This window comes from Gemmatimonas sp., assembly GCF_046594945.1.
GTDB lineage: Bacteria > Gemmatimonadota > Gemmatimonadetes > Gemmatimonadales > Gemmatimonadaceae > Gemmatimonas.
Map to the genome: position 1 here is coordinate 1 of NZ_JBKJRB010000112.1, position 57,671 is coordinate 57,671.

The 57,671-nt window shown below is 64.7% G+C and carries 51 protein-coding genes (1 of these 51 running past the window's edge); 24 read left to right on the plus strand and 27 right to left on the minus strand.

Translation table 11 applies throughout. The features are described 5' to 3' along the window. The coding region (locus ACLL97_RS13435) for a S41 family peptidase (protein ID WP_411280984.1) at positions 1-728 on the plus strand (728 nt) is incomplete at its 5' end. 145 nt (positions 729-873) lie between these two features. On the opposite strand, the gene ACLL97_RS13440 is transcribed toward ACLL97_RS13435, so the two are convergent. Then, positions 874-1,263, minus strand: a complete 390-nt coding sequence (locus ACLL97_RS13440) for a nuclear transport factor 2 family protein (protein ID WP_411280985.1) — start codon at positions 1,261-1,263, stop codon at positions 874-876. A gap of 257 nt (positions 1,264-1,520) precedes the next feature. Between ACLL97_RS13440 and ACLL97_RS13445 the strand changes: the two genes are divergently transcribed. Both ACLL97_RS13445 and ACLL97_RS13450 read left to right on the plus strand, forming a co-directional pair. Continuing rightward, entirely contained in the window at positions 1,521-1,733 is a 213-nt protein-coding gene (locus ACLL97_RS13445; protein WP_411280986.1) for a hypothetical protein, read from the plus strand. Further along, positions 1,711-2,385, plus strand: a complete 675-nt coding sequence (locus ACLL97_RS13450) for a hypothetical protein (RefSeq protein ID WP_411280987.1) — start codon at positions 1,711-1,713, stop codon at positions 2,383-2,385. The genes ACLL97_RS13445 and ACLL97_RS13450 overlap by 23 nt, the downstream gene beginning before the upstream one ends. A 533-nt stretch (positions 2,386-2,918) precedes the next feature. Here ACLL97_RS13450 and ACLL97_RS13455 read toward each other — a convergent pair. Further along, complete coding sequence (locus ACLL97_RS13455; protein ID WP_411280988.1) at positions 2,919-3,479, minus strand: DUF427 domain-containing protein; 561 nt, start codon at positions 3,477-3,479, stop codon at positions 2,919-2,921. A 255-nt stretch (positions 3,480-3,734) separates the two neighbouring features. Here ACLL97_RS13455 and ACLL97_RS13460 point away from each other — a divergent pair, with 255 nt between their 5' ends. Further along, positions 3,735-6,491, plus strand: a complete 2,757-nt coding sequence (locus tag ACLL97_RS13460; RefSeq protein WP_411280989.1) for a UPF0182 family protein — start codon at positions 3,735-3,737, stop codon at positions 6,489-6,491. Between the two features lie 932 nt (positions 6,492-7,423). On the opposite strand, the gene ACLL97_RS13465 is transcribed toward ACLL97_RS13460, so the two are convergent. From ACLL97_RS13465 to ACLL97_RS13580, 24 genes are all read right to left on the minus strand, one after another. Continuing rightward, positions 7,424-8,710 carry an APC family permease gene (locus ACLL97_RS13465; protein WP_411280990.1) on the minus strand — a complete coding sequence of 429 codons (1,287 nt, stop codon included), beginning with the start codon at positions 8,708-8,710 and terminating at the stop codon, positions 7,424-7,426. A 77-nt stretch (positions 8,711-8,787) separates the two neighbouring features. After that, positions 8,788-9,897, minus strand: a complete 1,110-nt coding sequence (locus ACLL97_RS13470) for an LLM class flavin-dependent oxidoreductase (protein ID WP_411280991.1) — start codon at positions 9,895-9,897, stop codon at positions 8,788-8,790. A 100-nt stretch (positions 9,898-9,997) separates the two neighbouring features. Further along, entirely contained in the window at positions 9,998-10,678 is a 681-nt protein-coding gene (locus ACLL97_RS13475; protein ID WP_411280992.1) for a haloacid dehalogenase type II, read from the minus strand. Between the two features lie 186 nt (positions 10,679-10,864). Further along, positions 10,865-11,782 (minus strand): MBL fold metallo-hydrolase, encoded by a 918-nt coding sequence (locus ACLL97_RS13480; RefSeq protein ID WP_411280993.1) that lies wholly within the window; start codon positions 11,780-11,782, stop codon positions 10,865-10,867. Between the two features lie 295 nt (positions 11,783-12,077). Continuing rightward, positions 12,078-13,463, minus strand: coding sequence for an NADH-quinone oxidoreductase subunit N (locus ACLL97_RS13485; protein ID WP_411280994.1), 1,386 nt, complete (start codon positions 13,461-13,463; stop codon positions 12,078-12,080). Between the two features lie 20 nt (positions 13,464-13,483). Next, positions 13,484-15,070: a complex I subunit 4 family protein gene (locus ACLL97_RS13490; RefSeq protein WP_411280995.1), complete on the minus strand. Its 1,587-nt coding sequence runs from the start codon at positions 15,068-15,070 to the stop codon at positions 13,484-13,486. Beyond that, entirely contained in the window at positions 15,063-16,973 is a 1,911-nt protein-coding gene (gene nuoL / locus ACLL97_RS13495; RefSeq protein WP_411280996.1) for an NADH-quinone oxidoreductase subunit L, read from the minus strand. The genes ACLL97_RS13490 and nuoL overlap by 8 nt, the downstream gene beginning before the upstream one ends. Before the next feature lie 5 nt (positions 16,974-16,978). Continuing rightward, a complete protein-coding gene (nuoK, locus tag ACLL97_RS13500) occupies positions 16,979-17,281 on the minus strand; it encodes an NADH-quinone oxidoreductase subunit NuoK (RefSeq protein ID WP_411280997.1) in 303 nt (100 codons plus the stop codon). After that, complete coding sequence (locus ACLL97_RS13505; RefSeq protein WP_411280998.1) at positions 17,274-17,753, minus strand: NADH-quinone oxidoreductase subunit J; 480 nt, start codon at positions 17,751-17,753, stop codon at positions 17,274-17,276. The genes nuoK and ACLL97_RS13505 overlap by 8 nt, the downstream gene beginning before the upstream one ends. Before the next feature lie 11 nt (positions 17,754-17,764). Beyond that, positions 17,765-18,421 carry a 4Fe-4S binding protein gene (locus tag ACLL97_RS13510; RefSeq protein ID WP_411280999.1) on the minus strand — a complete coding sequence of 219 codons (657 nt, stop codon included), beginning with the start codon at positions 18,419-18,421 and terminating at the stop codon, positions 17,765-17,767. After that, entirely contained in the window at positions 18,418-19,572 is a 1,155-nt protein-coding gene (locus ACLL97_RS13515; protein WP_411281000.1) for a complex I subunit 1/NuoH family protein, read from the minus strand. The genes ACLL97_RS13510 and ACLL97_RS13515 overlap by 4 nt, the downstream gene beginning before the upstream one ends. Beyond that, complete coding sequence (locus tag ACLL97_RS13520; RefSeq protein ID WP_411281001.1) at positions 19,569-21,065, minus strand: 2Fe-2S iron-sulfur cluster-binding protein; 1,497 nt, start codon at positions 21,063-21,065, stop codon at positions 19,569-19,571. Before ACLL97_RS13520 ends, ACLL97_RS13515 begins: the two co-directional genes overlap by 4 nt. Beyond that, positions 21,062-22,402 (minus strand): NADH-quinone oxidoreductase subunit NuoF, encoded by a 1,341-nt coding sequence (nuoF, locus tag ACLL97_RS13525; RefSeq protein ID WP_411281002.1) that lies wholly within the window; start codon positions 22,400-22,402, stop codon positions 21,062-21,064. The genes ACLL97_RS13520 and nuoF overlap by 4 nt, the downstream gene beginning before the upstream one ends. Continuing rightward, complete coding sequence (gene nuoE, locus ACLL97_RS13530) at positions 22,399-22,887, minus strand: NADH-quinone oxidoreductase subunit NuoE (protein ID WP_411281003.1); 489 nt, start codon at positions 22,885-22,887, stop codon at positions 22,399-22,401. Before nuoE ends, nuoF begins: the two co-directional genes overlap by 4 nt. Continuing rightward, on the minus strand, positions 22,884-24,101 hold the full coding sequence (nuoD, locus tag ACLL97_RS13535; protein ID WP_411281004.1) for an NADH dehydrogenase (quinone) subunit D: 1,218 nt from the start codon (positions 24,099-24,101) through the stop codon (positions 22,884-22,886). Before nuoD ends, nuoE begins: the two co-directional genes overlap by 4 nt. Beyond that, entirely contained in the window at positions 24,091-24,603 is a 513-nt protein-coding gene (locus ACLL97_RS13540; RefSeq protein WP_411281005.1) for an NADH-quinone oxidoreductase subunit C, read from the minus strand. Before ACLL97_RS13540 ends, nuoD begins: the two co-directional genes overlap by 11 nt. Before the next feature lie 2 nt (positions 24,604-24,605). After that, positions 24,606-25,145 carry an NADH-quinone oxidoreductase subunit B gene (locus ACLL97_RS13545; protein WP_411281006.1) on the minus strand — a complete coding sequence of 180 codons (540 nt, stop codon included), beginning with the start codon at positions 25,143-25,145 and terminating at the stop codon, positions 24,606-24,608. A 2-nt stretch (positions 25,146-25,147) separates the two neighbouring features. Beyond that, positions 25,148-25,513, minus strand: a complete 366-nt coding sequence (locus ACLL97_RS13550; protein ID WP_411281007.1) for an NADH-quinone oxidoreductase subunit A — start codon at positions 25,511-25,513, stop codon at positions 25,148-25,150. Between the two features lie 81 nt (positions 25,514-25,594). Then, on the minus strand, positions 25,595-27,478 hold the full coding sequence (locus tag ACLL97_RS13555) for a PAS domain S-box protein (protein ID WP_411281008.1): 1,884 nt from the start codon (positions 27,476-27,478) through the stop codon (positions 25,595-25,597). A 108-nt stretch (positions 27,479-27,586) separates the two neighbouring features. Then, positions 27,587-29,983, minus strand: coding sequence for a heavy metal translocating P-type ATPase (locus ACLL97_RS13560; protein ID WP_411281009.1), 2,397 nt, complete (start codon positions 29,981-29,983; stop codon positions 27,587-27,589). Further along, positions 29,980-30,114, minus strand: coding sequence for a hypothetical protein (locus ACLL97_RS13565; protein WP_411281010.1), 135 nt, complete (start codon positions 30,112-30,114; stop codon positions 29,980-29,982). Before ACLL97_RS13565 ends, ACLL97_RS13560 begins: the two co-directional genes overlap by 4 nt. Before the next feature lie 13 nt (positions 30,115-30,127). Beyond that, positions 30,128-30,337: a heavy-metal-associated domain-containing protein gene (locus ACLL97_RS13570; protein WP_411281011.1), complete on the minus strand. Its 210-nt coding sequence runs from the start codon at positions 30,335-30,337 to the stop codon at positions 30,128-30,130. A 936-nt stretch (positions 30,338-31,273) separates the two neighbouring features. Then, the gene (locus ACLL97_RS13575; protein WP_411281012.1) at positions 31,274-32,605 is read right to left on the minus strand and encodes a HipA domain-containing protein; all 1,332 of its coding nucleotides are present in this window, start codon (positions 32,603-32,605) and stop codon (positions 31,274-31,276) included. A 1-nt stretch (position 32,606) separates the two neighbouring features. Next, positions 32,607-33,209, minus strand: coding sequence for a helix-turn-helix domain-containing protein (locus ACLL97_RS13580; RefSeq protein WP_411281013.1), 603 nt, complete (start codon positions 33,207-33,209; stop codon positions 32,607-32,609). A gap of 268 nt (positions 33,210-33,477) precedes the next feature. On the opposite strand from ACLL97_RS13580, the gene ACLL97_RS13585 reads away from it, so the two are divergent. The 11 genes from ACLL97_RS13585 (at position 33,478) to ACLL97_RS13635 (ending at position 45,576) form a co-directional block, all read left to right on the plus strand. Beyond that, positions 33,478-34,215 (plus strand): hypothetical protein, encoded by a 738-nt coding sequence (locus ACLL97_RS13585; protein ID WP_411281014.1) that lies wholly within the window; start codon positions 33,478-33,480, stop codon positions 34,213-34,215. 312 nt (positions 34,216-34,527) lie between these two features. Further along, positions 34,528-35,532 carry a UDP-glucuronic acid decarboxylase family protein gene (locus tag ACLL97_RS13590; RefSeq protein ID WP_411281015.1) on the plus strand — a complete coding sequence of 335 codons (1,005 nt, stop codon included), beginning with the start codon at positions 34,528-34,530 and terminating at the stop codon, positions 35,530-35,532. Beyond that, positions 35,529-36,350, plus strand: coding sequence for a glycosyltransferase family 2 protein (locus ACLL97_RS13595; protein ID WP_411281016.1), 822 nt, complete (start codon positions 35,529-35,531; stop codon positions 36,348-36,350). The genes ACLL97_RS13590 and ACLL97_RS13595 overlap by 4 nt, the downstream gene beginning before the upstream one ends. Beyond that, positions 36,347-38,188: a glycosyltransferase family 39 protein gene (locus ACLL97_RS13600; RefSeq protein ID WP_411281017.1), complete on the plus strand. Its 1,842-nt coding sequence runs from the start codon at positions 36,347-36,349 to the stop codon at positions 38,186-38,188. Before ACLL97_RS13595 ends, ACLL97_RS13600 begins: the two co-directional genes overlap by 4 nt. Then, on the plus strand, positions 38,185-39,279 hold the full coding sequence (locus tag ACLL97_RS13605; protein WP_411281018.1) for a Gfo/Idh/MocA family protein: 1,095 nt from the start codon (positions 38,185-38,187) through the stop codon (positions 39,277-39,279). Before ACLL97_RS13600 ends, ACLL97_RS13605 begins: the two co-directional genes overlap by 4 nt. Positions 39,280-39,285: 6 nt before the next feature. Continuing rightward, complete coding sequence (locus ACLL97_RS13610; protein ID WP_411281019.1) at positions 39,286-40,302, plus strand: Gfo/Idh/MocA family protein; 1,017 nt, start codon at positions 39,286-39,288, stop codon at positions 40,300-40,302. Next, a complete protein-coding gene (locus ACLL97_RS13615) occupies positions 40,299-41,270 on the plus strand; it encodes a hypothetical protein (RefSeq protein WP_411281020.1) in 972 nt (323 codons plus the stop codon). The genes ACLL97_RS13610 and ACLL97_RS13615 overlap by 4 nt, the downstream gene beginning before the upstream one ends. Beyond that, a complete protein-coding gene (locus ACLL97_RS13620) occupies positions 41,263-42,243 on the plus strand; it encodes a glycosyltransferase family 2 protein (RefSeq protein WP_411281021.1) in 981 nt (326 codons plus the stop codon). The genes ACLL97_RS13615 and ACLL97_RS13620 overlap by 8 nt, the downstream gene beginning before the upstream one ends. Then, positions 42,243-43,151 (plus strand): glycosyltransferase family 2 protein, encoded by a 909-nt coding sequence (locus tag ACLL97_RS13625; protein WP_411281022.1) that lies wholly within the window; start codon positions 42,243-42,245, stop codon positions 43,149-43,151. The genes ACLL97_RS13620 and ACLL97_RS13625 overlap by 1 nt, the downstream gene beginning before the upstream one ends. Continuing rightward, positions 43,148-44,350, plus strand: coding sequence for a glycosyltransferase family 4 protein (locus tag ACLL97_RS13630; protein ID WP_411281023.1), 1,203 nt, complete (start codon positions 43,148-43,150; stop codon positions 44,348-44,350). Before ACLL97_RS13625 ends, ACLL97_RS13630 begins: the two co-directional genes overlap by 4 nt. Continuing rightward, positions 44,347-45,576, plus strand: coding sequence for a glycosyltransferase family 4 protein (locus tag ACLL97_RS13635; RefSeq protein WP_411281024.1), 1,230 nt, complete (start codon positions 44,347-44,349; stop codon positions 45,574-45,576). Before ACLL97_RS13630 ends, ACLL97_RS13635 begins: the two co-directional genes overlap by 4 nt. Here the strand turns inward: ACLL97_RS13635 and ACLL97_RS13640 are convergent. After that, the gene (locus ACLL97_RS13640; protein ID WP_411281025.1) at positions 45,573-46,658 is read right to left on the minus strand and encodes a radical SAM protein; all 1,086 of its coding nucleotides are present in this window, start codon (positions 46,656-46,658) and stop codon (positions 45,573-45,575) included. The genes ACLL97_RS13635 and ACLL97_RS13640 overlap by 4 nt on opposite strands. A gap of 376 nt (positions 46,659-47,034) precedes the next feature. On the opposite strand from ACLL97_RS13640, the gene ACLL97_RS13645 reads away from it, so the two are divergent. The 9 genes from ACLL97_RS13645 to ACLL97_RS13685 all read left to right on the plus strand — a co-directional run. Further along, complete coding sequence (locus ACLL97_RS13645) at positions 47,035-47,778, plus strand: polysaccharide deacetylase family protein (RefSeq protein ID WP_411281026.1); 744 nt, start codon at positions 47,035-47,037, stop codon at positions 47,776-47,778. A 17-nt stretch (positions 47,779-47,795) separates the two neighbouring features. Continuing rightward, complete coding sequence (locus tag ACLL97_RS13650; RefSeq protein ID WP_411281027.1) at positions 47,796-48,818, plus strand: methyltransferase domain-containing protein; 1,023 nt, start codon at positions 47,796-47,798, stop codon at positions 48,816-48,818. Then, the gene (locus ACLL97_RS13655) at positions 48,815-50,080 is read left to right on the plus strand and encodes an oligosaccharide flippase family protein (protein WP_411281028.1); all 1,266 of its coding nucleotides are present in this window, start codon (positions 48,815-48,817) and stop codon (positions 50,078-50,080) included. The genes ACLL97_RS13650 and ACLL97_RS13655 overlap by 4 nt, the downstream gene beginning before the upstream one ends. A gap of 93 nt (positions 50,081-50,173) precedes the next feature. After that, positions 50,174-51,124, plus strand: a complete 951-nt coding sequence (locus ACLL97_RS13660; RefSeq protein WP_411281029.1) for a hypothetical protein — start codon at positions 50,174-50,176, stop codon at positions 51,122-51,124. A gap of 8 nt (positions 51,125-51,132) precedes the next feature. Next, on the plus strand, positions 51,133-52,209 hold the full coding sequence (locus tag ACLL97_RS13665) for a hypothetical protein (RefSeq protein ID WP_411281030.1): 1,077 nt from the start codon (positions 51,133-51,135) through the stop codon (positions 52,207-52,209). Next, positions 52,206-52,673, plus strand: coding sequence for a hypothetical protein (locus ACLL97_RS13670; RefSeq protein ID WP_411281031.1), 468 nt, complete (start codon positions 52,206-52,208; stop codon positions 52,671-52,673). The genes ACLL97_RS13665 and ACLL97_RS13670 overlap by 4 nt, the downstream gene beginning before the upstream one ends. Beyond that, a complete protein-coding gene (locus tag ACLL97_RS13675) occupies positions 52,670-55,408 on the plus strand; it encodes an Ig-like domain-containing protein (protein WP_411281032.1) in 2,739 nt (912 codons plus the stop codon). The genes ACLL97_RS13670 and ACLL97_RS13675 overlap by 4 nt, the downstream gene beginning before the upstream one ends. Then, on the plus strand, positions 55,408-56,460 hold the full coding sequence (locus tag ACLL97_RS13680; protein WP_411281033.1) for a glycosyltransferase: 1,053 nt from the start codon (positions 55,408-55,410) through the stop codon (positions 56,458-56,460). Before ACLL97_RS13675 ends, ACLL97_RS13680 begins: the two co-directional genes overlap by 1 nt. After that, positions 56,441-57,671, plus strand: partial view of a hypothetical protein gene (locus ACLL97_RS13685; protein ID WP_411281034.1) — the 5' portion only. The gene runs 1,016 nt beyond the window's last position; only the first 1,231 of its 2,247 coding nucleotides appear in the window; its start codon is at positions 56,441-56,443; its stop codon lies beyond the right edge, outside the window. The genes ACLL97_RS13680 and ACLL97_RS13685 overlap by 20 nt, the downstream gene beginning before the upstream one ends.

The following is a 57,671-nucleotide window of genomic DNA, read 5'->3' on the forward strand; positions in this document are numbered from 1 at the left end:
CGAAGTCCGCGAGTGGTGAGGGGGCGCGTACGGTGCGCATCGCCAGCGTCACTTCACTCAATGACATCAAGTACGAAGAGTGGGTGGCGACACGGCGGGAGCAGGTGGAGAAGGAGACCAACGGCGACATCGCCTACGTGCACATCCGCTCCATGGATCAGCCCTCGCTCACGCGCTTCCGCAACGAGATTGACCAGTTCTCGAACAAGAAGGGCCTCATCGTCGACATTCGCTACAACGGGGGCGGCAACATCGATCAGGAATTGATCGATATCCTCGAGCGGCAACCGTACCAATTCTGGAATCAGCGCACCGGGGCGCGCACCTGGGGTCGTCGTCCCCGACAGGCGATCGCGGGCCCCAAGGTCATGATGATCAACGCCCGCTCCGGTTCCGACAGGGAGGTCACGCCATTGGCGTTCCGTCAGCTCGGGCTCGGCCGCATTGTGGGCAATCCGACGGCGGCCGCGGTGATCGCGACCGGGAGCTATGCGCTGATCAACGGCGGCACCATCCGCACGCCGGGATCGTTGGTGATCACCTACGATCCCACCAAGCCCAACAACTACGGCGTGAACCTCGAGAATCTCGGGGTGCCGCCCGACGTGTGGGTGAAGAACTCACCCAACGACGAAGTGAAGCACATCGACCGTGAGCTCAAAGCCGCCATTGAGGAAGCGATGCGGATGCTCAAGGCCGCCCAGAGCAAGATTTCCAGCGAGAACTGATCGGTCGCGCGATGCGCCTGTGTTACGAGCTCAGACTTCCAAGCCGCGCGCCGCCACCAAACACTCGAGTCATGCCGCGGACGCGTCTGGCCGAGTTGGCCGAGTTGACCGAGTTGGCCGGTGAAACGATCACCGGTACGTTGGCTCAAGCTGAATCTGGAGAGGGCAGCGCGACCGTGCTCACATGGCCGGCCACAACACGCCACGAATGGTCGCGCTGCGCCCAAACGCGGGTGTAGCGATAGTCTCCCGCGAACGATTGCCCGTGGAAGAGACCGCCGAGGCGCGCGCGCAGTGTCACGACCACCACCGCCGGAGTCACCTGCTGCCACTGTAGGTCGCTCGGGATATGCGTCGAGAAGCGCACGGCGCCACTTCGATGCAGCGCCAGGTCGTCGGCCTTCGTCACGAGCCTCCCATCGGGCCCGGTGAACAATAGGGCATCGTCGATCAATCGATCGAGTGCATCAACGTCGGCGTTGAGCTGCGCATCACGCAGTTCGGCTTCGAGGAGTCGAATCGTGTCTTCCATCATGTGCGAAACGCGGTGGTGATCGGTGGGCGGTGAACGCGCAGCGCGAGTTGCGTGATGACCGGCGGCGCGCTGCACGTACGCCTCTGTGCGCCGTGGAAACGCGCTCGGCCGCCGTCGCAAACACCGAACCTTTCTACGCGGGAGGGTACGACAATTGCTCAGTCCATTGCAATCTATTCGGTGATGTACCGCCAGCCAGCGCGGACCTGTTGGCCGCCCCCCCACTCACCCCACCGACACCAGGCTCAGGAGTCTGCATGCCCGACATCGTCACACCGCACCCGCCTGGCACACCACAGCGTATCGACTTACCAGGGCCTGACCAGATTCCGGAGATCGACCAAGAGCCAACGGTACCCCCAACGATCATCGAGGAGCCTGAGCCGTCGCCGCCACAGCCCGACGAAGGCGACCTCGATGAGGAGCCGCAACAAGATCCTCGTACGCATGGCGACAAAGGGTCGCCGTAGGGCGCATGAGCGATCGTATGATCAGACTCGTGAGCGGACATGTCTCCGTGCGCGGTGCCCGCGAGCACATCTTCGCAATATCGACCTCGATGGCCCTCGTGACTCGCTGGTTGTATTCGCGAGCCGGCGAGTACCCTTCCGGCGCGGAGCCGTCGCCGGCCGATGCCTTCGCACGAAATACGATTGCTGGGCGTGCCTGACCTGCCGCGGTCAGGCACGCGTGCACACCGTAACGGAGCGTTCGCTGGTATCCGATCCGTCGCGCAGCATACGTGAGGGCGCGATTACCGCGTGGCCGGTCGCGTGGCACGGACCTCACCTGCGCGATATCGCTGTCACTCTGGGTTTTGACCTTGATGCGCCGTTCAGCACCCTCAGCGCGGAAAACCGTCGGTGGCTGTTGTTCACCGAGAAACAGCCGCCGGTACCAGTCTACGCCAACGTCAGCGCGAAACAACTCAAGCGAACAAAGCGGCGCAAGGAAGAGCGTGCCTCGCCGCCGTCGGGCGGCCGCGCCTCTCATCAGCCGCCAAAGCCGCTCGTGCGGCGGCCAACGCCTCCGGCGCGACGCGCGCGCGGGAACGTTCGCCGGCCTCGATATCGCAGGGTGCTCTCGCGTGCCCCTGCGTCGCCTGGTGTCGCTGCTCGATAAGAGTGCCGCGGCTGCCACTCCCGTCATCTCGGACTCGGCTATCTCACGTGGGAGCGTGAAGCACCGTCGCTCTCGCCCGGTGAGCTACAACGGCTGCGTTTGGCGACGCAGAGTCGATCGAATCGCTTTGGCGTCGTGTACGGGCTCGACGCGCCCTCCACCGGCCTGCATCCCGCTGACACGGAATCGCGCGGAGCGCACTCGCGCGACTGAAAGCAGCAGGGAACTCACCCTTTATTGTCGAGCATGATCCCGATGTCATTCGTCGCGGCGACTGGACCGTAGAGATTGGGCCGAGCGCTGGCCAGTTCGATGGCCGCAGTCGCTACCGCGGCAGGGAAGCCTTGGGTGGACGAGAAGCGAAAGATACCGCCGCACTCTGGCGGTTGGCCAGTTGCTCATTCATAGCGCTGCCCGGCGGCGATGCAAACGGTGCGGTGGTGACGGTCGTAAAGACCTCGCAGCATATCACGTTGCGATAGCCTACGACATGCATCGCGTGGCGCATCGGCGACCGAGGTACTTGCACCCGCCTACCATCCGTTCGTGCCCGCGGCGCCCTTCCACGGTCCCACAATGCGGTCGGTCACCCAGCCACCGTAAAAGCCACCGTCCTGCGGACGCACGCGCTCCCCATTTACGAAGCATTCGGCGTGCACGGCGTAGAGGGCCACATGATCGCGCAGCATGGCGAACGGGCTCGATGGCCGGTCGTACGACCAGGCGGCCCGGTCGAGGCGTGTATCACCACCCAAAACGGTCCAGTAGCGCGCGGCGCCTTTCCATTCGCAGTGTGATGAACCCGGCGCGGGCTCGAAGGCGCCGGACGTGGCGTCCGCGAACGGGAGGTAATAGCTGGGCGGGCTGGCCGTCTCCAACAACCGGAGGGCACGCGACGTACGCACGATCTCCACGCCACCTACCCGAACCACCACTTCACGGGGTTCAGCCTCGATCGCTGGCGGACGCGGATAGTCCCACACCGATTCTTGCCCCACGCCGAGCGTCTCGGCAAACGGCGGCCGCTCGCGTCCAATCCAGCGCCACATCGACTGCGCCTCGCGTTGTGCGCGCGTCAAATCTTTGGAATTCATGCGAATCCTTCGCGGACGGGACGGTGACCCACGTTCGGCGACCTTTACCGAGAATAATGCAAAACGGACGAGAAAGCGCACCCCTTTGAGACGCGCGTCGGCGTGAGTGGGAATCATCGATCGTGGCACTTTTCGGCAGGATCCTGACGTATCCTTCAACGAAGTCGGTGTGCTATCGAGCACGCCGGTGTCGCATGCGGGTGGTCTCCGGTGCGCTCCTGTCGTGGTTCCCGCCGACCATTCTGGAGGCGTCTGATGTTTCGGTCGCGCGTTACTGTCGTCGTTGCTGTCGCCCTTGTCTTTGGGCTCCTGTTCGGATTTCCCACCTACAGCGCACTGCTTGCTGATTGGTGGTGGTTTCAGGAAGTGGGCTACGAAGTCGTATTCAGCCGCCAGCTGTCCACGCAGGTGGCCCTCTTCGCAGGTGCCGCGCTGCTCGCGCTGGGCGTTCTGCTGCTCACGCTGCGCATTGCCCGACGCGGCCAACCCAATGGTCCGCTGGTGGTGCGATCGGGCGATACCATTGCGCGCGTGGAACTCCCGGCGGTGCTCGAGCGTCTTGGCCTCCCGATCGCTTTGGGGATCAGCCTTTTTGCCGGGCTGATCGCGAGCGCGTCATGGGAAACGGCGTTGCAGTGGTGGTACGGCGTGCCGTTTGGTCTCAACGACCCTGTGCTGTCGCGTGACATCGGGTTTTACGTGTTCACGCTGCCGGGAATTTCCGTGGTGCTGGCGATGCTCTCGGCACTGGCTACCGTCTCGCTGGTGCTCGCCGTTGCGGTGTACCTACCGCGCGGTGACATTGGCGTGGGCCCATCCGGCGTGGTTGTGAAGCGACACGCCGGCCTGCACCTGGCGGTGTTGGTGGCCGTCATGCTGGTGCTCACGGCGGTGCGCCTGTACGCGGTGGATATCCCCGAGCTGCTGTTCTCCAACACCGGCCCGCTCGTTGGCGCGAGCTACACCGATCTCCATGCCACACGCCCCGCCATCTATCTGTCGGTCGTGCTGGCGCTCGCGGCCGCCGCGCTGGTGGTTGTGGGCGGTTTCCGCGAGCGGCTTCCACGCTATGGCGCCATCGCCGTGGGGGGCTACCTCGCCATCGCGTTGGTGGCGCGTGGTGTGTTTCCGCAGCTGATACAGAAGTTCGTGGTGGCGCCCACCGAGCTCACGCGCGAGCGGCCGTACCTCACACACCACCTTGCCGCCACGCGCCAGGCGTGGGGGCTCGACAGCGTGGACACCCGCGAACTAAACGGTGAGGCCACGCTCACGCTCGATGACCTCAAGCGCAATGCGCCCACGATCGACAACGTTCGGTTGTGGGATCGCGATCCGCTGCTGCAGACCTTCGGTCAGCTGCAGGAGATTCGCACGTATTACGACTTCGTGTCGGTGGATGACGACCGGTACCTGATCGACGGGAAGTACCGCCAAGTGCTGCTTTCGCCTCGTGAACTGAACGTGGCCTCGCTGCCCACACGAACGTTCATCAACGACCGCCTCACGTTCACGCACGGGATGGGCCTCACGCTCGGCCCGGTGAACCAGGTCACGGTGGAAGGCTTGCCGGTGTTGTTCATCAAGGACCTGCCTCCCGCGTCCAACGTGTCGCTCACGGTGACGCGACCGCAGATCTACTTCGGGGAGCTCAGCAATGACTGGGTGGTGACGGGCACCAACCAGCGGGAATTCGATCAGCCCTCCGGCGAGCAGAATGTGTACCGGAGCTACGGCGGCGCGGCCGGTGTTCGCGTCGGAGGCTTCCTCAAGCGCACGGTGTTCGCCTCGGTCTTCGCGTCATCGAACCTGCTGTTCTCGCAGGACATCAGCGACACGAGCCGCATTCTCTACAACCGGAACATTGTCACGCGCGCCGGGAAGGCCCTGCCGATGCTCGCGTTCGACCGCGATCCCTACATGGTGATCCGTACCGACGGGACGCTGGTGTGGATGTTGGACGCGTACACCTCCAGCACGCGGTATCCGTACGCGCAACGACTGGCCGATGGCACCACGTACATGCGCAACAGTGTGAAGGTGGTGATCGACGCGTACGATGGATCCATCCGCGCGTACGTGAGTGCGCCCACCGACCCCATCATCGCCACCTGGCGGCGCATTATCCCGGGCATTTTCCTGCCGCTCGACAGCATGCCTGTCGACCTGCGGGCGCATATGCGCTACCCCGATGAACTCTTCCGCGCCCAGTCGACGCTGTACACCACGTATCACATGGACGCGCCGGACGACTTCTACCACCGTGAAGACCAGTGGCAGATTCCGTCTACCGACCAGAAGGACGGCGCCGTGGCCTTCATGCGGCACATGGTGATGCGACTGCCCGACGAGCAGGGCGCGGAATTCATTTACATGGTGCCGTTCTCACCGCGCGGCAAGGACAACCTCGCGGCGTGGATGGTGGCGCGAAACGATGGCGCCGCGTACGGGAAGCTGCGCGTGTACCAGCTGTCTCGCCAAAGCCTCGTGTTCGGACCGCGGCAGATCGAGAACCGCATCAACCAGAACACCGAGATCTCGCGCCAAGTGACGCTCTGGGACCAGCGCGGGTCCACCGTGCTGCGGGGCGACCTGTTGGTGATTCCGATCGAAGAATCGCTGCTGTACGTGCAGCCGCTGTACCTGCAGGCCGAAGGTGGGCGCATTCCCGAGCTCAAGCGGGTGGTCGTCGCCTACCAGAACCAAGTGGTGATGGAGTCCACGCTGGACGGTGCGCTGACCACCCTGTTCGGGAGTGCCACCGGTGCGCGGGCCGCGCCGCGCGTGCTCGCCGCCGGCGACTCAGCCACCGGCGTGCCTGTGGTCGTGGACGCGAGCCTGCAGCCGCTGATCGACGAGGCCCGTCGTCATTACCAGAGCGCGATCGAGGCGCAGCGGGACGGCGACTGGGCCCGGTACGGCACCGAGATCAAGACACTCGGTCAGCTGCTGGAACGGATCGGCAACCGGCCGGCTGCCGGCGCGGCGGAGCGAGTGCCACCGGCGCGCTAAACCACTCGGCGGGAGTTGCCGGAAGGGGGCGGTGCGGAGGCGGGCACCGTCAACAACAACAGACGGAACACGGATGACGCCGAGGGCACCAAAAAAACATCGATAAGCGAAAGGCGTGGTGTGCTTATCGGTGCGATCCGTCCGCTCGGTGTGATCGGTGTTCTGGCTGTAGTTGTTGTGGGCACCTCGAAAAATACAATCACACCGAGGACCGCACGGCGCCACGTCGCGAAAAATGCGCCGGGGACAACGCAGGACATGCGCATGGTGAGCGGCTTTGCCAACGGCGCCCTGCGCAGAGGCAGTGAATTTTGGAGAGGGGAACTGGACTTGAGTTTTTTGGGTGGGGCTGTGAGCTGGGGGCTGTGGGCTTTTGCTGTGGGCTTTTGCTGTGGGCTTTTGCTGTGAGCTGTCGGCTCCCGAGGCTTGGGGCTCTGGGCTATCGGCTCTCCGCCGTGAGCCATGGGCCATGGGCCGTGGGTGAACACTGGCGACTGACCGGCTGGCCGTCACCCATGGCCCATGGCCCACGGCCCATGGCCGAGAGCTGTCAGCCCCAAGCCCCAAGCCTCGGGAGCCGACAGCCCACAGCCCACAGCCCACAGCGACAGCTCATAGCCCCCATTGCCCCCCCTAGCCACGCAAGAAACCGCCAAGTGCCCCCCCCTCCCCTCCACACAAGTTCGCCTCGTTCCCATAAATGTCCCCTCTGCTGCGCGGCATCTGCGCGGCATCTGCACGGCATCTGCGCGCGAACCAGCGGGCTCTCCGACCGCTCCGAGGCCGCCGCACGCACCGCGGCTCGCGCAGAAGTCCGCGAAGGCCCGCGAAGAAGAGCAACAACAGGAGGAACGGGTCAGTGCGCCCCGTCCGCCGACGTGATCCATGTTCTGGCAGTTGTCTGAGCCTGACCCGATTTGACGGACACGTGGTTAACGCGGCCCGCGCTTCGCCGCCGCCTGTACGACCACGTACAACACGCTCCCACCGACGGCCGCGAGCAGCACATCGCGTGTCTCCTTGCCCGACGTCCCGCTCAGCAACCAGGCGATCAGCACGAGGCTCGCGATCGGCACCACGAGGCTACCGGACAACACGAACCGCGCCGGTGGCGCGTCGACTTTTCGGCGCAGCACGGGTAGCGCGGCACAGGTGACGGCAAATACCAGCAAGCGCGCGATCGTACTGATGGTGAGCACGTACACGTGCGTGCTGGTGAGCGCGAGTAGCCACACCACGACTGCCGACAGCACGATGCTGTGCACCGGCGCGCGCGACGCCGAGTTGAGCTTTCCCAGTACTGCCGGGAGCTGACCCGAATGGGCCATCGCCAGCGGAAGGCGTGAGATCGTGAGCATACCGCCGTTGATCGTGCCCAGCATCGACACGGTCGCGCCGATCACGATGATGGTGCCACCGATCGGCCCCACCAATGCCGTCGCCGCATCGGCCAGCGGACGGGTCGAGGTGGCGAGCTCCGGCAACAATCCGATGCACACCGCCTGCAGCCCTACGTAGAGCGCGACGACGACCGCAAGCCCCACCAACAGCGCGAACGGCATGTCGCGCCGGGGGTCGCGTGTTTCGCCGGCCGCCACCAGTGCCGTTTCCCAACCCACGAAGGCGAATGTCAGCAGCAAGACAGCCGACGAGAAATTGGAGCGCGACGGCACCGTGGCCTCGCGCCACGCGGCCGGTGCGAAGACGGAGCCGTCGATCGCAATCAGTCCGTACGCGACCAAGGCCAGTAACGGCACCAGCTTCGCCACGGTGATGAGGTTCCCCACGCGCACGCTGCGCGCGACGCCGGACACGTGCAGCGCGGTGAATCCCCCGATGATGACCGTGAGCAAGATCGCGCGCGGTGCACCGCGATCGATCCCCGGTATCAGTAACGCGAGATACTCCGCGAGAATGCCGGCAATGGCGCAGATGCCCGCAATACGCGCCAGCCAGAGCAACCACCCCACCAGAAATGCCGGAAACGGTCCGAAGGCCTCGGCTGTGTACAGATACGGACCGCCGGTGCCATCGAAACGCGAGCTCACTTCGGCGAAGCAGAACACCACGACCGCCATGAGCAGCGCACACGCCACGATCGCGAGCACGCCCCACACCCCGATCAGTGCATGCACCTTGGCCGGCAATCCGAAGATGCCCGCGCCGACAATCCCGTTAATTACGAGCGCCAACAAATCCCATCGCCCGACTACGCGCATCAGCGTTGGCGGTGCTGTATTTGACGGTGATGGATTCGGCGGTGATGCAGTCGGCGATATCGCCGCCGTGAAGCGCGTCACGTCACCGGCGCCACGCCGGTGGCCGATACGCCGGTGGCCGAGACGGGGCGTGCCGCGGTCTCGTGCGCACGCAGTCGCGGCATTACCAGCTCACCGAATCGGCGGCACTCCTCGAGATGCGGATAGCCGGAAAGAATGAACGTCGAAATGCCGAGCGCCTCGTAGGCACGCAGCTTCGCCTCGACCTGCGCCGGGTCGCCGACGATCGCGAGACCGACGCCGGTGCGCGCGAGCCCAACGCCGGCCCACAGGTTCTCCTCCACCACCAGCGACGGGCCCGACGACAGCGCGAGCTGCCGGCGCTGTCCCTCGGAGTCGGTGTTCGAGGCCGCCGAGATGAACGCCTCGCGCGTGGCCGGATCGACGCGGCTGATGAGCCGGTCGGCCGCCGCCCAGGCCTCGGCTTCGGTCTCTCGCACGATCACGTGGCAGCGCAGCCCGTAGCGCACTCGGCGTCCGGCGGCGTCTTCGAACACGCGCATGGTGGCGAGCCGCGCGCGCACGCCATCGACGGTGTCAGCCCAGAGTAGATACACATCAGAGAGATCGGCCGCGAGCTGTTGCGCCGGCGCACTGTGACCGCCCACGTAAATGGGAATCGGCAACGACGGCTTGGGCGCGAGTAGGGCGCCGCGGCTCTGGAAATAGGCGCCCTCGTAGTCGACTACGGGCTCCGACCACAGCCGGCGCATGACCTCGATGAATTCGCGCGTGCGGTGGTACCGCGCATCGTGGTCGTCGTGATCGCCGTACATCGCATTTTCGACGGGGTTCGAACCCGTCACGATATTCAGGCGAAGTCGCCCCGGAAAGAGCTCATGGGCCGTGGCGGCCATCTTCGCGAACACGGCGGCATTGAACATCCCCGGTCGGACCGCCACCAGCAGCCCCGCGCCCTGCGTGCGCGCCAACGTGGCGATCGACGCCGTCCACGCATCGTGCTCGGCGTGGAAGTTCGTCGCCGTGAGCAGGCTGCTGAAGCCCATCTCGGACGCCGTTTCCACGAGACTCGCGAGATACGCCGGCGTGGGCTTGCGGAGCGCGCCGCCGCCGATGAACTCGCCGTCGGAGGCCAGCTGGCAGAACCAGAGCAGATCGAGGGACATAGCGGGACGTGGCAAGGTTTGGGGTGACGGTCGCTCTACGAATTTCCACTACCGAGCGCGGCAGGTTCAGCAAGGGTGGAACGGCCTGACCATATGCGCGTCAGCCGTGCTGCGCCACCAGTTGGTTGGCGAGTACTGCGATGTCGGCGGCCTCGTACTGTGGCTTCGGTTGACCGGGGCTCATCACCTGTCCAGGCCGGGAAATGAAGGCCGCCTGGAGCCCCGCCGCCATGGCGCCCGCAACGTCCCACGCATGCGCCGCCACGAGCACGATGCGCTCGGGATTCACGCCGAGCTCTCGCGCGGCGTAGGCGTATGCCTCGCGCGCGGGTTTGTAGCGCCCGATGGTGTCGGCCGAGAGGACTGCGTCGAACCGTTGGCGGATCCCTGAAAGACCGAGCAAGTGTTCAGCCGCCTTCGTCGTCGAGTTCGTGAGGGTCGCCAGCGTGAAGCCCGACGCTTTGAGCTGCGTCAGCCCCGGGGCAACGTCGGCGTACGCACTGATGCTTCCCTGCGCCTCCCGAAGCGCTGTCCGGTCGTTGGCGCTGGCCTCCCGCCCGAGTTGCATCGCGAGCATCTGCAGCGCATCGTCGGTGAGCTTATCAAAGCTCCGGTACTCATCAGTGATGGTGGAGGTGAGGAAGAGCGCACCGACCAGTGTGAACCACGTCTTTCGCAGCGCTGAGCCCTCGCTCAGACCAAACAAACGGGCAAACGTCGGATCGAGCGAGGACAGGTCGAGCAACGTTTCGTTCATGTCGAACACGAGCACGGGTTTCATGACTGCCTCTCGGCGACAGGGGAGCACGACACGCGAGGACGACGCTGCGCGTCGCCGGCCAGCTGGCGGATGATGTCACGGAAGGTTGCGCGCGCTGCGGCCTACGCAGCGTCCCGCATTGTGATGATGGGTGTGCCGGTACCAGTTGCCTGGAAGCGCAACGTGACTTGGTGAACCCCGAGCGCATCAGGACAAGTCGATCACGGTGCCCACACCCGCATAGCGATAATTCGCACCGAATATGCGCTGCAGCACGGCGAACGTGAGCTCTCCCGAGCAGTGTCCCGGTGCGATACGCTCGACCTTCCAGGTGTCGCGCAGTGCCATCGCGAGTCGCTCGACTTCCGGTCGGGGCGCGGTGACGAGATGCAAGCCGCCAACAACCATCGAGATGTGAGGATCGCGTGCCGCCACCGACGCCACGATTCGTTCAACACCAGGATGGGAGCAACCCACCACCACGATTTGTCCCGTGGGTGTGTCGATGACCAGTGAGAGTTCGGGTGTTTCGCTGAACTGTTGAGTGGCTGAAATATTTCGCACCACACGGAAGCCTGGAGCGATCTCCATCGTGTCGGTCACTCTGATGAAATTGGCCCCGGTCCACGCGCTGCCGTGCGGAATGACGTCCGGTACGGCACCATTGAAGTAGCGCATCGTGATCGGCAATGACGGGTCTGGCTGTTTGAAGAACACCGCTGGGGTCGGACCGCCGAACGCCTCGTCCTCGGTCACGTAAATCGTGACGCGTGGATTGACGGTCAGCAGATAGCGCAGCCCTGCTGTGTGATCCCCGTGACGATGCGAAATGATCACGGCATCCAGGCGAGTCAGTTGTACGCCGAGCCGCTGCACGTTTTCGGCGAAACCCGCCGAATCATTGCCGGTGTCGAACAGAATCCGCTTGCCCCCGTACTCAATCAACGCGGCATAGCCCCAGTCTTGCCGTAGCGCTGGCTGCGACCCAAACGCGTCGACTAAGACGGTGAGGCGCTGGTTGCCAATCGATGCAGGTTGAGCGGCGTTAGTGTGACGCACACAGGCGGACATGCCGATCCCGACAGCGACAGCAAGTGCCAGCGACAGGTCTCGTGTCTTGATCATGGGATACCCTAGCGAGTGAGTACGGTGGCCTGATGAGCAGGGTCCCGACAGCTCGTACATGGCGCTGAATCCGTCGCGTGGCAACCGCTGCGCTCGCTGGCCGTCAAGTGCGCAGGCTGGAGCTACAAGTATATGCCGACAAATACGCGGACCAGGGTGCGCTAGCTCGAGGCACCTAGTCCGATGCGGTCGTGTAATCGTGACTTGAACTCGTGCAGACCGACCTTCTGCCTATCCGTGTTCCGGCTGTTCACCAAGCCAACCCCCACTACGAACACGGCCACCCGCACACCGCCTACATGCCGCCCAATACCCACCCCGGCAACACCGCCATCACCAGCGTCCCCACCAAACACAACACTCCCGCCATCCGCGCCGACCCACCTGCCTCCTTCTCGCTAGTCGCCGCTTCTGAAGCCGTCATGAACAACACCTGAATCACGCGCAGGTAGAAGTAAATGCCGAGGTAACTGCCCACGAGGCCCAGCACCGCATACGTGGTATATCCCGCCGCCACCACATTCTTGAAAATCAAGAACTTCGCGGCGAACCCCGGAAAAGGCGGCAGTCCCGCCAGCGACAACATCGCGATCGCGATCATCGCCGCCGCAAAGGGATTGCGATGATACAGCCCTTTCAGCGCGTCCAGTGAATCGCGCTGATCGTCGGCGTCGTTCTGCGGCAACACGGCAAAGGCCAGCAGGTTGGTGACCGAGTACGCGATCACGTAAAACAGCACCGCCTGCATTCGACCCGCAGAATCGCCCAAGAAAGCGTAGAACAGGTAGCCCGCATGCGCAATCGACGAGTACGCGATCATGCGGCGGAAGCTTTGCTGCTTGATCGCGGCGAGATTGCCCCACACGATCGACACCAGCGGCAGCACCATCAGGATCTGGGCCAGCGACCCCGACACATTCGCGCCGCTGAACAGGCGCACGGCGGCCAGTAACACCGCACCCTTGGTGAGCGTGGCCATGTACGCCGTGACGGGGATGCTCGCGCCTTCGTAGGTGTCCGGCGCCCACGCGTGGAACGGCACCACCGCGGCTTTCAGGAACATCGCCAGCAGCACCAGCACCACCGCGGTGCGCGTCATGATGTCGCCCGATGCCAGCGCCGGTCCGAACTCGCTCACGCTCATCGAGCCGGTGGCGCCGTACAGCAGCGACACACCCATCAGGAACGTGGCCGACGCGGCGCCACTCAGCACCAAATACTTGAACGCCGACTCGGCGCTCTGCGGCCGGCGCAACGCCAACAGCACCAGCGCGTACACCGGCATCGCCAGCAATTCGAGCCCCAGAAACATCACCAAAAAACTGTCCGACGACGGCAGGAGGCACAGTCCGTACAACGACGACAACAAGAGAATGGAAAACTCGCCGTCGCTGAACTCGGTGCGCGACATGAGCAACACCGGCACGGCCAGCGCCAGCAGCGCACCCTTGGCCAGCAGCACCGCCGGCGTGACCGAGAACTGCCCCGCAAATGGTTCGGCCGCGAACTGTGCGTGCGACAGCCAGAACGCCGCCGCACACGACGCCACCACGGCGCCGAGCGCGACCCAGAGCGCCGATCGTGCGCCACGTCCAAGCACGGCCATCACGATGAGCAATACGATGCCACCGAGCAGGAAATGCTCGGGGAGCATCGCCATCAACGCGTCTTGCGGGTTCATCGCGGTGTTCACATCGCTATTCACGGCGTCACCCCCGCCTGCGACTCGGGCGAGCCAGCAGGCACACGCGACGTGGTTACCAGCGACTGATATGTCTTGGCTGCCAGTTCGGTTTTCTGCAACGCGCCGTCCGGGAAGAGACCAAGGGCGAACACGGCGACCACCAGCAGGCCGAGTATACTTTGCTCACGCCACGACAGGTCGAGCAGCGGATGCTCAAGCGTGTGGTGCGGTGCCTTCACGTCGCCGAACAGGAACGTGAGGGCGAAGCGCAGCATGTACATCGCGCCCAGCACCACGCCGGTAACTGCGACAACTGCGAGCACTAACGGCCAATGATTGCCGTCGAGATGCGCCGGCCAGGCCGCCGTGAAGGCGCCGAGCAGCGCGAGGAATTCGCCGGTGAAGCCGCTGGTGGTGGGCAATCCCACCGACGCCAGCGTGAAAATCATGAAGAACACCGAGTACACCGGCAGCAGGCGCGCCAAGCCGCCGTAGGCCGCCAGATCTCGCGTGTGGCAGCGATCGTAAATCATGCCCACCAGCAGGAACAGACCGGCGGCTACGAGTCCGTGGCTCACCATTTGAATGATCGCGCCCTGAACACCCACCAGCTCGAGGCTGAGCAGCCCCAGCATCACGTAGCCCAGGTGACTGATTGAGGAGTACGCGATGATCTTCTTGATGTCGGTCTGCACCAGCGCGAGGCAGGCCCCGTACACGATGCTGATCACGGCCAACGTCATGAGCACCGGCGTGAACGCGCGCGCCGCATCAGGGAAGAGCGGGAAGCCGAGCTTCATGAAGCCGTACGTACCCATTTTGAGCAGTACACCGGCCAGAATCACCGAGCCCGCCGTGGGCGCTTCCACATGCGCGTCGGGAAGCCAGGTGTGAAGCGGCACCATGGGTACCTTGATCGCGAACGAGAGCGCGAACGCACCCAGCAGAATTGTTTGCACCGACAGCGGCAACTGCGCGCGGTACAGGTCGTCGAAGGCGAACGACAGCACGCCGCTGCTCTGTTGCATGGAGTGCACGAGGTAGATCACCGCCGCCAGCATGAGAATGCTGCCGAACGCCGTGTACAGCACGAATTTGAGCGTGGCATACACGCGCCGCGCGCCGCCCCACATGCCGATGATTAAAAACATCGGAATCAGCATCGCTTCCCAGAACAGATAGAACAGGAAGAGATCCTGCGCCACGAAGGCACCCATCATGGCGAACTGCAGCAGCAGCACCATGACGTGAAACAGTGGCACGTTGTTCTTGATGGACGTCCACGCGCCCAGCACCACAATCGGCCCCAGAAACGCCGTGAGCAGCACCAGCAAAATGTTGAAGCCATCGAGGCCAATGAGGTATGACACGCCCCACTGCGCGATCCACGGGAGCTGCGTGGCGAACTGCAGCCCCGATATCGTGGCGTCGAACTGCAAATACAGCATCGTGGCGATCACGAACTGCGCGGTCATCGTGGTCAGGCTGATCACGCGTGACAATCCATCGTTGGCGCGCGCGGTCAACAACACCAGCGCTACGCCAACGATCGGCAACCACAAAAGGAGATTGAGCAGCATCGGTCCCATCGTGAACTCAGACATGACGCCAGCTCCAGAGCAGAGCGCCCACGATGCCGACCATCACCAGCAATGCATACAAATGCAGGCTGCCCGTCTGCACTCGGCCCAACAATCCGGCTGAACGCTGCGCCAACGACGCGAGGCCATTCAGAGAGCCGTCCAGCAGCCGGTCGCTACCGCGGAACAGCACCACATCGGAGAACCACACCAGCGGCTTCACGATCACGCGGTCGTAGAGCTCGTCCACGAAATACTTGGCCGTGAGCAGGCGATGCACGGGCAGCAGGCCCTGCTTGATCGCTTCCGGTCGCGAGGCCGCTCCGCCGTACATGAACACCGCCAGCCCGAGTCCGACAAAGGCCAACACGATTGACACGATCAGCAGCGTGTGCTCATAGTGCTCGAGGCTGTCCACGATGGGTGGCAGCGGAATTTGCGCTTCCAGGAAATGCGGAATAGCGATGTACCCACCGCCCGCTGACAACAGCGCCAGCAGCATCAACACGCCGGTCATGGAGATCGGCGACTCATGCACATGGTGCTCCACCTCGGGGCTCAGGCGCGAGGCGCCCATGAAGGTGAGCCACAACAGGCGGAACATGTAGAAGGCGGTCATCAGGGCGGTGAGCGCGGCCAGGCCCCACAACCACGGCGCGCCACCCTTCGCACTGGCGAAGGCGTACCAGAGGATTTCGTCTTTCGAGAAAAACCCGGCCAGTCCCGGAATGCCCGCAATGGCCGCCGTCGCGATGGCGAAGGTCCAGAAGGTGAGCGGAATCTTTGTGCGCAAGCCGCCCATCTTCCTGATGTCCTGCTCGCCGCCAAGGGCGTGAATCACGCTGCCGGCGCCAAGGAACAGACAGGCCTTGAAGAAGGCGTGCGTGACCACGTGGAAGATCGCCACGCCGTAGGCACCCACACCGAGTGCCAGAAACATGAAGCCCAGCTGCGACACCGTGGAGTAGGCGAGCACCTTCTTGATGTCGGTCTGCACCAACGCCACCGTGGCGGCGAAGAACGCGGTCAGCACGCCGACCACCGCGATCACCTGCGAGGCTTCGGGGGCCATCATGTAAATGCCCGACATGCGCGCCGTGAGATACACACCCGCCGTGACCATGGTGGCGGCGTGGATCAGCGCCGACACCGGCGTGGGGCCGGCCATCGCATCGGGGAGCCACACGTACAACGGGATCTGCGCCGACTTGCCCGTAGCACCGACGAACAGCAACAGCCCCACCACACTGGCGGGCACGATCATCGCCGCCTCGCTGCCGGTAAGGAAAGCGCCGTTGATGGTGTCCATATCGAGCGTGCCGAACGCGCGGTACAACAGGAACATGCCCAACAAAAAGCCGGCGTCACCGATGCGGTTGGTGAGGAACGCCTTGCGGCCGGCCTTGGCGTTGGTGAGATCGTCGAACCAGAAGCCGATGAGCAGGTACGAGGCGAGTCCCACCCCTTCCCAGCCCACGAACAGCACCAGCATGGAGCGGCCGAGGACCAGCAGCAGCATGAAGAACAGAAAGAGATTCAGGTACGCGAAGAAGCGCCCGAAGCTCTTGTCGTTATGCATGTAGCCGGTGGAGTAGATGTGGATCACCGATCCGACACCCGTGACCACCAGCGTCATGATCGCGCTGAGGCGATCGAAGTAGAACGCGATCTCGAACGAACTCGACCCGATCAGGGCCCAGCGGTACAGCGGCTCCACGATCGGTGCGTAACCGCCCGCTTGCAGATCGAAGAAGGCTTTGATGGTGAGCACGAAGGCCGCGATCGGGAACGCTGAGCCCACCATGCCGGCCGCGCGTTCGTTGAGGCGATGTTTACCGAGGGCGGTGGCGAAGAATCCGTTGAACAGAAAGCCGACGAGCGGCAGCAAGGCGATGAGCGCCAGCGTGTGCGGTAGCACGTGAGGCATGCGGCTCAACCCTTGAGATCAGAGAAACGATCGATGTCCATCGAGCGCTTGAAGCGCACGAGCAGCAGGACGATCGGAATGGCCAGTGCGATTTCCGCGGTGGCGACCACGAACACCAGGAACACCAGCACCGCGCCCGCGGCATCTCCACGCTGCTGCGAGAAGGTGACCAGGCTGAGGTTCACACCGTTCAGCATGAGCTCCATGCACATCAGCATGACCAACGCATTGCGGCGCACGATCACGCCCAGCAAGCCCAGCGAGAAGAGCGCGCCGGAGAGCCAGAGCAGCAGGCTGACTCTATCCATGCGCTCTCCGGCTCACCTTGATCACGGCGAGGGCGGCCACGATCGCGGCCACCAGAAACACCGATGTGAGCTCGAACTCCAGCCAGTACTGCGACAGGAACGCGGTGGAGAACTGCGTCAGGCTGAATGCCGCGCCACCCGGTGCCAAGCGTACGTCATTGCTTCCGCGGTACACGCTGATGCCCAGCACGCCCACCAGCGCGGCAAAGACCGCGACGCCGGGCACGAGCCAGCGAGAGAACCGCGCATTGCCCGGTGCCTCACGCACCTCGAGCAGCATGATGACGTACACCATGAACACCATCACCGCGCCCACATAAATCAGCACCTGAAAGGCAGCGATGAAATGCACGCCCAACAGCCCATAAATGCCGCCCAGCATCACCATCGTCGTGATCAGCGCGAGCGCGACGCGCATGGGCTCGCGGATCACGAGCATCAGCGCGGCCGAGATGAGCGCGATGGCGCCCATCAGGCCCAGAATCAATGTGTCGATGACTCGCGTCCTCGCAGCATGCTGTCGCTGACCGTGAGGGCGACCGGCTTCGGTGGGTACGGCTTGGCGACATCCTGCTTTGGATTCCAGGTCAGCATCTCTTCCATCGTGAGCCACATGTTGTAGCGGTCACCCGACACTAAATCGGGCATGTCGGGCTCCATGCGGATCGCGTCTTCCGGGCACGCTTCGATGCAGAGGCCGCAGAACACGCAGCGTGAGTAGTCGATCTCGAAACGGATCGGCGACTTGGGGTGTGCCGGGTCATTGATGTCGAACCCGGCCTCGATCTCGATGACTTTGGCCGGGCACACGGTCGCACACATGTTGCACGCGATACACTGCGGCGATCCATCGGGGCGCTGTGTGAGGATATGCTTGCCGCGATTGGCCGGCGCGTAGTCGGCGCGCTTCTCTTCGGGGTAGTAGGTGGTGATGGCGCCACGCTGGCCGGTGATCCACTTGCCCATGTTGCGCAGGAAGATGCCGGTGGTGATGGCCAGCCCGCGCAGCACCTCCGGGAGGTACGCCTTCTCCCACCACGTCATGGTGGGCTCATTCCAGTACTGCTTGCGCTCGTACTTCACGGTGCGCACCAGTGGCTTCGCCGCCGGCTCGACGTCTGGCTTCAGGGGCGTGGTCACTTGGCGCCCTCCATGATCCACATCGCCACCGCGGTAACCACCAGATTCGCCAGCGACAGCGGCAACAACATCTTCCACGCAAACGACAGCATCTGGTCGTACCGGAAACGGGGCAGTGACCAGCGGATCTGGATCTGGATCACGCACATCAGGAAGACCTTGGCCAGGAAGCCGAGCATCTGCAGCGGCACCACCAGCCCGTGACTGAGCGCCACCGAGTGGCCGCCGGGAAACAGAAAGCCGGCGTCATTCATGTAGGGCAGGTTGTAGCCGCCAAGGAACAGCGTGACGAACAGCGCCCCGACAATCGCGATCTGAATGAACTCGGCGAACATGAAGAGGCCCATCTTCATGGCGCTGTATTCGGTGTAGTAGCCGGCCACCAGCTCCGACTCGGCCTCAGGCAGATCGAACGGAATGCGCTTGTTCTCGGCGATCGCCGCCGTGAGAAACAGAAACGCCGCGAAGGGCTGCATGAACACGCCCCACTTGGGCAGCACGCCCAGTATCACGCCCGACTGCAAGCGCACGATCGCGCCCAGATCGACCGTGCCGTACACCAGAATCAGCCCCATGATCGTGAGGGCCATGACCAGCTCGTACGAAATCATCTGCGAGCCGGCCCGCAGTCCACCGAGGAGCGAGAATTTGTTGCCCGAGCTCCAGCCGGCGAGCATTGTGCCGATGATCGTGAGTCCGCCAAAGGCGAACACGATCAGGATGCCGGCGTCGAGCTGAGCGATCTGCAACTGGTACGTGCGCGAACCGAACCACGACGCTAGCGACGGAAACAGCTGCGCGGGATCGAGCGTGCCGCCGAATGGGATGACGGCGAACACCAGCAGTATCGGCGCGAACACGATGAACGGCGCCAGGAAGTAGCCCACGGCGTCGTGTGTTTTCGGCTTGAAATTCTCCTTGAGGAGCATCTTCAATCCGTCGGCCATGCCGTGAAACAGTCCCAGCCACACCAGCTTGATGTTGGTGAACGGGATCTTGATATAGGCGCGGTTGGCACCGATGCGGTCGGACATCACGGCCGCCTGCTTGCGCTCCACCCACGTGAGCAACCCGCCGAAGCTGAGGAGCACCACGAGGGCATAGGTAATGAATACCAGTGAGACAATCAGATCAGGCATGAACACGTTCATGCGCGCCACTCGGCGGCAATACCGGCGGATAGCGCGGCGAACACGGGTTCCGCGTGGGCGATACCCGGCTTCACGGGGAAGCAGGCGTGAAACGCCGTGACGACGCCAGCGAAGTTGGTGTAGTGCCCGCTGCGTTCGGTTTGCACGCTGATCGGGATGAACACATCGGCGCCGGCGTTGTCCGCATGCACGTACGAGCTCAATCGAATCACCTTTGCGCCGGCGGGAACACGCGCGCTGTCAAACCCTTCGCCCCACACCAGCACCAAATCCGTGCTGGCGGGCAGCGCCTCATGCACGCGCTCAGAGAGTGCCGGATACAACGCCAGCGCCGCCTTGCGATTGGGATTCTTGTCGGGCTTGATGAGCAGGTGATCCTCGATCGTCTCACCCGGGAGAGGGACGTGATCGGCTTTCACGAAGCCCGGCATGCTGTCGCCAAAGGCCGCGTGAAACGCCGCGAGCTCTTCGTTGGAACCCCAGCTCGACACGATGGCTCTCGGATTCCGCGCTGCGCCGATGAGCTGGGCGGCCGCCGACGTGGCCTCCGCGAGCTCCACCGCCACACCGAGCTGCATCGCCTGCTCGGCCCGCGGCCGTTCGAACAGATGGGCGAGGTCGCGGGCCTTGTTGCATACCCACAAGCCGTTCACCTCGGGGTTCTCGTGCGGCGTGACGCGATCGATGCGCGTATTGAGCTGTGGGTCGAGCGCGTTCAGCTTCCACTCGTGCTTGCGGTGCCACACCTCGATGCTGCAACCGCGCTCACACCCCGGGCACACCGACTGCGTGGCCTGCAGGTACCATACGCGCGCGTGACTCAGCAGCTCGGTGGAGAGCAACGCACCCACCGGGCACAGATCGATCACGTTGTCGGAGTAGACGTCGAGGTTGAAGTCGGCGTCTTCGGCGGGACGGATCAGCGCATGGTCACCGCGATTCACGGCCCCCAGCGCCTTCGAGCCCGACACTTCGTTGGTGAAGCGGACACAGAGCGTGCACATGATGCACCGCTCGTTGTCCAGCATGATGCGGTCGGACAGCGGGAAAAACTTGGTGGCGTGCGTTTTGGGGTCGCGCGACAACGACGCCGCACCGTTCAACTCGTAATGGTAGTCCTGCAGCATGCACTCGCCCGACTTGTTGCAGATCCCGCAGTCCACCGGGTGGTTGAGCGTGATGAACTGCATCGTGTCCTTACGGAGTGCCTTGATCATCTCCGAATTGGTGAGCACACGCATGCCCGTCGTGACCGGCATATTGCAGGCGATATCGAACCACGGATCGCCCGTCTCCTGCACGATCTCCACCATGCAGATGCGGCAGTTGCCGGGTACCGAGAGCTCTGGATGCCAGCAAAAGTGCGGAATGTGTACGCCGTTGGCGCGCGCAGCCTGAATCACGGTCTGCCCGTCCTCCGCCTGCATCGCGACGCCATCGATCGCGAAGTCGAGCATCTTCTTCGCCGCTACCAGTGTCGTTACATCACTCACGACGCAACTCCGGCGGCAGCGAACGGGTCTTCCACGGTCAGATTGCCGTCGTACATCGACCGTCCGTTCTTGATGTAGTACTCGAACTCTTCACGGTAGTGATCGAGAATGGCCGAACAGGCGTAGCCCGCGGAGTCGCCGAGACTGCAGATGGTGGTGCCGTCGTTGGCCTGCGAGATCTGATAGAGGCGATCGATGTCTTCGGGGCGTCCACCACCAGCGACAATGCGATTCAGAATGCGCTCCATCCATCCCATGCCTTCACGGCACGGGGTGCACTGGCCGCACGACTCATGGTGATAGAACCGCTGAATCACCTGCGCCAGACGCACCATGCAGGTGCCCTCGGCTACCGCAATCATGCCGCCCGACCCGACCTGCGAACCTGCTGCCACCGCTGAGTTGTGGTCGAGGGTAACGCCTTCGATCTCACTCGCGCTGAGAAGCTTCGTGGACACGCCGCCGGGGATGATGCATTTGAGCGCCTTCCCGTTCTGCATGCCGCCACAGTCTTCGTAGATGAACTTCGTCCACGAATAGCCGTACTCGACCTCGTACACGCCCGGCTTCGCAATATGGCCGGAAATCGAGATCATCTGCGTGCCCGGGCTCTTGGGCGTACCGACCTTCCTGAACTCCGCGGCACCAAGGCGCATGATCACCGGCACGTTGGCCAGCGTCTCCACGTTGTTGACCACGGTGGGCTTCTGATACAGCCCCTTCACGGTGAGTCGCGGCGGTCGATTGCGTGGCCAGCCCTTCTTGCCCTCGAGCGACGCCAGCATGGCTGATGCTTCACCGCACACGTACGAGCCGGCGCCACGATAGAGCACGACATCGAGCGAGTAGCCGGTGCCCAGGATGTGCTCGCCCAGCAATCCGGCTGCGTACGCCTCTTCGATGGCATCGGCCATCCGACGGTAGGCGAGATCGAACTCGCCGCGGATGTAGATGAAGGCATGACGTCCCTGCAGCGCATACGAGCCGATGATCAGCCCTTCGAGCGCCATGTGCGGTACGCATTCCATGAGCCAACGGTCCTTGAACGTACCCGGCTCGCCTTCGTCGGCATTCATGCACACGTAGTGCGGCTCACCGTCGCCCAACTTCACGACGCCCCACTTCCGTCCCGCCGGGAACGCGGCGCCGCCGTGTCCCAGCAAACCGGCGGCCGCGACTTCCTTGGTCACGTCGGTCGGCGACATCTCGCGCAGCGCCTTCTCGAGCGCCTGATAGCCGAAGCGCGTACGATATTCGACCAGCGTGTGCGACGTGTCAGTGACGGGGAAGTTCATGAAGAACTTCGTGCCGGAGAGTTCGGTGGTCACGGTGCTCATGACGTGCTCCCCTGCCACTCGGCGAGCAGCGCGTCCACCGAGGCGGGTGTCAGGTTCTCGAAAAAGGCATCGCCCACCATCATCATTGGCGCCGTGCCGCACGAGGCGAGGCATTCCACCGTGGTGAGCGTGAATTGCCCATCGGTGGTCGTCTCACCCGGCTTGATGCCCAGACGTGCGCACAAATGCTTCACCAGACCTTCGGCGCCACGCAACGAGCAGCTCACGTTGTGGCACACTTGGATGTGGTGTGTGCCAAGCGGCTTGCGCGTGAACTGTGTGTAGAAGGCCACGACTTCATCGATCTGGGTACGCGGGACGCCCAGGTACGCGGTGAGATCGGTGATATCTTCGTCGGCGATGTAGCCGCGCTCTTCCTGAATGCGACGGAGGGCAGGAATGGAGAGCGACCCGTCGAAGCCGGCCGGATATCGCCGCTTCCACACTTCGAACTCCGGGATCAGGCGTTGTACCAGACCGCTCATCGATCGCACTCCCCACCGATCATGTTCACCGAGCCGAACGTCGTCACGATGTCGGCCAACTGGTAGCCATCGAGCATGCGGTGTACGCCGCCCATGTGCACGAAACTGGGCGACCGCACGTGCACCTTGTGCGGCGTACCGCCACCGGTGCTGACGAGGAAGAATCCGAGCTCACCGTTGGGCGCTTCGTGCGCCACATAGATCTCACCGGCCGGTACCGACGGGCCTTCCATCACCAGCTTGAAGTGGTTGATCAACGATTCGATCTCGTTGTACACCAGCGTCTTCTCGGGGAACACGCAGCGGCGATCGTCCACATTGATCGGCCCCTCGGGCATCAGGTCCACCAGCTGACGGATCATGTACACCGACTCGTCCATCTCGCGCATGCGCACGAAGTAGCGATCGTAATTGTCGCCGTTGATGCCCACGGGTACGTCGAAATCGAGTTCGGCGTACGCCAGATACGGGGTGTCTTTGCGCAGATCGCGCGGTACGCCGGTGGAGCGCAGGATCACGCCGGTGAAGCCCCAGTGCAGGGCGTCGGCCGTATTGATCGTGCCCACGTTGCGCAGCCGGTCGATGAAGATGCGGTTGCGATCCACCAGGCCATGGACGCGCGCGATGTACGTCTCGTATTCGGCCAGGATTTCGTGCAGGCGCGTGAACCAGCCGGTAGGCACATCATTCGCGAGTCCACCGATGCGACCGTACGAGTACGTCACGCGCGCGCCGGTGAGTGCGGCGAGATGCTCGTACATGAAGTCGCGCACCGTAACCAAGTACAGGAACGCGGTCATGGCGCCGAGCTCCATGAGACTCGCCGCCACGCAGGTGAGGTGGTCGGTGATGCGCATGTACTCGGAGAGCAGCGTGCGCAGATACTTCGTGCGAGGCGTAATCTCGATGCCCATCATCTGTTCGACGGCGTCGCAGTACGCGAAGTCGTTGATCAGCGCCGAACAGTAGTTCAGGCGATCGACATACGGGATGAGATTGTGCCAGGTGTGATCCTCGCACTCCTTCTCGAAGCCGCGGTGCAGATAGCCGCAGTGCACGTCGGTCCGCAGCACCTTCTCGCCATCGAGCTCGGCGATGATCTGCACCGTGCCATGGGTGGCGGGGTGCGACGGGCCGATGTTGACGATGACCGTGTCGTCGCGCTCGTGGGTGGTAAAGGCCGGGCGGACCGGATTCGGGATGCTAGCGGACAAGGGTACCCTGCGGCGGGCGGTAGGGGACCAGCGGCTGCTCCAGCTGCTTGGGGTAGTCCTTGCGCAGTGGATGTCCCGAGAAGCCTTCGTACAGCAGAATCGGACGCAGATCGTCGTTGCCGCGGAACGCGATGCCGTACATGTCGTGGCACTCGCGCTCCATGTAGCCAGCCGATCCGTACAGCGACTTGAGCGTGCTAACCGTGGGATCGTCGGCATGCACCCGCGTTTTCAATCGCACGCGCACCTTGTGGGTGGTGGAGTAGAAATGGTGCACCACTTCGAAGCGCAGTGGCGCGTCGGGCCAGTCGATGGCAGTCACGTCGAGAAACAGGTCGAAGGCAAACTCCGACTTGAGGCGGGTTGCCACCGGCAGTAGCGCGTCCGGCTCGAGGTGCAACACCAAGACGCCATGCTGTACACCGGGTGACCCCATACCAGTGCTGGGTGCGCACTGCGGCGCGAGCTGCTGCTCAACGAGATCGAAGATCGAAGTGGTCACGATCAGAACGACTCGTTCACAATGAGATGCTTCCCGTTGGCGATCTTCTCCTGCAGGTGCATGATGCCGTCGATCACCATTTCGGGGCGCGGCGGACAGCCGGGTACGTACACATCCACCGGAATAATGCGGTCGATGCCGGGGAGCGACGCGTAGTTCTGATAGAAGCCGCCCGACGTGGCGCAGACGCCGAAGGCCATCACCCACTTGGGCTCGCACATCTGCTCGTACACCTTGAGCAGGACCGGCGCCTGCTTCTGGGTGACCGTGCCGACGACCATCAGCAGGTCGGCCTGACGCGGCGAGAAGCGGGGGAGCGCGGCACCGAATCGGTCGGTATCGTAGGCCGACGCGCTGACGGCCATGAACTCCATGGCGCAGCAGGCGGTCACAAATGGATACGGAAAGAGCGAGAACTTGCGCGCCCAGCCCACCAGTTCGTCCTTGCGCGTCGTGAGGTACTCGAACGACGCGTGCTTGGTATGAATGGGCGCGGTGGGGGCGCCGAGGGCGTCCACGATGGGAAGCGGTTTGCCGTACATGATTACTCCGTCACCGCTTCCAGAATGCGCGCCTTGTAGACGTACAGCAGGCTGATGACCAGCAGAAAGATGAACAGCGCCAGCGTGAACATCAGAAACCCCGTGAGCGGCCTGGCCCCAAGAGCCCAGATGAACAGGAACATCGTTTCGAGGTCGAACAGGATGAAAATGATGGCCACCGCGTAGTACTTGATGGGCACCGCCTTGACGTTCACGATATCCACGGGCGTCGCACCACATTCGAAGGGCTCGAATTTGGTGCTCGTCATCGCCGGCTTCGGACCGAGCCACGCGTTCAGCGTGAGCACAAGTCCCAGAAATCCGACGATCGCCAGCAGATACAGCAGGAAGGTGACGTAAGGACTCATCGTGCTCAAACTAGCGCCTCGCCCCACTTCGCGCCTAGTTGCGCTCGCGCGAGAGCGCGCGTAAGCGCCCCTCGGGAGCGCTTACGGTACGCTCACGAGTGCGGCGCGCACGGTCGTAAGCAGCGAGTGGGCCGTGAACGGCTTGGCGAGGAAGTGCGAGGCGCCCTCGCGCAGCGCCTCGTTCCGACGCTCCGTCGTGGCCAGTCCACTCGCGGCCACGATCGGCAGCACGGGATCGATCGCGTGGAGCGCCCGAATGGCCGCGATCCCGTCCATCACGGGCATCATGAGGTCGGTGAGGACCAGCGCGACCTCCCCGCGGTGCTCGGTGTATTGCGTCACTCCTTCCGCGCCGTTGCTGGCCACCACCACTCGGTATCCGGCGCGCTGGAGCGTGGCCTTCAGCAGGCGTACGATCGAGGCCTCGTCGTCGATCACCAAAATGCATTCGCCATCACCCTGCGGCATCGTCGACCCCGGCTCGGACACGAGCGCAGCCGGCGCCATCGACGCGGGGAGCGACACTCGAAACGTCGTCCCGACGCCGACCGCGCTTTCGACCTGCAGAAATCCCGCGTGGCTGCGCATGATGGCGTGCGACGTGGAGAGGCCCAACCCGGAACCTTCGCCGACGCCTTTGGTGGTAAAGAATGGGTCGAAAATCCTGTCGAGGTGCTCGGCGGGAATGCCGTAGCCGGTATCGCGGACCTCGATCTGCAGGTACGCACCGGCGGACAATCGGGACTCGGGGATCTCGTCAGCGGTCAGTTCGACGTTGCGGGCCGAAATCGCAATGGTCCCACCATCCGGCATCGCATCGCGGGCATTGAGCAGGAGATTCAACAGCACCTGCTGGATCTGCGTCGAGTCTCCCGTGAACGTCCACAGGTGCTCTGGCAGTGACGTGTGGATCTGTACGCTGCCCATCAGGCGATCGCTCGCCAGTCGCAGGACGTCGCGTATGACGGCCGAAAGACTCAATACCACGCGCTCGCCTTCCACGCCGCGCGCATACGACAGCACTTGCCGCACCATGTCGGCCCCTCGGCGCGCGCTCGCGTCGATCGTCGCCAGCACCTCGAGCTGCGCGGCGGAGCAAATCTCCTCCTTGAGCACGTCGATCGACAGGAGGATCGGGGCCAGCACATTGTTCAGATCATGCGCGATGCCGCCGGCCAGCGTGCCGATGCCCTCCATGCGCTGCGCGCGCACCACCCGGGCCTCCATCAGTCGGCGCTCGGCCTCGTTGCTCTTCCGCTCGGTGATGTCGCGCACCACGCCGATGACCTGACGCGAATCCACCTGCGGGTGCACGCTCCACGACAGCCAACGGTAGGATCCGTCCTTGCACAGATAGCGGTTCTCGATGTCCCGCATGGGCTGACCGGGAAAGATGGTCTTCCGATCGGCAAACACGGCGGCACGATCATCGGGATGTACGAACTCGATCAATGGCCGGCTGGTGAGCTCCTCGGCCGTCCAACCCAGACACCGCGTCCAGGCGGGGTTCACCTGCGTGAACCAGCCATCGTAGTTGGCGATGCTGAGCATATCGAGCGACAGGTCGAACAGCCGGTCGCGCTCCACCTGTACGCGCTTGCGCTCGCTGACGTCCTCCGTAAGACGCAGGATCAGCGTGGGGTTGCCGTCGCTGTCGCGTATAACCGAGAGGTTGATGTCACCCCAGATCTCGCGGCCGTCGGCGTGCACGAGTCGCGTGGTGACCACCGCGCTTCGGCGCACACCCTCCCGCAGCTCCTGCCGAGCCTGCGAGTCGGCGTCCTGATCGTCGCGGTGAATCAGCGACGCAATCGAGCGGCCGCACACGTCGGACTCGTCGTAGCCGAGCAAATGGCAAAACGCGTCATTGGCTTGGACGATCTGGCCGTCGATATCGGTGAGAACCATGCCGATGGCGACGTCGCGGAACGTCTGCTTCAGCACCTCGGAAGTGGAAACAGTCACGGGTACGGTTTGGTCGGGCCGAAAGGTGCATGGCTGCCCATCATCGCAGCGCGGTGAAGTGTAGACGGCTGTACTTCGTGAACGCTACGGCCATGGCGTCCGCTTCGTTCAAATTGACGCGAACCGCCGCAACCGAAGACTGTTCGACACCACGCTGACCGAACTGAACGCCATCGCCGCACTGGCCAAAATTGGACTGAGGAGTAAGCCGAAGGTGGGATACAGCACACCCGCGGCGACCGGAATGCCGATCACGTTGTAGATAAACGCCCAAAAGAGATTCTGCTTGATCGTGCGCATGGTGCGTCGCGACAGGGCGATCGCCTGCGCCGCAGTGCGCAGATCGCCGCGCATGAGCACAATGTCGCCCGCCTCGATCGCGATATCGGTGCCGGTGCCGATCGCCATGCCGACATCCGCCTGCGCCAATGCCGGAGCGTCGTTGATGCCGTCGCCGATCATCGCTACCACACGTCCCGATGCCTGCAGGCGTACGATCTCCGCCACTTTACCCGCCGGCAGCACGCCAGCCACCACGCGATCGACGCCGGCCAGGCGCGCCACCGCATCGGCCGTACGCTGATTGTCGCCGGTCAGCATGACGACGTCGAGTCCCATCGCATGCAGTGCCGCGATCGCCGCCCGCGAACTGTCCTTGATCGGATCGGCCACGGCGATCAGGCCGGCGAGCACGCCATCGACCGCCACGTACATCGGCGTTTTGCCGTCGTTGGCGAGACGCTCCACATCGGCCTGCAGCGATGCCACGTTCACCGAGTAATCGGTCATCAACGCGGCGTTGCCGACCGCGACCGCGAAGGAGCTGTCGCCCTCGTTCACCACGCCGATCGCGCCGCGACCCGTTTGCGATGCAAACGTGTCCGGTTCCACGACCGACAGTCCCTGACCCCGCGCGTACCGCACGATGGCATCGGCCAGCGGATGCTCACTGCGTGATTCGAGCGATGCCACCAGCCGCAGCAACGCATCCTCTCGATGCAGAAACGGGCTCTCGGGCGCTACGACGAGGTCGGTGACCGTCGGCTTGCCGTCGGTCACCGTGCCGGTTTTGTCGAGCACGACGGTGTCGAGATCACCGGCCCGCTGCAGCGCCTCGCCACCCTTGATGAGTACCCCAAGCTCGGCACCCTTGCCGGTGGCTACCATCACTGCCGTGGGCACCGCGAGGCCCATGGCACAGGGGCAGGCGATAATCAGCACCGCCACCGATGCGGCAAACGCACGTACCGCCGGTGCATTCTCGGCGGCGATAAACCACACCACGAAGGTGACGACCGCGAGCGATAGCACGATCGGCACGAAGATGCCGGAGATGCGGTCGGCGAGCCGCTGAATCGGGGCGCGCGAGCCCTGCGCGTCGCGCATGAGCTGCACGATCTGAGCCAGCACACTGTCGCCGCCGAGGGTGGTGGCGCGAAAGCGAAAGGCGCCGGTGGCGTTCATGGTGCCACCGATCACGCGGTCTCCAACGGTTTTCGAGACCGGCATCGATTCGCCGGTCAGCATGCTCTCATCGACCGCGCTGGTGCCGGCGAGAACGGCCCCGTCCACTGGAATTCGCTCGCCGGGACGCACGATCACCGTGTCGCCCGCCATCACCGATTCCACCGGCACGTCGAGTTCAACCTCGTTGCGCAGCACGCGGGCGGTTTTGGGCTGCAGATGCACGAGGGCGCGCAGCGCTGAGGACGTGCGCTGCTTGGCGCGCGCCTCGAACATGTTCCCGGTGAGAATCAGCGCGATGATGAGCACGACCGCTTCGTAGTACACATCGGGTGCGACACCGCGACTCACGAAAAAGTCGGGGGCGACCGTGGCGACCACTGAATACAGGAATGCGGCGCCGGTGCCGACGGCCACCAGCGTGTTCATATCGGCCGCGTGATGCCGAAAGGCGGCCCACGCGTGCGTATAGAAGTGACGGCCAGCCCACGTCATCACGCCGAGCGTAAGCGCGAGCAGGAGCCAGGTGGTGACGCGCGGATCGATTGCGTAGATCCACGGCGCCACGCGGCGCAGCGCGGGATCGAGCACCGTCATCGTCCAGCGCATGAACGGATCGCCGACGGATGACGCATCGCCATGCCCGTGCATGGTAGCCGCCAGCTGACTCATGAGCGGCATCGAGATGATCATGGCGAACAGGCCCACGATGCCACTCACGATCGCCTTGCGGCGTAGCGAGCGATACTCGGTGGCGGCGTCCCCGTCGCGCGACTCCTGTTCCTCGAGCGCCGACTGGTCGGGGGCCGCGAGCGACGCGCCATAGCCCACGTCGCGGATCACGTCCACGAGGGCCTCGGGCGACGTCGTGGCCGGGTCGAAGGTGATCGTGGCGTCGTTGAGAATCAGATTCACGGTGGCGTCGTCCACGCCCGGCAGCTTCTGCAGGGTGCGCTGGATGCGCGACTGACAGGCGGCGCACGTCATCCCGGTAACCGGGATGCGGATCGTGCGGTGCTCGGTGGTGAGCGTCGCGGTCATTGCGTGTCCTTCGGCGTGTCCGTTGGCGTGTGCTTCAACGGCCCGGTCTGGCTGGCCAGAAAGAAGTACCAGTTGATCCACGCGATCAGGGCCACGCCAGCGATCGCGACGAGCCACTCGACGCTACTCATGATGGCTCCGGAATCAGATGGTGGAGACCACGTGGTAGCCTTCTTCTTCAACCGCCTTGGTGATATCCGCCGGCGTCGTCGCGGCGGCGTCGTAGGCCACGGAGGCTGTGCCGATCGCCACCTGATCGACCGTGACGCCTGGTAGGCCCTGGAGCGCGCGGGTTACGCCGGCCACGCAATGGCCACAGGTCATGCCGGTGATCTGCATCGTGAGCTTGTCCATCTGGCTTCACTCCTGAAGATGGGAAACGGCGGGCCGTTCGTCCGCCTTCAGGGAAGATGTATACCCCCCACCCCTATTGCAAGGGGGTGGAGGGTATCACCTTGGCGCGCGCGCCTATCCATCCGTCGTCCTCAACCAACCTCGATGGGTTCGCTGGGCGCGTCCGACCGCACGGTCTTCCCGCGGCGCATAGTGAGTTGTCGGAAGCGTGCGCCCAAGTTCCCTGCGGGTAAACCGAAGCACCCTCGCCAGCGTAAGCGCGCTCGCGCGTGCCTGTTGATCCATGCTGACCGGTGACAACTGAAGCGGAGACCGGGTGTGGAAAGGACGATCGTTGGCTCAAAACTTTTGGCGCGCTTGTCGATCAAGAGCGTTGAGGGTGCACACTCTTTTGTCTCAGACGTGATTGGGGTATTCGAAAACCCTCGATGTCGGGCTCGACGCGCTGGCGGCATCCCTCGGTCACACGCTGGACGTTCTCGACTAAGAACTCGCCCGCCTTGCAGTCGGCGCTTTTGAGCGCCCCAGCGATTTCGCGTGCGCAAGGCGTAGCACGCGTCGCACGCGTAGTCGGGCGCGACTGACATCGGATCACACCGCTCTGTGCCGCCGTGTGACCTCGAGCTAGCACTCGCGATGCCGTGAGTGCGGGCGCCGCGGGTCCCCTAGGAGATCCCGAGGCGCTCGCGAAGACGTGAACACTGACGGGTGCTCCGACAGTGTGCGGTTGGCTCGAGACTATTGACGAACCTTTCGGGTCAAGACGTTTGAGTGTGCACACGCGGTTGTGCTCACTCAATACTCTTGTTCCACGAGGGCGCCAAAAGTCTTGAGCCATACATGTTTAGGAGCATCGGACGCCCCTGCGCTACGCTGTCCGCGGGGCGTATGTGCCCGTATTCGTGCAGTCTCGGCGGACGGTCGCCGCGCGGCCCATCACGCAGGCTGGCCAAACACTCGAACACACCGTCGCGCGCGACGCACGATGCGCGACTCGAGCATACCAATTTCGGCGACCGGGAGTTCGTTCTCGGCGCGTAGCGTGGCCGCGACTTGCTCTGCTGCGGTGGCGACGCCCTGTGCGAACGTGTGGACGAGCGCTTCGACTCGGGATGGAGCGTCCCCCAGCTCGACAGCGAGCGCCCGCCATTCCGAGCGTTTGATGTCTGTCGCCCTATAGGCATCGCCTACGCGCATGGCGAGTTGGACTGTGTGGAGATCTTGTGGCTGCGCGATGGCGAGGCCCGACATGATGTCGTAGAGCGGCGCGAGTCGCGCCCCACCGCCTGCACCGATCAGGACCGAGTAGTTTCGCGCGTGCGCGTCAGTCCCGACAATGATCCAATTGAGCGCAACGGCGAGGAGGAACCGGTCGACGTCGGTCTGTGCTTTCTGCGAGCGTGTACGCAGACCTTCGACAATCTGGCGAACGCCCGGGCCACCGCTGCTTTCGAACTTTAGCTGTGGTGACCACCCAAGCGTCTGACACATATCTTCTTGGTGCACGCGGATCCACCCATCGTCACCGCGAACCCGATCAAACCGCACGACCGCCAGCGCCACCTGATCTTCCGCTTTGACCACGAACGTCTCAGCGGCGGGCAGTCCAGCGGCCGCAGCGAGGCGAAGGCTAAAGTGCTCGGCGGTCAAAAATCGCGTCTGTCCACCCATGGGTGGTTTGATAATGTGCGTGGTCGGATGTGCCATGTCCGGCACACCCCAGCGCGCCACGCCGGTGTGCTCGTCGACCTCGTAGACCAAGGCAACCTTCGGCTGCTGACCTGGGAGACTGAACCGGCCCTTGTCGTCTCGAAGGCGGTCTGGAGCGGCCCGGGTGCGGAGGGCGCGCAGTCGCACCGCCAACTCGGATTCCGTGAGCCACGCGACGTGACCCGAACCAGCCGCGCGAAGATCGTCCAGATGCTCCGGTTGAACAAACTGGACGGCGCCGGGGCAGTCCTGCCCGATGACGCCCAGGATGGCGAACGGATTGTCCGGCGCCACGTGAAATTCGGCGGCGATGCGCTCCAGACTTTCAGCACGGTCAGGTATCCACCCGCCGAGCACCATGCGCACCGCACGGTCCGACCACGTGCTGCGCTGCAACGGCATCGACAGGGAGAGTGGAAACGCCCCCGCCATGTCTTGCCACGCGGTGTCGTAGGTGAAGGTGAGTGCCGCCGTACGTGGCGCCTGCACTACCACACCCATGACATTGCCGCGGACGACGGCGAGCAGTTGATCGGAACGCGCTGTGCCCGGCTCCATGCTAGCGTCGCCGCGTTGTTGCGCCGGCGGTATTGCCAACCCGAGCCGTGCTGACCACCTCGCGCGCGCGATTCGCGTCGACGATGCTGTCGATATCGATGAACACCATGCCTGGCGCGGCGGATGGCCCTTGGCGTGCGCGTTCCCGCTGCACGACCACGTCGGATCGTGTACGTACAGACTTGTCGGCCGCCCTGACCGGCGTGTTTCGACGTCGATCGTGTATTCCCGCGGCGCCATCCAGCCGCCTCGACCGAGGGGCCTCCTTCACAGGCCGCAGAACGGTCGCGCGGCTCAGTTCATCGCGCGATCGTGATGCCTCGGATGCCACGGCCGCGACCGACAACCCCTGACCTCCGCGATTACGTTCGGCGCCCGCAACCGTCAGTTGCTCTGGCCCATTGGAGGCGTCCAGCATGACGCCAAGGGCTTGCAACGCCCGAAGAGTCAAGCCGAGCTCAAGTCCGGGTAGGCCTTGCTCAAGCTTCTGTACCCATTGGCGTGAGCCGCCAATGCGGTCGGCAAGTTGGTGTTGTGACACGCCAAGGCGCTTCCGCCGTTCCTTGACGAGCAGGGCAATGTCTGCTGGAGTGCGTAGGTTCATGGAGATCTCGGCTGACTACGTGTATAGTCAATATGTAATGTGACTACGTGTATAGTCAATAGGAATTATGCCTACGTGTATAGTCATTCTTCAAAATGCCTACATACGTAGGCATCCTCCGGCGCGAATCCAACGGGACCGTGTCCACAACGGCGCACCCGTTGTTCCAATACCACGAGGCCAGCCTAGACAGGCCTCCCCTTGGAAGGACCTGGTGCTTTCGCGAGCGTGAGCTCGATAGGACGGCACGCGTCGCCTGCGTCCGCGCGTGCTCCTCAGCTTGACCGCCTCGAAGCCCTACGCACTGCACGCCGGCTGGGACTCGGCTTCGGAGGCGTACGTCGCATGGATCAAGACCGCAAAGCCCCTACCTGAAGCGCTCCCGATGATCGTGAGTGACATGGTGCACCACTTGCGTTCGTCGCTCGACTCATACGCGTCGCCCAACCTGGACCCCAACGGCACCACGGCGTTCCAGTGGCTACGCGATCTCTCAAACTTCGACACCCACAAGCGCATTCCGCTCACCTTTGGCGTTGCGACTGCCGGGACGCTTCACGTGGTGATCCCAACGCTCAAATGGTCAGGCGACATCGACATCCCGCACCGACCACTTGCGGTGGGGAGTGTGCTTGCGAAGTGGACTATCGACGATCTGCCGCCAGAGTTCGACTACGAGTACGACTTGAACGCACGGGGGACGATCGATGTACCGTTCGCGCGCGCGATGCCCGAAAGCGTTCGCTTTCACTCGGTGCGTGATACGTTGATCCAAGTCTACCGCTGGCTGCTTGAGAAGCTGTTTCCAAAGTTCGACACACCCCTTCGCGTCGCTTCGACGCGTAGTCACACCGAGACGTCACCCTCTCTGGCGCGTCGGAAACGAAGCCCCTACGCGAGCATCTGTATCGCGGTGAAACCTCCATCAGCGACGCCACTCGCTCCAGTTCGGCCGCGCGCGGAAAGTTGGCATTGCGTTGCAGGACGACGGACCGAAGTGCAATGAAGACCGCGACGTCCCGCCGTGAGCCGTGCCCAACCGACCTCGCTGTCTCAGAAGTGGCGAGCTCGCCCCGACAATGTATGAACGGCCGAATCCCCCTCTGTACGCCTTGTCTCAGAACTGACCGAAAATCCGTCTCAGAAGTGATTGGCGCCGACACTCAGAAGTGATTGGCGCCGACAGTGACGGGTTGCGCTTGGCTCGGCCGTCGGTCGGCCGGGCCCTGACGACTCGACGCGGGTGCCATTGTGAGCCGGAGTCTGCCATTTTTCGGAACGCTCATCGCCTTCCCGCCCCCCTCTCCCGTCGTCTCGCATGCCTGTCGCACTACAACGGATCGTCGTCACGGGCGGCGCCGGATTTCTCGGGTCGCATCTGTGCGAGCTGCTCTTGTCGCAGGGGCACGAGGTCCTGTGTGTCGACAACTTCTTCACCAGCTCGCGGCGCGGGGTCGAGCACCTCCTCGACTACAAGCGCTTCGAGTTGCTGCGGCACGACGTCACGATGCCGCTCAGCGTGGAAGCCGACGAGATCTACAATCTCGCCTGTCCGGCGTCTCCCGTGCACTACCAACACGATCCCGTCCAGACCACCAAGACCAGCGTGCTCGGCGCGATCAACATGCTGGAGCTGGCCAAGCGGCTGAGGGCGAAGGTCCTGCAGGCGTCCACCTCGGAGGTGTACGGTGATCCCATTGTACATCCGCAAACGGAGTCGTACTGGGGCAACGTGAATCCCATCGGCCCGCGCTCGTGTTACGACGAAGGCAAGCGGTGCGCGGAGACGTTGTTCTTCGACTACTACCATCAGGATCAGGTGCGCATCAAAGTGGTGCGCATCTTCAACACCTACGGCCCGCGCATGCATCCGAACGACGGACGCGTGGTGTCCAATTTCATCATGCAGGCGTTGCGCGGCGACGACATCACGCTGTTCGGTGACGGCGAGCAGACGCGGTCGTTCTGCTATGTGAGCGATCTCGTCGATGGTCTGCATCGCATGATGAAGACACCCGACGCCGTCGTCGGGCCGATCAATCTCGGCAACCCCGAAGAGTGCACGGTTCGCGCGTTGGCCGAGACCATTATCGGACTCACCGGCTCGCGATCCAAGCTGGTGCGCCGTCCGCTGCCGCCCGACGATCCGCGACAGCGTCAGCCGGATATCACGAAGGCACGTGACGTGCTGGGATGGGAGCCGAGCGTCTCCATGCAGCTCGGGTTGACGAGCACGATCGCATACTTCGATGCGCTGCTCGCGAGCGGGGACGTGCCGGACCTGATCGGCGGGGCAGGGCTGGCCAGCGCTGCGGAGACGTGAGCGCGTTGGTGCGCGCGTTCACGATGCTGGAGTACGGTGATGTCCGCGTGACGGCGGTGATTCCGGCTCGCAACGAGGTGCACACGATCGGTGAAGTGGTGCGCGAAACGGCGCGCTACGTGCATGACGTGCTGGTCCTCGACGGCGGATCGCGCGATGGCACAGCCGACCAGGCGCGAGCCGCCGGGGCGCGCGTCGTTACCGATCGCGGCCGTGGGAAGGGCGCCGCGGTACGGCAGAGCCTCGAGGAGACCACGGCTGATATTGTCGTGTTCCTCGATGCCGATGGTTCGCACGATCCGGCCGATATCCCGTCGTTGGTGCGACCGGTGTTGGCGCGCCACGCGGAGTTGTGCGTCGGCAGTCGCTTTTCCGGTGGCACCGACGAACTGTCGGTGACGGTGGGGCAGATGATCCGCACGATCGGCAACATCTCGATGAACATCGCGATCAACCGGCGCTTCGACGTGGCGCTGACCGACACGCTCAATGGCTTCCGGGCCATTCGTCGGGAGGTGGCGTTGGCGGTCAACTTGACGGAGAACCGACACACCATCGAGCAGGAGATGGTGATGAAGGTGTTGGCCTTCGGCTATCGCGTCGTGAACCGCCCCACCCACGAGTACTCGCGACTGGTCGGCACGAGTCATATCGCGGTGTGGCGCGAATGGCCCACGTTCGTACGCTGCGTGCTGGTGAACATCTTTCAGCCACGGCGGGCGCCGCTCACCCATGGAACCCGCGTCAAGCCGGCGCTGGAAACGTGGATGCGCAATAGCACGCCGCCCAAGACTACGTCGAGCGAGTCCGCACGGTGACGGACTCGCCGCGGCAGGGATGGCCGCGGTCGCGTTGGCTGCTACTGGTCGCGGCCCTCGGCGTCACTCTGCTCGCGGCGTTGATGCCGTCGGCGTGGTACGACGCGCTGCCGCGACAGGCGGAGTTGCCGCCGCCGCCGATCAGTGGCGTCACCTTGCTACGCCTCGTGCTCCTGGTGGAGGCGGCGGTGCTGCTGGTGGTGGCCGCCCTCGACTGGCGATTCGTGCGCCTGCCCGTGTCGTCACGGCTTGCCGGGCACGCGGACCGCGAGGAGCCCAACGACATCACCACTCGCGAGGGCGCCATCGGGCTGGCGCTGATCACGCTGGTGGCGCTGGCACTTCGCGCGTATCACCTCGACCGTGATCTCTGGCTCGATGAGATCTCCCCAATTCTCGACTACGCGTCGATGTCGGTGCCGCAGATCATCGGCAGCTATCTGCGTTCGAACAATCATCTGCTCAATACGCTCCTGCTGAAGGGAATGATCGCGCTGTTCGGCGAGCACGCGTGGTCGGTGCGCCTCCCCGCGGTCGCATTCGGTGTGGCCGGTGTGCCCGCGCTGTACTGGTGCGCCCGATTGTCCCTTTCGCGGCGGGCCGCGCTTGGCGCCGCGCTGTTGCTGGCCGTGTCCTATCACCATCTCTTCTTTTCACAGAACGCGCGAGGGTACACGGCGTATCTGTGTTTGGCGCTGCTCAGTACGCGAGCGTTGGTAAACGGATTGCGTGATGATCGCGCGCGCGACTGGATATTGTACGTGGCGGCGACGGTGCTGGGCTTCGCGGCGTTGCTGAACACCGCGTTCGTCCTGGCGGCGCAGGGACTGGTGGCGCTGGCGGTCGTGTGGCGCGTGCATGCACGAGGCGACAACGCGGCACCATTGCTACGGCGCGTGGTAGCGGTCTTTTCGATTGCCGCCTTCTTGAGCGCCGAGCTGTACGCGGTGGCGATGCCCGAAGTGTACGTGGTGATTTCGAACGTGTACACCACGCAGAGCACCGGATTCATGCTCCTCTCGTGGGAATTCGCGCGCGAAGTGCTGCGCGGCGTCACGGCGGGATTCGGCGCGGGCGGTATCGGTGCGGGAGCGCTGCTGGCGGCGGTACCGTTCCTGCTGGTGGCAGCGGCCGGCGCGTTCGCCGTGGTGCGTCGAGCGTGGGTGCTGGCGCTGGCGCTCGCGATGCCGGGCCTGCTCACGCTCGCGTTTCTGGTGGTGCGCGGTCTCACCATGTCGCCACGATTCTTTCTGCTCTGGCTGCCCTTGGCGGTGCTCACCGCCGTGGTGGCGATCGACGCCGGCGCCGAGTGGATTTGGCGGTCATCGCCAAAACGGGCCAGGCTGATGGCTACCAGCACCGTGGCGGTGCTCGCCATGTTGTCGGCCGCGTCGCTGGCGCGGTATTATGCCATACCGAAACAACCGTATCGCGCGGCGTTGGCCTACGTGGAGCAGGTGCGGCAGCCCGAGGACCGCGTGGTGGTCGTGTACCTCGCGGAACTGGGGATGCGCTACTACGGCCAACGGGCCGGCGTACCACTGTTGGAGCGGTACCGCTTCGTGCGCAGCGTACCGGCGCTCGACAGTGCGCTGGCGGAGCGCCGTGCAAACGGTACCGCCGCACATGTCTGGCTGGTTGTCACCTTTGAACGAGCGTTGCAGATGGACTTCCCGGACCTGAACGCTCGCGTGCGCTCCGGCTGGACGCGGCAACAAGCGTTCGACGGTACGGTCGGCGATGGCGGCATCAGCGTGTGGCGCGAACGTGATGCCGTACCTGATCGCTCCGCACACACTCTTGGCAGGACAGGCGTCGTGAACGGACGGTCGCGGTGAACGTTGCCGTTATCGGGTTGGGAAACGCCGGCGCCACGCTGCATCTGCCGGCGTTGGCGGCCATGCGCGACATCGACGTCGTCGGGGCGGTGGATCTCGACGCCACCCGTCGCGAGCAGGCCAAGGCGAAATTCCGTGTGCCGGTGTTCGCGCGCGTGGATGAACTGTTCGCGTCGGCGCGCCCCGATGTGGTGTGTATCGGCACGCCGCCCGGATCGCACGCGGCGCTTTGTCTGCAATCGCTCGAGGCGGGCGCGCACGTGCTCTGCGAGAAGCCGTTCGTGTCGAGTATCGCGCAGGCGGACATGGTGCTCGCGGCGGCACGTGCGGCCGGTCGTCGGGTGGCGCTCAATCACGAGTTCCGCGAGATGCCTGTGTTCAAGGCGGTGCGCGATGCCGTCAGCAGCGGGGCCACCGGCGGCCTCAACTTCGCGCAAGTGTGGCAGCAGATCGACCTGCCTCCCTCGGCGGAGACGGGATGGCGCGGTGACATGCGGCAACGCACGCTGTACGAGGCTGGCGTGCACTTCGTCGATTTTCTGATGGCGTTATTTGGTGAACGGCCGCGTGCGGTGCAGGCGTGGACATCCACCGGCGGCGTGTGCGACGGAGCAACCGATGCGGTCGCGCTGCTCACGATGGAGTTCAGTCGCGGGCGACTGGCCACCGTCACGCAGAACCGCCTCGGCAAAGGTGAATCGCAGTACTTCGAGGTGCGGGCCGATACCGACCGCGCCTCGTTTCGTGCGTCGTTCGGCGGCCGCGCGCGTATTTCGGCTGGATTATTTCGCAGCCCGCGACCGCATGTGCGCGTGGAATACGGCATTGCCGGCCTCGCGTGGAAGGAAGTGGGCGCCACCCGGTCGATGTTGGCGCGGAATCCGAAGGCGCCCAACATGGTGGCCACGCGCGATGTATTTGAGCGGTCGCTGGTGGCCTTCCGCGACGGCACCGAGCCTCCGGCCAGCGGCGAGTTCGCACGCGAGGTGATGACCGTGATCGTGGCGGCGTATCACTCGGCCGCGACTGGTCGACGCCTTACGATCGACGACGCCCTCGTGGCGGAGCTGCGTGATGTCCATCTCGGCTAACCATCGGTGAATCACGCACCGATCGCCGCGTTGGTCGTGGGGGCCGGCCTGATGGGCCGCTGGCACGCGCACGCCATCAAGACGAGCGGCGGCACCGTGATCGGCGTGGTGGATACCGACGTCGCACGCGCCGCATTGCTGGCGGCCGACTGCCGCCACGCGCCAGTGTTCGGCGACCTCGATCTGGCATTGCAGGCCACGACCCCTACGGTGGTCCACGTGTGCACGCCCCTGTCTACCCATCGGGCCCTGATCGAGGCCGCGTTGCGCGCCGACTGTCACGTGATCGCCGAGAAACCGCTCGCGGCGACGGCGGCGGACACGGAAGCGCTTTGCGCGCTGGCGGCTGCGCGCGGTCGATACCTCGTGCCGGTGCACCAGTTCCCCTTTCAGCAGGGGATACGCGATCTGCTGGCGCGACGTGACGAGCTGGGCACGATGGTGCACGTCGACATCACCATAGCATCGGCAGGGGCCGTCGGGTCGCGTGATGCTGACGAAGTGGCGGCCGAGATTCTCCCGCATTGCCTGTCGCTCACACGGGCGTTGTTGGCGGGCCCGACGCCTTCGCCGCCGCTTGACGGGCTTCCGTGGCAGGTTACGCGTGCGAGGGCCGGTGAATGGCGGCTGACGGCAGATGCTGGCGGCACGTCGATCGCCTATCTGATCTCGATGTCGGCGCGGCCAACCTGCGCCGAACTGCGGCTGCTCGGGACCACGGCCACGGCCACGGCCGATCTGTTCCACGGGTACGCCGTGATCGACACCGGCCCGATGTCCCGGGCGTCGAAAGCGGTGCGCCCGTTTCGCGTGGCCGCTCGCTCGATGATGGCGGCCTCGGCGAATCTCGCGCAACGCGGACTGCGGGCCGAGGCGGCCTATCCGGGTCTGCAGGGCCTCGTGGATCGCGCGTATCTCGCCTTCGCGGGTCGTGGCGCGGTGCCGATTTCGGCGGACGCGCTTGTCGATGTAGCCCGCACCCGTGACCGGCTCATCATGCTCAGTGGGTGGCCCGTTCCGTGAGCGCTCCGACGCTCAGCATCGTGCTGGCCGTGACCAACGCGCCTGCCGTTCGCGATGACGCGCTCAACCGAGCGCTCGACGCACTGCAGCGGAGCGTGACGGCACTGGCCGGCGGGATCGCCTGCGAGGTCATCGTCGTGCTGCCAGACGGTGTCACGGCGCCGCCAAACGACATCGCGGCGTGCCTGCATATGCGGGTGGTGCACGCCGAGGCTGGCGCGCTTACGCCCGTGTTGTGGGGAACGGGCGTCCGTGCCGCCTCGGGGCGCGTGGTCGCGTTCACGACCGCGCAGCTGCAAGTGGGAGTGTCTTGGGCTGGCGCGCTGCTGGAGGCGATCGACACGGGCGTCGATGCGGGTGTGATCGGTGCCGGTGGACCGATTGCGCCTCCAGCCACTGAGCGCGGTGCGGCGGCCGACGCGGCGGCCGACGCCGCGATGCTGGTCCGCTTCCACGCGTTTCTGCCGGGGCGGTGGCCGCGTCGAATGTTGGCCGATGACATCCCCGGCGATAATGCGGCGTATGTGCGGGCGCATCTCATGGAGCATCAGGATCTGCTGTGCGCCGGGTTCTGGGAGGTCGAGTTTCATCGGCGGTTCTCGCGCGCCGGCAAGCAGCTATTGATGGTGCCGGAGGCGCTGGCCACAGTGCAGAGTAGCCCGAAGGGCGCGGTCGATCTTCGCACACTCCGAGAGCAGCGCTATGCGCACGGTGTGACTTTCGGGTTCACCCGTGTGGCCCGCCATGGCCAGTCAACGCTGCGGATCGTGCTGGCCGCACCCCTCGTGCCGCTGGTACTATTGGCTCGCATCGTGCGACGCGCTCGCGCTGCCGGAGTCGATCACGGGCGGGTTCGGCGCGCCCTCCCGGCTATGCTGTGGCTCACCTCCGCTTGGGCGGCGGGGGAAGCTGTCGGTGCGCTGCGTGCCGCGCGACGCGGCAAGCAGGTAACGTTCGCGCATGAGTGACGTGACGCCGCACGTACCAGACGCCGCGCGTGATACCGAGCGCAACACCGGGCAGCAGATCGGGAGGAATCGGCCGCAACCGATGCTGTCGGTGATTGTGCCGTCGGTGAACGGGTGGTCGGACCTCGACGCCTGTCTGTCGGCGCTCGAGCAGGCGGAGTCGTGCACGCACACGCCGCTCGAGCTGCTCGTGCCCGAGCGCTGCGGCACCGACGTGCGCACGCGGCTGGCGGCGCGATACCCCCTCGCCCGCGTCTTGCCCGTGTCGGCCAGTACCACCATTCCGCAAATGCGTGCGCTGGCGATCGACGCCGCGACAGCACCCACGGTCGCGGTGATCGAGGATCACGTGATCGTACCGGAACGGTGGGCGCAGCAACTCGTGGAGGCCCGCTGTGGCGACGTGCGGGCCGTCGGCGGCGCGCTGGTGAATGCGGCCACTGCGAACACGGTGGACTGGGCGGCGTTTCTCTGCGAGTACAGCCATGTGCTCACGCCGCGTCCGGCCGGCCCCGTGGAGTGGCTGATGGGCAATAACACCGCATATGACCGTGCGCTGTTGCAGGACTGTCACCAGGTCGTGCACGCTGGCCGATGGGAGCACGTGCTGCACAACGAACTGCGGCGCCGCGGCATCACGCTCTGGAACCGCCCGGACATCGTGGTAGCCCACAAAAAACACTACACGGTGGGCGAATACACCACCCAGCGATTCCTGTACGCGCGGGCCTACGCGGCCGATCGTACGCAGTCGTCGTCGACGGTGTCGCGCGTGTCCTACGGCGCGGCGTCGCTGGCGCTGCCCGTATGGCTCTACGCGCGCATCACATCGCGGGTCTGGCGCAGTGGCGCGCACCGACGGGAACTGTGGCAGTCGCTGCCGCTGCTGGCGCTGTTCGTGACGGCATGGGGCCTTGGTGAAGTGATCGGCGCCTGGTTCGGCGACGGTGGTGCGATGGCCAGGGTGTGCTGATGGCCGACACGTCGGTGGTGGTGGCGGCGTGGGGGAACGAGGCGCTGCTGCGGCAGTGTCTTAGGCACCTCGACGCCGAGCGCGGGCGGAGCACGGCCAGCGTCGAGGTGATTGCGGCGACCTCGTTCCCCGCCAACGTCACGACGCGCCTGGCGGCTGAATTCCCGTGGGCACGCGTGGAGTCGGTGCCGAACGGCACGGTGTTCACCCTGCGTGCACGCGGGGTCGCGCTGGCGCGCGGTGCGCTGGTCGCGATTATCGAAGATCACGCGGTCGTCGCACCGGGGTGGTTGTCAGCGCTTCAGCAGGCGCATATGAAGGGGCACGGCGTGCTCGGCGGTCCGGTGGACAACGGCCGCGACGGATCGGTCGTCGACTGGGCGTTGTACTTCGTGGAGTACGGCATGTACACGCCGCCGGCCGTTGCTGGCGAAGTGGCCGCCGTGAGTGGAGTGAACGCGGCGTACGACGCGACACTATTGCGTGCCTGTTGCGACATTTGGCAGTGTGCGTTCCACGAGAACGAGGTCAATGACGCGCTGGCGGCAATGGGGCAGCGCCCCTGGATGGTGCCGACGGCCGTGGTGTCCTCGCATCTCCCGATGTCGTTCGGCGCCGCGGTCGCGCATCTGTTCGCCGGTGGACGCCAGTTTGCCGGCTATCGGGCCGCTCCGGCCACGAGCGGCTCGCGTGCTCTTCGCGTGCTGGCGTCGCCGGCGATTCCGTTCCTGCTCTTTGCGCGCCTCGTACAGCGCATCCGCGTCCGTCGTCCCGACCGCCTCGCGTGGCTCGTTCGCAGCGCCGGTGCCACGTTCGTGATGCTCAGCGCCTGGGCGGCGGGTGAGTGCGTCGGCTATGCCCTGCCGCTTACGCCACGCGAGGCGCGTCGAGAGGTGCGTCGCGTATGAAGATCGGCATCGACGCCTGCACCTGGGTGAACCGTCGTGGGTATGGCCGCTTTACGCGCGGTCTCGTGCACGCGATGGTCGACGCCTGTCCACAGCACGAGTTTACGCTGGTGGTGGACGGCACGATGGCGCGCGATGCGTCCTTCCCGGCGCGGGCCCATGTGCATGTGGTGCCGACGTCAGAGCGTCAGGCCACGGCGGCGTCAGCCAATGGGTCACGACGTCCGTCGGATCTGTTGCGTATGGGTCGCGCGATCGGTGCCCTCGATGTCGACGTGTTTCTGTTTCCTACCTCGTTCTCGTATGTGCCCGTGTTCGGCCGCACGCCGGTGGTCACGGTGTTCCACGACGCCACCGCCGAAATGCACCCGACACTGATCTTTCCGCGCGCCGTGCCACGGTGGTTGTGGACGATCAAGTCGCAGGTCGCGCGCCGTCAGTCGACCTGCATCGTGACCGTGTCGGAAAATGCGCGCATACAGATCGCCCGGGTGTTCGGTATGCCGGCCAGCGAGATCGAGGTGGTGAGTGAAGGGGCTGATCCGATCTTTCAACCGCACGACGAAAAGCACGAAAAAAGGCACGACGAATCGGCAGCCGTGCGCGCCCAGTACGGACTCCCCGCCGACAGGTCGCTGCTGCTGTACGTGGGCGGCGTGAGTCCGCACAAGAACATCGACGGACTGTTGCGCGCCGTCGTGGCGCTGCCGGTAGCGACACTGCCCTGGCATCTGGTGATCGTAGGCGATGTCGCCGACGACACGTTCCTCACCTGCTACGAGGAGCTGCAGGCGCAGGTGCGCGAACTCGGTCTCGGCGGTCGCGTTTCGTTTACCGGGTTTGTGCCCGACGCACAGCTTGCCGCGCTGTATCGCGCCTCCACGCTGCTGGTACTACCGTCGTTCAGCGAAGGGTTCGGGCTGCCGGTGCTCGAGGCCATGGCGTGCGGGCTGCCGGTAGCCGTGAGTGACCGCTTCTCGCTACCGGAGATCGTGGGCACTGCCGGTGTGCTGTTCGATCCGACGTCCGCACCCGCCATCACGCAGTCGCTCGCGCGCGTGCTGGGCGACGCCGAATTGCGCGCGGCGATGCGCGCCAAGGGGTTGAAGCGTGCCGACGAGTACTCGTGGCGTCGTGGCGCCGAGCGCATGGTGCACCTGCTGGAGCGCGTAGCGGCGCCGTCGGGAGCCGTCGCATGACGCCGCGTCGTTTCTGCTTCGTGACCACATTCTATCCACCGTATCATTTCGGCGGTGACGGCGTGTTCGTGTATCGTCTCGCCGAGGCGCTGGCGGCCCGCGGACATCGGGTGGACGTCATTCATTCCATCGACGCGTATCGCGCGAAGTCGGACGCCGAACCGCCGGTGCCGTTTACCGATCATCCGAACGTACGACGCATCGGCCTCCGGTCAGCGCATCCCCGATGGTCAGCGTTGCAGGTGCATCAGACGGGACGCCCACTGCCGTACGCGGAGCAGCTCGAAGCGCACTTCGCCGCGAATCAGTACGACGTGATTCACTACCACAACGTGTCACTCATGGGTGCACCGTCCATCCTGCGCATGGGGAAGGCGGTGAAGTTCTACACGACGCACGAGTATTGGCTCGTCTGTCCCACCCACGTGCTCTTCAAGAACGATCGCGAGGCGTGCACGACGCGGTCGTGCTTCAGCTGCACGTTGCACAGTCATCGGCCGCCGCAGTGGTGGCGCGCCACCTCGCAGCTGGCCGATAGTCTGGAGTCGGTCGATGCGGTACTCACGCCCAGCCGCTTCGCGCGTGATCGTCATGCGAGTGATGGCATCACGAAACCGCTCACGTTGCTGCCGCATTTCGTGCCCGTCCCCACCGATGACGAACTCGGTGCGTCATCGCCGCCGTTGCGCCCATACTTCCTGTACGTGGGTCGGCTGGAACGGTTGAAAGGCGTGCACGATCTGCTCACGATCTTGGCCGATTATCGTGACGCCGATCTGCTCATCGTGGGTTCGGGCGAGAGTGCAGCGTCGTTGCGCGCCGCGGCGCGGTCGATGCCGCACGTGCATTTCCTCGATACCGTCCATCCGTCAGCGCTTGGCAGCTACATCCGTCAGGCCATCGCCCTGCTGGTGCCGTCATTGTGTTACGAGACGTTCGCGCTGAGCGCGGCGGAAGCGATGGCGTATGGCACGCCGGTGATCGGCCGACGGATTGGTGCCGTGCAGGAACTGCTCGAGCTCTCGGGCGGCGGACTGACCTTCGAGACGCTCAGGCAGTGTCGCGGCGCGATGGAACGCTTGCGGCTGGACCCCGATGCCCGCGCGGCCTTCGGCAACGCCGGAAGAGCGTTCGCGCAGCGCGAGTGGACCATCGAAGTGCACCTGGCCCGCTATGAGGCCCTGGTCGAGTCGCATCTGGCGTCGTACCGGCCGACGCCGCCTTAGTCGTTTTTCCCCCACATCCGCTTGGCGCCGATGAAGGCGCGGGTCAATTGGACCGGCTGGAAGACGATGCTCGGCCACATGAAGACCTCGGTGGTGCAGTAGCACTGCTTGGCCTCGATCTGCTCCCGGACCGCAACCGCCTCGGGGGAATCCCAGATCTCGAAGAAGCCCTTCTCGCGCAGATTGCCGAGCGGCGCACGCGTCTCGCAGAGCGAGACATCGCCGTTGGCGTAGATGACACCGGAAAGGATGCCTGCCTTGCACGGGATGAACTGCGATTCGGTACGCATCGTCTCGACCTTGGCCCACTGGAGCATTGGTTCCACGCTGGTGCCAAACCGGTCGACCTCACGGTCCGCCCAGATGTGTGCGACGTAGCGAAACAGGTCCGCGTATGCATCGATCGCAGGCCCCGTGAGCGACGGATTCTTCCGGTCGCCACGAATCACCGCGAGGTTCTGGTGCTCCATTTTCGGGCATCGCTCGTGGAGATGGACCGCGAGCTGGCGGATCTCCTCCATGTTCTCGCTCATCGCGACGGTATTCGAGTGGATGCGCAGGCGCGGGTCTTCGGCCTGCAGCGTCACCAGCATCTCGTACGTCTCCATCGCCTGCTCGAACGACTTCGGGTTACCGCGGAAACGGTTGTGATACTCGGGCATCCCGTCGAGTGAGAGCTCGACCGCGAAGAGCTGCAGTTCGGGATTGTCGGCGAGCACTTTTCGGACGGCCTTCTCCGTCTTGTCCGTGAAATACCCGTTGGTGGGCACGTAGATCTGTTTCGCCTGGTTGTTCTTGACGAACAACGTGCAGATCTCAGCGAACTCCTTGTTGATGAACGGTTCGCCGCCGGACAGGTTGAGCACCTCAATGGTGCCAAGCTCTTTCGAGAGCGTCTCGAACTCGGCGAACGTCAAGTCGTTGCGCTTATTGAGGTCTTTCCAGTAGAAGCAGTGCTCGCAGGTGAGGTTGCAGATCGAGTTGATGAACACGATCAGGAACGGCGGGGTCTCGCGCGGGCGGTGCTCGCGCGCGCGAAGCGAGAGCCGAGCATGACGCGTGATCCGTGCACCGATGTTCATCTGCGGTAGCCTTTGTGACGGGAGCGAAAGCATAGGGGGAGTTCACGAGCAAGTTAGGTGGCGAAGCGCCTATCGCCAACGCGCATCGGGTCGGCCGGCGCTCGCCGCCGTACCGGCGCTCGCACCGAGCCCCACGCCACCGGACGAAAGGGGAGCCATTCGGTCTTTGCGGGGAGAGCACCATGAGGCGGCTGAGGCCCACTTGCCATGATTTATCGATCGGCGTAGCGTCTTACGATACATTCCGCTGTACAACTCTCATGACCATCGTCTCCGTGTCCCCCACGTTCCACGTCGCCATTCCACGGGAGATTCGCGGGACGCACGCGCAGCTGCAGGCGGCGAGGAAATCGTGACTGGTGCACGGAGTGCGCTGGTGCCGATTCTCACCTATCACTCGTTGGACGACTCGGGGTCGGTGATTTCTACCCCGCCGACAGTGTTCCGCGCCCAGATGGAGATGCTGGCGCGACGGGCGTATCAGGTGATTACGCTCCGTGAACTGCTCGATGCTTGGGATCGCGACGCCGCCGTGGCACCGAACACGGTCGTGCTCACCTTCGATGACGGGGCCGACAATGTGCGGCAGCATGCGCTGCCCGTGCTCGTGGCCCTGCAGTTCCGCGCCACGATTTTTGTGGTCAGCGGGAAGGTGGGCGGCATCAACGATTGGGCGGGGCAGGCGGCGGGTATCCCACGGCTGCCGCTGCTGTCGCGCAGCGGACTCGCCGAGTGTCTCGCCAGCGGTTGCGAGATTGGCGCCCATTCCGCCACCCATGCGCGGCTCGACCGCATGCCGAGTGCGGCGTGGGCCGGCGAGGTGGTCGCATGTCGCGATACACTGGAGTCGTCGCTCGGGGTGCCGGTCACGTCGTTTGCCTATCCGTTCGGCCGTTCCAGTGTGGCGTTGCGTGACACGGTCGGGCAGCATTACCGCGTGGCGGTGGGCACCCGACTGCAGGTGGCCACACCAACCGACGACCGCTACGATGTGCCGCGGGTGGACATGTACTACTGGCGGAGCCCATCAATCTTTCCGCTGTTCGGCCATCGCGTCGGGAACTGGTATCTGAAGGCGCGCGCGGCGGCCCGCCCGCTGCGCGAGGCGTGGGCCGGATGACGCGAGGCGTGGGCCCGATGAGCTGGCTCGACACGTTCACGTTCGTCTGTCCCGTGTGTCGCGCCGCCGTCGCGGCGGTGCGGAGCGACGAGCCCGACGCCGGCATTTCGTCGTTTCGGTGCACGCCGTGCGCGCGATCGTATCCCGTGCGGCTCGGTATCCCCGACTTCCGGGTGTCTCCCGATCCTTGGCTCTCCTTCGAGAAGGACTACGCCAGGGCGGACGCACTGGAGCGCGCCACCATCGGCGAAACCGATTTGGCGCACATTGTGCGCGCGTACTGGCGCTTGGCGCCAGACACCCCGGCGGCGCAGGCGGAGCGCTTCGTCGCGCACGTGCTCGGCGCACCGCGTCGCTCGCGTGATTGGCTCGAGGCCATGGGTGTGCCGGCCGATGCGCGCGAACAGTGGCTCGATCTTGGGTGCGGTACCGCCGATATCGCGGAGGTCGTGGGACCCGAGACCCAGGTGATTGGTGTCGATGTCGCGTTCCGCTGGTTGGTGGTGGCGCGTCGCCGGCTATTGCCTCAGCAGCGCGAGCCGCGCTTGGTGTGCGCGAACGCCGAGGCGCTGCCCTTCTCTGACGCCGTGTTTGATCGTGCCGTGGCGCTCGGCGCCCTTGAACACGTGGCCGACGTACCACGCGCATTAGCCGAGTCGCGTCGGGTACTGCGTCCGGCCGCGTCGTTGCACCTGCGCACCGTGAACCGTTACTCGCTGCTCCCGGAGCCGCACGTCGGGCTCGTTGGCATCGGCTGGATGCCACGACCGCTGGCCGAATGGTGGGTGCGCGCCCGCACCGGTGGCTCGTATCAGCATCATCACCCGCTGGGCAGTGGCGCGCTTCGCCGCGCCTTGCAGGCGGCGTCATTCGACCGGGTGCAGGTGCGGGCGGCGGCCCTGCTCCGTACCGATCGCGAGCGTCTGTCACGCTCGCCCCTTCGTGTCGTCGTGCCGCTGTATGCCGTGGCGCTTCGTGTCCCCGGGCTGTCGTGGGTGGTGCGTGCCGTCGCCCCGCTGCTGGATGCTGTGGCCACTTGAGGAGCCGGCCGCGGAGCGCGCGCGCGCCGTCGTCCACGCTCACGCGCTTCAGCACGCTCGCCGTGGCCGATGTGGCCGCGCGCGGTCTCGCGTTTCTGGCCACGCTGCTGATTGTGCGCGCGTTCGCCGACGAAGCATTCGGACAGCTCGGAGTGGCGACCGCGGTCGTGGCGTACGCGTTGCAGGCGAGTACTTGTGGGCTCGATGTGTTTGCGGTGCGGCATGGTGCGCGCCATCCCGATCAGATCGGGGCCACGGCGAGCTCGGTGATGGCCATGCGCAGCACGCTCGGGCTGGTGGCGTACGCGTTGCTGCTGGCGGTGTGCTGGGGAGTGCCGGCGTTGCGTCCCATCTTCCCATTGGTGGCGCTGTTCGGTCTCACGATCTTCACGGGTGCGCTGTCGCTCACCTGGGTGCCGCAGGCGCTGCAGCAATCGGGCGCCCTGGCGGCGGCCAATCTCTCCATCGGCGCGTTGTATTTTCTGGGCGTCCTGGTCATCACGCGCACCGGCGGCCCGCTGTGGAGTGTGCCGGTGGCGCAGGTCGCAGCGGAAGCGCTGGTGGCGGTGGGACTGTATTGGTGGCTGCGAGGGCGGGCCGCGCGGCTGGTGGCCCCGAGGCCGTGGGCGGAGTGGGGGCGCGTGCTGCAGGAGTCGGCGCCGATTGGTGCTTCGTTGCTGCTGCGGACTATCGCCCTGGGGTCGGACCTCGTGCTCCTCCGCTTGCTGCTGGTCGGTGACGCCCAGATCGGCTGGTACAACGGCGCCTCGCGTCTGTTCGCGCTCATGATGGGATTGAGCGCGGTGTACTTCACGATTCTCTTCCCGCGCCTCTCGCAGCGAGCGGCCGAATCGCCGGGGGCGTTTCGGTCGGAAGCACTGGGGTCGCTGGCCCGTGTGATGCCATTGGCGCTGGCGGCGGCGGTGGGCGTAGCGGCGCTGGCTCCATGGGCGCTGGGGCTGCTCTTTTCGCCGTCGTTCGCAAACGCGGCGATGGCACTCCGCATTCTTGGCGTCGCCGCGCTGGTCAATGTGATCAACAACCACTTCCGCTATATGCTGTTGGCCACCAACCGGCAGCAGCGATATCTGCGCGATACGGCGGTGGCGACGCTGGCGCACGTGGCGTTCAAACTGGTGCTGATTCCCATGGCCGGTATCGAGGGGGCGGCGTTGGGTACCCTTAGTGGCGAACTGGCGGTGCTGGTGTTGGGCCTGTGGGCCACCCGCGGCGACCTCCGCCGTAGGGTCGTTCCTGAGTGACAAGCGTTGGATTGCTCTGTATACTTCCGGTTAATACGCAGTGGCGGCCTCGTGCGGTGAAGACGCTGCGCCGTGTTCGCGGCCCTGCGCTACATGGACCAATTCAATTCGAGCATGCCCAAGATCCCCACCGCGATGTCGTCGTCGGTTTTGCCGACGCAGCTGGTCCTCGGCGCCTTGCTTCTCGGAGCCCGTGCCGCGCACGCCCAGGTGGATTATCGGAATATCGATTCCGGTCGTCCAGTGCGCATCAGTGATGCCACCCCCACCGCGCGCAAGTCGCTCGAATTGAATCTGGGAAACGGGCGCGTTCAACAGCTGTCGCAAGGCCGGTATCGCCTCCAGCTCGAGCCCCGTGCCACGTACGGGCTGCTCCCGCGCACCGAAGTGTCCGTGCGCGCGCCGATCTTCTTTAACGAACGGGCGCTGCGCCCGCGCGCCGGCGTGGCCGGTGTAGGCGTGGGCTTAGAGCATCAGCTCCGCATCGAATCGCTGCACCTGCCGAGCCTGGGCATCGGGACTGAACTGTTCGTGCCCACCGGTCCGGCGGCGCTCCCACCCACGTATTCGGTGCGCGGCATGATGACGCGCTCGTTCCCGGTGGGACGCATCCACTTCAACGGCGCGTACGGCAACTTCAACGTGCGCACGCCGGTTGGCTTCGAAAAAATCCTCCCGCCCATCCACGGCGCGTGCAGTGTGGCGCCGACCGAGCTGGCGATGACGGTGCGGTTTGCCTGCGTGCCGTCGTCCACCCTGAGCGCGGCCGTGCCCGGGGCGACGATCACGCACGATCGTTGGCTGTTCGGCATGGCGGTCGATAAGTCGCTGCCGCTGCGCTCTACGCTGCTGATGGCCGACGTGTTCGGGCAAAAGTATCGCAGCATCGGTCGTCCGATCGACTGGACTGGCGAAGTCGGCATTCGCACCCAGATCTCGCGGACCATCGTGTTCGACGCGGCGCTCGGACGCCTGTTCACCGGTGAAAGCCGCGCGACGTTTCTGACCTTTGGCACGACGATCAGTCGTGCCCTCACGCTGTAGAGGATATCATGTCTCTTCGCACGCAGACGTCGCGGCGACCGCTCGTGCGGGTACTGCTGGCGGCCACGTTCACGTGTGTCGTCGGCTCCGTGGCGGCATCCGCATCGGCGCAGGCGCAGGCCGGCAAGTATTACGAGCAGATGTATCTGCCGGGCGCGCACAGCTTTGCTTTCAATAAGACGTATCCGCGCGCCAGCTACCTGTTCAACGCGTTCGACTACGGTCACGCCATCATGTACGAGCGGATGTGGCGCTCGCCAATGACCGCGGCCCGTGATCTCGACGGGCGTGAATACGATTTGCTCACGAAATCACTGCTGGAAAAACCACCGCACGTGCCGCTCGATGAAGCAGCCGTCGGACCGTCATGGGCGCTGCTGGCACCGGAAACGCTGGCGATGTTCAGCTGGGCGCACATGCTGCACCGACAGCTGTACGACGTGCTCGTGCACGATGCGGGCAAGCCGGCCGAACGCGACGCTCACGTGGCCGACCTGGTGCGCTACTACAAAACGCGTCCGGCGCTGGCGTTCAGTTCCCATCCGAAGGACATGAACCTGATGGAAGGGCAGTCGTATTCGCTCGCCTTCCGCAAGCAGAACCCGAAGTTCAACGGCCTCGTCTGGTCGTATCACTGGATTCAGATGACGCTGTACGACGCGATGCTGGCGTCCGATGCGAAAGCCGACATGGACGTGAACGTGAACGCTGTGGTTGACCGCTTTTACGAGATGACGCGTGGTGGATTCGCCAAGCTGCCTACGGTGATGCCGATGTCGCCGGCGATCGCGCCCGATTTTTCGACGCGCTATCCCGAAGCGGCGATCATTTTTGACAATCTGCATTCGCTGCACGATGTCGTGTCGGACATTCTGGCCAATGCGAATGTCCCGCGGGACAAGAAGCGCGCCACGATTCTCGAAGCGTCGGCGAAGTACCGGGATTCCACGTCCAGCGTGACCACCGTCGAGGAGTGGGTGTCGATGGGACACGCGATGGGACTGACGCAGCAGGGTGGCCCGGCGCCGTTACCGCGTCGCCCGGCCCCGAAGGCTGCGGCACCGCACAAACATCCAGGCTCATGACGCTTCACTCGATTATCCGACAGCTCTCCACGCTCGTCGTCGCCGGTGTCCTCGCCGCCTGCGGCGGCCCCGCCCCGACCGACGGAGATCCCAATCTCCCGGCCCAGTCGGCCAACGGGTACTGGGTTGGGATCGAGCAAGCCGGAGCACTGCACCTTCATATCGTGTTCGTGCAGACCGGCACCGCGCTCTCACTGCAGCCCAGCTGCGTGGCGGATCGCTGTGCGCTGTATCCGTTCAATGCGACCGGCCTCACCTTCGTCGGCAGCGATTTACCCGTCGTGTTGACCGCCGTGACCGGCTCGTTCACCAATCCGACGATCACGTTCAGCTTCACGCTCAGCAACAATCGCCGGTTCACATTCACCGGTCGAATGGCAGACGACAAGTTGATGACTGGCAAAATAAGCGGGCCGACCTTGCCGGAGACCACGATTACGTTCGAGAAGAGAAGCACGACGTGATCGCCCCCGTTCGATCCGCCCGGCGATGGATGCTGGTCGGTGCGGTGGCGTTGCTGGCCTGTGACGGCGGAGACTCTACCGGGCCCAGCGCGATGTCCGCACCCACCGGCGTCACAGTAACACTCACCTCGCTGACGTCGGTGCGAGTGGATTGGACGCCGAATCCCGCCCGCGAGTCGGTGCAGCGATATTCGGTGCGCCGCAATGGCCTGCCGGTCGGCAATGTCACCGTGCCGACCTACACCGATTTCGGACTCGCCGAGCTTCAGACCTACACCTATACGGTCGTCGCGATCGGCAGCGGCTCGGCCGAGTCGGCACCGTCAACCGTATCCGCGCAGTCTACGTTCACGCTGCCCGATCTCACGGGCCCGACGATCGCGGGCTCGGTACCCACGGCCAACGCGACCAACGTCGCCATCACCGCGCCGATCACCGTGACGGCCAGCGAGCCGCTCGATCCGGCGTCGGTAACGAACGAGAACGTGGTGTTGCGCGCTGCGGGAGCATCCGCGAACGTGCCCGGCGTCGTGGCCTATACCGCCGGCGCCTCGTCGTTCACCTTCACGCCCTCGATCCCGCTCACACCGAGCACGGTGTACACGTTCGACGTGGCCACTGCGTTGCGTGATCGCGCCGCCAACCGACTGCTCGCGGCGTATCGGGTGTCGTTTACCACCGCCGCGCCGATCGATGCGACGGCGCCGAGCGTTATTGCGTTTTCGCCAGTCGCCGGTGCGGTTGATGTCTCCGTCAGGACCGCTGTTTCGGCGACGTTCAGCGAGGCGATGAACGCCGCAACTGTCACCGCCTCGTCGATCACGCTGGCGCCGGCCGCGGGCGGTGCCGCAGTCGCTGCGACGGTGTCGTATGCGGTGGGTTCGCGCACCGCGACGCTGACCCCGACGGCGCCACTGGCGGCGTCCACCTCGTACACCGTGCGTGTGACTACTGCGGCAACCGATCTCGCCGGCAATGGACTGGCTGCGCTGTCCACGTCGCAGTTCGTCACGTCCGCCCCGGTCGACGAATCGTCACCGACGGTGACGGCGGTGACGCCGGCCAATGAGGCGGTGAGCGTACCGCTGGCTGCCTCCGTCACGGTCACGTTCAGTGAAGCGATGAATGCGTCCACGATCACCGGCACGACGGTTGCCCTGGCCCGGGCGCCAGGCGCCGTGGTCGTGTCCGCTGTGGTCGTGTACTCGGCGGCCACCAACCGCGCCACGTTGACGCCGTCCACTCCGCTGACGCTCGGCGCGACCTACTCGGTGACGGTGACGACGGGCGTGCGCGATTTATCGGGCAATCCGCTGGCGGCGCCGTTCGTGTCGACGTTCACGACGATCGCGGCTGATGTCGTGCCGCCGACGGTGAGCAGCACGTTTCCGTCGAGCGGTGCGGCGAATGTCAATCCGACGGCCACGCTAACGGCCACCTTCAGTGAAACGATGCAGGCGGCATCGTTGAATGGCGCGGCGTTCGTGGTCCGTACCACCACGGGCGGGACCGCCGTGGCGGGCACGGTGAGCTACAGCGCCACCACGCGTACGCTGTCGTTCGTGCCGTCCGCGCGACTGGCCGGTAACACCGGGTACACCGCGACCATTACCACGGCCGCCCAAGATTCCGCCGGCAACGCACTCGCTGCGCCGCGTGTGTTCACGTTCACCACGGCCGTCACCACCGACGACACCCCACCGCGCGTGGCCAGCTCCGTACCGGCCGAGAATGCGGCGGCAGTCGACATTACCACTGCGATCGCCGTGCGCTTCGATGAGGCAATGGATGCCGCGACGCTGACCTCCGGCGCCCTGATTCTCAAGGTCGCCAACACCGTGGAGTCGCTGAGTGGAAACAGCACGTATGACTCCGGCTCCAACACGCTGACCTTCCGGCCGACCGTGCCGCTCGAGTACGTCACCACGTACACGGTCGTGGTGGGCGGTGGCGCGCGCGATCTGGCCGGCAATCGTGTCGCACCGACGTCGTTCAACTTCCAGACGCGGCCGGCGCCAGCGCGGGTCGAAGCCTTCGTGCCGATGGATCGCTCCAGCGACCACGACGTCAGCGCGCCGGTGTCGGTCACATTCAGCTTGCCGATGATCGCCAGCACGGTCAATACGAGCACGTTCTTCCTGCGCAGTCGCAATACGGCGCTGCTCGTGCCGGGAAGCGTTTCGTACAACTCCGCCACGCGTACGGCCACGTTCACACCATCTGCTGCGTTGGCCACCAACAGCGGCTACGTGGCTACCCTGACGACCGGGATAACCGACGTGAACGGTCAGACGTTGCAGTCGGAAGTGCAATCGTGTTTCACGCCGAGACCGGGTACAACCACCGCGGTGTCGATGAGCGGCTTCTGGTCGGGTGAGTCGGCCTGCACGGATGTGCACTGGCATGTGCGATTGGTGCAAAGCGGCAGTACGCTCTCCCTCGATACGGCCGGCTGCGACGCTCCCTCCAATGCTGGACGCTGCCAACTCTCCGCGCTCAACACGGAAGGGGTGCTTGCGCTGGGCGGACAGAGCATTGTGCGCATCGCCTCGGCCACGGGAGGCGTATCCGGTAACGCGGTGACTTTCACCCTCACTGGTGTGAATGGACTCACCTTCACGTTCACCGGTGCGTTTACCAACGCTAACGGATCGCCGAACTCGTGGATCATCGGCAGCATCGGTGGCGCCACGCTTCGGTCGGTCGGTATCACGTTCGAGAAGCAGTCGCCGTAGTGCCGCTGCCGTTTTTGTCCGTTGTCGTACCAGCGTACCGCTGCGCGCCGTACCTGCGTCAGTGTCTGCTGGGGCTCAGCGCGAGCGACCTGCCGCGCGCGGATTGGGAGCTGATCGTGGTGGACGACGGCAGCTCAGATGGCACTGCAGACGTCGCGCGCGGAGTGGCCGATCAGGTGCTGCGCGTGTCCGACGGGCCGCGTGGCCCGGCGCACGCCCGCAATCTGGGAGCCCGCGCGGCCAGGGGCACGGTGCTGGTGTTCATCGATGCCGACGTGGTCGTGGCACCGACCACGTTGCGCGGCTTCGCGACACACTTCGCCGATGATCCAACACTGGGTGCGGCGTTCGGCGCCTACGACGATGCACCATTCGAACCGGACTTCCTCTCGCAATATCGCAACCTGCTGCATCGGTACGTGCATACGCTGCACCCCGGCAACGCCGACACCTTCTGGGCCGGTTGCGGTGCGGTCCGACGTGAGACGTTTCTGGCCATTGGCGGCTTCGATGCGGCGCGCTATCCGCGGCCGCAGATCGAAGACATCGAGCTGGGTTATCGCTTGCGGGAGTATGGTGCGCGCATCCTGCTCGATCCGGATTTGCAGGGCAAGCACTTGAAACGCTGGACGTTCGGCAACATGGCGCGCACGGATCTGCGCGAGCGCGCCATTCCCTGGATGCATCTTATTCTCCGGCGCGGGGAAGCGATGCAGCGCGGACCGCTCAATCTGCGCGTGCGCGAGAAGCTATACACTGTGTTCACGGCGCTGTCGGTGGCGGCCGGGCTGGGCGCGCTGGTGCTCTCCAACAACGCCCTGGCGTACATCGCCGCGTTTTGCGTCGTGGTGGTGTTGCTCGGGAATGCCGCATTGTTGTTGTGGTTCGGGGCGCGTCGTGGTTTCTTTTTCGCCCTCGGTGTGGCCCCGCTGCGATTGCTGTATTACGCCGAGAGCGGACTCGGCGCCGCCTGGGCGATCGCCACTCACCAGCGGCACGTTGGCGCGGTTGGTCTCCCTCCGCTCGCGGCGCATGAGCAAACGGCGTCGTAGCGCGGCTCCCGGGTCCGGCAAAGCGGACATCGCATCGGAGCCGAGTGGTGAGGGAAAGGGATCGGCGAGTCGCCCGGTGAATTGGGAGCGCGTGCTGCTGACGCTGCTCGCGCTCGTGCCGTTGCTGATCATGGCCTGGCAGCTGCTTCCCGAGGTCACGACGCCGGTGCCCGCCAGCAACGATCTCGCGCTGCACTGGCAGATGGTGCAGGGGGCAAGTCGCGAGCTCGCACACTGGCGGAATCCACTCGACTTCTGGATGCCGCAGATCGAGCTCGGGTATCCGCAGTTCCTGTACTATCAGAATCTGCCGCATCTCCTGGTGGCTGGTGTCCATCGACTGCTGTTCGGGATCGTGGAGCTGCGCACGGTGTTCGACGGAGCGCGCTACCTGCTGCTGGTCGGCTTACCGCTCACCGTGTATTGGTCCATGCGTCGCATGGAGTTTTCGATGCGGGCGGCGGCGATCAGTGCGGCGGCGACGACACTGTTTGCCAATCGCGACGGCTACGGACTCGAGTACGACGGCCAGCTGTGGATTGGCCGTGGTCTCTTCACACAGCTGTGGGCCGAGCACCTGTCGCTGATCGCGATGGCCGGTCTGTATCGCCTCATGCGCACCGGCCGTGGATACGCCGGCACCATCGTGGCGCTCGCAGCGCTGGCGCTCTCGCACTTCATCTGGTCGTACATGCTGGCGATGACCGGCGTGATGCTGTGCGTGTTGCTTTCTAGGCGCGACACGTGGAAGGCGAACGCGCTGCGTCTCGGCATGGTGGGTGGGCTCGCCATCGCGATCTCGGCGTACATGCTGGTGCCGTTCGCCATGAGCTCGGGCTCCTATCTGGCAATGTTTCCCGGCATCAACACGCCCGGTTTCGACGGCAGCCGTTCGCTACTGAGCGCGCTGCAGCGTCTGGTGATCGACGAAGAGCGTTGGCCCATATTGACGCTCCTCGCGTTCACAGGCGGTATGGCCGCGCTGCTCACGCGGACGCGCGCTGCCCGCTTGGCACTGGTGGGCACCGTGGTGTGGCTGCTGCTGTACCAATTCCGCCCCACGGAAGTGAACTGGTTGGGTCGGCTCTTCCGATACGACGGACATCTCGTGTACCGGTTTATCGGGATCGCCGACGTGTTCACGCTGATGCTGGTCGGTGTGGGTGGTGAGTGGATCTGGCGCGCCATCGTCGATCGTCGTATCGGTCGCG

Coding starts and splice junctions, on each gene's coding strand:
- ACLL97_RS13440 (WP_411280985.1), bottom strand. CDS start 1,263: ATGATGGAAGACACGATTCGACTCCTCGAAGCCGAACTGCGTGATGCG.
- ACLL97_RS13445 (WP_411280986.1), top strand. CDS start 1,521: ATGCCCGACATCGTCACACCGCACCCGCCTGGCACACCACAGCGTATC.
- ACLL97_RS13450 (WP_411280987.1), top strand. CDS start 1,711: ATGGCGACAAAGGGTCGCCGTAGGGCGCATGAGCGATCGTATGATCAG.
- ACLL97_RS13455 (WP_411280988.1), bottom strand. CDS start 3,479: ATGAATTCCAAAGATTTGACGCGCGCACAACGCGAGGCGCAGTCGATG.
- ACLL97_RS13460 (WP_411280989.1), top strand. CDS start 3,735: ATGTTTCGGTCGCGCGTTACTGTCGTCGTTGCTGTCGCCCTTGTCTTT.
- ACLL97_RS13465 (WP_411280990.1), bottom strand. CDS start 8,710: ATGCGCGTAGTCGGGCGATGGGATTTGTTGGCGCTCGTAATTAACGGG.
- ACLL97_RS13470 (WP_411280991.1), bottom strand. CDS start 9,897: ATGTCCCTCGATCTGCTCTGGTTCTGCCAGCTGGCCTCCGACGGCGAG.
- ACLL97_RS13475 (WP_411280992.1), bottom strand. CDS start 10,678: ATGAAACCCGTGCTCGTGTTCGACATGAACGAAACGTTGCTCGACCTG.
- ACLL97_RS13480 (WP_411280993.1), bottom strand. CDS start 11,782: ATGATCAAGACACGAGACCTGTCGCTGGCACTTGCTGTCGCTGTCGGG.
- ACLL97_RS13485 (WP_411280994.1), bottom strand. CDS start 13,463: ATGAACCCGCAAGACGCGTTGATGGCGATGCTCCCCGAGCATTTCCTG.
- ACLL97_RS13490 (WP_411280995.1), bottom strand. CDS start 15,070: ATGTCTGAGTTCACGATGGGACCGATGCTGCTCAATCTCCTTTTGTGG.
- nuoL (WP_411280996.1), bottom strand. CDS start 16,973: ATGCCTCACGTGCTACCGCACACGCTGGCGCTCATCGCCTTGCTGCCG.
- nuoK (WP_411280997.1), bottom strand. CDS start 17,281: ATGGATAGAGTCAGCCTGCTGCTCTGGCTCTCCGGCGCGCTCTTCTCG.
- ACLL97_RS13505 (WP_411280998.1), bottom strand. CDS start 17,753: ATGGGCGCCATCGCGCTCATCTCGGCCGCGCTGATGCTCGTGATCCGC.
- ACLL97_RS13515 (WP_411281000.1), bottom strand. CDS start 19,572: ATGAACGTGTTCATGCCTGATCTGATTGTCTCACTGGTATTCATTACC.
- nuoF (WP_411281002.1), bottom strand. CDS start 22,402: ATGAGCACCGTGACCACCGAACTCTCCGGCACGAAGTTCTTCATGAAC.
- nuoE (WP_411281003.1), bottom strand. CDS start 22,887: ATGAGCGGTCTGGTACAACGCCTGATCCCGGAGTTCGAAGTGTGGAAG.
- ACLL97_RS13545 (WP_411281006.1), bottom strand. CDS start 25,145: ATGTACGGCAAACCGCTTCCCATCGTGGACGCCCTCGGCGCCCCCACC.
- ACLL97_RS13550 (WP_411281007.1), bottom strand. CDS start 25,513: ATGAGTCCTTACGTCACCTTCCTGCTGTATCTGCTGGCGATCGTCGGA.
- ACLL97_RS13560 (WP_411281009.1), bottom strand. CDS start 29,983: ATGACCGCGACGCTCACCACCGAGCACCGCACGATCCGCATCCCGGTT.
- ACLL97_RS13565 (WP_411281010.1), bottom strand. CDS start 30,114: ATGAGTAGCGTCGAGTGGCTCGTCGCGATCGCTGGCGTGGCCCTGATC.
- ACLL97_RS13570 (WP_411281011.1), bottom strand. CDS start 30,337: ATGGACAAGCTCACGATGCAGATCACCGGCATGACCTGTGGCCATTGC.
- ACLL97_RS13575 (WP_411281012.1), bottom strand. CDS start 32,605: ATGGAGCCGGGCACAGCGCGTTCCGATCAACTGCTCGCCGTCGTCCGC.
- ACLL97_RS13580 (WP_411281013.1), bottom strand. CDS start 33,209: ATGAACCTACGCACTCCAGCAGACATTGCCCTGCTCGTCAAGGAACGG.
- ACLL97_RS13590 (WP_411281015.1), top strand. CDS start 34,528: ATGCCTGTCGCACTACAACGGATCGTCGTCACGGGCGGCGCCGGATTT.
- ACLL97_RS13620 (WP_411281021.1), top strand. CDS start 41,263: ATGAGTGACGTGACGCCGCACGTACCAGACGCCGCGCGTGATACCGAG.
- ACLL97_RS13625 (WP_411281022.1), top strand. CDS start 42,243: ATGGCCGACACGTCGGTGGTGGTGGCGGCGTGGGGGAACGAGGCGCTG.
- ACLL97_RS13630 (WP_411281023.1), top strand. CDS start 43,148: ATGAAGATCGGCATCGACGCCTGCACCTGGGTGAACCGTCGTGGGTAT.
- ACLL97_RS13635 (WP_411281024.1), top strand. CDS start 44,347: ATGACGCCGCGTCGTTTCTGCTTCGTGACCACATTCTATCCACCGTAT.
- ACLL97_RS13640 (WP_411281025.1), bottom strand. CDS start 46,658: ATGAACATCGGTGCACGGATCACGCGTCATGCTCGGCTCTCGCTTCGC.
- ACLL97_RS13650 (WP_411281027.1), top strand. CDS start 47,796: ATGAGCTGGCTCGACACGTTCACGTTCGTCTGTCCCGTGTGTCGCGCC.
- ACLL97_RS13660 (WP_411281029.1), top strand. CDS start 50,174: ATGGACCAATTCAATTCGAGCATGCCCAAGATCCCCACCGCGATGTCG.
- ACLL97_RS13665 (WP_411281030.1), top strand. CDS start 51,133: ATGTCTCTTCGCACGCAGACGTCGCGGCGACCGCTCGTGCGGGTACTG.
- ACLL97_RS13670 (WP_411281031.1), top strand. CDS start 52,206: ATGACGCTTCACTCGATTATCCGACAGCTCTCCACGCTCGTCGTCGCC.